Here is a 42,136-nt window from a genome sequence, read left to right on the forward strand (position 1 = left end):
TGGTCTGTACGTGCGTCAGGGCCTCGCGCCGCCAGGTGGCCGCGTCGTCACCCGCGACCGGCTCCATGAACCGCTGGACCGGCACGTCCCCGGCGGGTGCGGCACCTCCCCGTATGAGCCCTGGGGGGCGGTCCAGCGGGTGCGCCACATCGGGCGCTCCTTGCCGTCGGTGTCCTTCACCTTCCGGCGGTAGAAGCGGGCGTACTTCTCCAGCTTGTCCGCGAGCTCGTCCGCGGTCTCGTGGCAGTTGTCGACCTCGATGAACAGCAGCGGCACCCCGTCCTGCGGGGCGGTGAGCACGAGGTCGGCCTGGGCGCCTCCCTTGCCCGGCGTGTTCCAGGTGCCGGTCGCCGGGAGCGGGACCTCGGTCCAGTACGAGGCGATCGTGCCGATCCCGTCCGGGGAGTCGACGATGGCCTGGGCGGCGGCCCGGACGCGGGGCGGGTCGCCGGCGAGCTTGGCCATGTTCGGCTTCGGGCGCAGCAGTGCGATCACGGTCTCGTTGACAGCCATCGGGTGGGCGGCGCCGCTGGAGCCCGCGCCGCGCGCGGTGGAGCCCATCTGCGTCGCCCGGCGCCGCAGTTCGTAGGAGGCGGCCTCCAGGCCCTTGGGGTCAGATTGCGCAGGGCGTCGCCGGTTTCAGTGGAGCCGCCGTTCCCGGACAGGCCGTGCCCCCGCATGTCGGAGAACGCGGCGGTGCGCGAGGCGGTGCGGGCCTGCTTCCGCTTCGAGGGGGTCGGCTTGTCGGCGTGCCGATAGGTGAGGTGCGGGGCGCTGATCCGCTGGATCTGATCCGTCGTAGCGACCTTCAGTGCGTGTTTCTGATCCCCGGTTCTGAGTAGCCTTGGGTCATACGCTGGCGTGGTGTCCAAGGGCACCGAGCGGGCCGGGGAGAGGAACTGTCGGGCTTGTGGCGAACGGCTGAGGTCGGGTGCGCGGCCTGATGCCGTTTTCTGTTCTGCGGCATGTCGTGCCAGGCAGTGGCGTACGGAACGCCGGTTGCGCAAGCGCCTCTCGGCCGTCCAGGGCGGTGCGGACGAGGCCGAATGCCCCGAGTGCGGGGTCCGCTGGGTCGCTGGCGCCGACCGGCGCTCGAATGCGTCTACTGCTCGCGCCGGTGTGTGGTGAGGGCCTGGAGGCGCCGGAAGGAAACGTTCGGCGAACGGGCACAGTGACCGCATCGCGAACGCATCCTGAGTCCAGCTTCGGTCGGAACCAGGTTATTTGCGGTCGTTCGTTGTGATCAGCGAATTTCCGGTCTGACTCTCGGTGATGAGCGGGTCGTGTCCACGTCACGGGCTTCAGCTCCGTGCCCGGCCCGCATGGGTGGTGAGACACCATGCCGGAGGAGATCGACAAGGTCGGAAACGTCAGCCAGCAACGCTACGAGCAGATCGTGGCCGAGCTGCGGGAAGTGGTCGAGCAACAGACCCAGGGCCAGTTCACGATCGGGGACCGCGCGCTGGAGATCGAGCCGATGCGCCGGCCCGAGGACGGCAGTCAAGCTTCTGCCGGGCCAGGACCTGTTCACGGTCCGCCAGGCCCTGACCAGGCTCGCGGAGGACATCGGCCTGAAGCGAAGCACCGTGGAGAACGCGCGGTGGACAGCGTCGCGCTGGCCGCGGGAACATCGTCAGGCGGGTGTGTCCTTCACGGTTCACCGGGTCCTGGGCAGCATTCCTGACGAGGAAGAGCGGTTCGCCGCGATCAAGACGCCGCCCGAGGCCAAGAACCGGTGGACAGTCGACGACGCCAACCGGCGGGTGGGACGCCAAGTCAAAAGCCCGGCATCTCCACAGGAGAAGATCACCGCGATCCACACCCTTGCCCGGGACGAGGACGTCGCCGCGGCGGTGACCACGGACTTCCTCAAGCGTCCGACGGTGGCGGCCAAGGTCCCCGACCACGACAAGGTCCGGGTGGTGGAGGAGTTCACCCGGGACGAGCACGTCGCCACCCAGGTGACCACAGGTCTGCTGCGTCGCCCGGAGGTCGCCTTCAAAGCGATGAGCGACGACACCGCCCGCCACCAGGTCAATCACGCCCAGGTCGAACGGGGCAGGCAGGCCCGCGAACACTTCGAGGACACCAGCCCAGTCGCTCCGGCGGTCCGTCACATCGACCGGACGGTGGAGTTCCTGGACCTGGTCACCGCCTGCCACTCGTTCGTGGCCGCGGCCGGCCGAGCCGTCCCCGGCCTGCGCGATCGCACCCTCGGCGAGGACGAACGCACGATCGTGCACGCGAACGTGGCGAAGGTGCGGGCGACCCTCGACTGGATCGAGACCGCGGTCGACACCGGCAAGGTCGACATGGACGGCGAGCTCGCCAAGATGCTGCGGGGCGAGTAGTCGTGCCCCGCGCCTCGCGGCGCCGGGGCGAGGCCGCACGGCGGCATGCCGACACCCTCCGGTTCGTGTTGTTCGAGGCCAGGCCCGCAGGGCTGCTGTTTCCCCAGTTGGTACGCGCCGGCGGACTGTCCCGAGCCAGGTGAGAGCGGGCCTTGCCTGCCTGCGCGACATCATCGCGGAGAACGGCTGGCCGCCACTGATCTGGACCAGGGCCGATGGCTACCAGCTCGGTGCCGAACGCGCCGCGCTGGAGGCATACGAGAGGGCCGTGCTCATCGAGAAACTGACCGAGTTCAGGCGGTTTATCACCGGCACGGTCGCTCCGCACGCCGCCGCCCACCCGGGTGACAAGTGGGTCAAGCACATCGTCGCGCAGCTCAGCTCCATCGAATCCACCCTCGACCTCGTCGTCTCTTCCTGACCACCAACGGGTGGGCGCCCGGCCCCTGGCCGGGCGCCGCTCCCAATCTGACTTGGAGAGAAGCCGCCGCCATGCGTCAGCGTCGCTATCCCTCCGACACCACGAACGCGGAATGGGCCCTGCTCGAACCGCTGTTGCCGGAGCCGGCCTGCGAGACCAGCCGCGGCGGCCGGCCGGAGAAGCATCCCCGCCGCGAGATCGTTGACGCTATCCGCTATGTCGTGGACACCGGATGCAAATGGCGTGCCCTGCCTGCGGATTTCCCGCCTTGGCGGACGGTCTGGGGTTCATGGCCCGCTGGGCTGCGGTCGGGATCGTCGGCCAGATCCGTGACCACCTCTCTGGGCGGATCCGCCGTGACATGGGCAAAGGGCCCAGGGCGGTGGCCACGGTGATCGACTCCCAGAGCGTGAAGGCCGCCGAGACAGTCTCCAGGGCGACCCGCGGCTACGACGCGGGCAAGAAAATCAACGGACGCAAGCGCCACCTGGTCGTCGACACCCGCGGCCTGCCTCTCATGGTCATGGTCACCCCCGCCGACCTGCACGACGCCGCGGCCGCGAAGGAAGTCCTCTTCCGCCTGCGCCTGATGCACCCCGAGATCACGATCGTGTGGGCCGACTCCGCGTACGCCGGGAAACTCGTCGACTGGGCGAAACAGCACCTCCACCTCACCATCAAGCCGGTCAGCCGACCCAAGGACGCCTCCGGCTTCGTCGTGCTGCCCCGCCGCTGGGTCGTCGAGAGGTCGCTCGCGTGGATGATGCACGCCCGCCGCCACGCAAGGGACTACGAACGGCTCATCCAACACTCCGAGACCTTGATCACCTGGGCGGCTATCACTCTCATGACCAGGCGCCTCGCCCGGAAAGGCGCGACCCCCAGCTGGCCGAGGAAACCGACCGCCGTCGACGGCTGACCGGCGAAGGAACGCTGGACAAAAGAAGCCTCAGCCCATCCACTTGCGCAGGGCAACGTCAAGCCTGGCCATGCGCCATCAGGGCTGCGTGAGGCAACACCAGTACACCGCCCGGAGCGGCAAACTCCACGCACAACGACTCAAAGTGGTTTTTGATCTCGGCAACGACCAACGGATTCTGACTCGTCACAATCTGGCCTATGGTCGCCACTCCGGCGGCCGGTCCGCTCCACCACTCCGCAAGCGTCGTCTGGTGGTCCCAGGTCAAGGTGTCGCAGACGACGTCCGTCAGACCCGCCTCACCGAGCAACGCAGCGAAGCCCTGTTCAGTGCGGAGGAAGTCGTCTTCAGGAGCAAGAGCCGGCAGGTGAGCAGGACGCGTGACACCTGCCGCCTGGACAGCCCTACCCAACAGGGCCTGCCCGGCGGCCGCGGGAACCGCCCAGATGGTGACGGCTATCCGCCCGCCCTGCCGCGTCACCCGTCGCAACTCCCTCAGGGCTTCCCGAGGCCGTCCGACATGATTGAGGACGAAGTTGCCGACCACGGCATCGAACTCGTCGTCGGCGAATGGCAAACACGGCAGAGCACCAAGCCGCACGTCAGCTTCCGGAACCGCCAGCGCGGCCTCGGCGACCATGCCAGGTTCGGCATCCACCGCCGTCACCTTCGCTCCCCGCTCATATGCAACTGCGGCGGCGGTGCCCGTGCCCGTCCCCACATCGAGGACCCGTACACCCTCCCTGACCCCGGCAGCGTCGAGGAGCTCAGGCACCGGATACGCGCAGAGTTTGGCAAAACTCGCAGCATAGGCATTGGCCTGCCCCGCCCACGCCCGCCGCTCGGACTCATCAAACGCCGTCTGCACTACTCGTCCCCTCACCGGAACAACCACCGCCGTGACAACAACCCTGCGGCCCCGACGCTAACCCATAGCTGATCAACAGCGTCTGGGGATCAGAAACACGCACTCAGCGCTCCGAGCACGCGCAGCACGTCGCCCCGGGAGCTGTTCGTCGACCCCGCCGGGTTGATCTCCGCTTCCCCGCCATCAGCCCTGCTCCCCCACTGTCCACGACCGGCCGCCGGCGGACCGGCGCTGCGGGCCGCGCCCGGCCTGAAAGGGCGTCCGGACCCCGGAACCCGATGATCTCCTCCACTACAGACATCAGGAGTAGATAAGAGGGTTGTGACGGCAGTTTTCGCGCCCGTTCGCGCGCTGACAAGGGGTTCTTCTCCAGGCGGGGGTGCCGGGCACCAAAGGGGGTTCCCAAGGGCCCTTCGAAGGGGCCGCCCAGGAAGTCCCCTTGGGCTTGCCCAGTCCGGGCCAGCGTTCGGGTCCGGTCGGCCCGAGCGGTACCGCTGCCCGGCCCCCGGGTGAGTAGTCGGCATCGTATCGTCTCCTTCACCGGCCCCGGCCGGAGTGGTCGGAGATCGAGAGAGCAACGTGCAGGGAACCCCCTTGTCCGCGGTCTAACCGTGGCCAGGTCAAGGAGAAACACGACGGCGGTCGGGCCGGTGACAGAGGTCGACAAGGAGTCGGGGCCGGGTTCGCGATCGGACCGGTGGCTTTGTTCACGAGTTTCGGTTCTGGCTCAACTTCTGTGGTCCGTGACTTTCGGTCAACGATCAGATCTCGAAGAGGGCTTCCTCTTGTGGCGGGATCGGAGGGTCAAGGAGGTCGCGGAGGCGGGTGATCTCCTGACGCCACTTCGACCAGTTCGCAGCTTCGGCCCACTGCTCGGCGAGTTCAGACCGGTCGGAGACCACTCCGTCCAGGGCGTCGACGGCGAGCATTCGAAGGTCTGCGGGCAACTCCGGCACCGGCTCTGATGGGCCATAGTTCAAACACACCGGCTCGCCCTCGTGATGCTGGGCGACGACCAGGGCAGCTGCGGCCACTGCACGCTCGCCGTCGTAGATACCGAGGAAGTCCACGGGGCTGGCGGCGCGTACGAGCACACCGCGGATCGTGGGTTCGCGTTCTTCCCACGCTGCCTCGTCCAGATCACCCCCGAAGTCGGCGGCGGTGTCGTTGTCGAAGGGGCCGGTATCCCAGATGCCCATGTCTCTCCTTGCGTGGCCGTCTGGAGGATCGTCGCACTGGCCACCGACAACGAGGTCACGAAGCAAGCAGCACCCGCTTGCGCAGGAGTTTGAAGCCAGCGCGTCCGTACATCTGTCGCTTGATCATTTTGATGCGGTTGACGTGGCCTTCCACGATGCCTGAGCTCCAGGGCAGGGTCAGGCCGGCTGTGACAGCTGCGAGGTCACGTTCGAGGCCGTTGATGAAGGTGTGCATGCTGGGCAGGTCGTCGGCCCGGACCGCCGCTATCCACTCGGGGAGCCGTTTTCCTTGTCGCTGAGTGAGCATCTGTCCGAAGGAGCGGACGTGGCCAGTGAGGGCGTCCAGCGCGGGGCAGTGGGCCAGAACGGACTTCAGTTTCAGCCGGTCCTTCTGCGCAAGGGCGTCCGGGTGGGTCAGGATCCATCCGGAGACTGTCCTGGGCGACGGCGGCCGACCATCCGGCACGGTGTCCCGGAAGGGGCGAAGGTAAGCACGGACAGCCCCGTACCCGCCGGCGTATCCGTGGCTCTGGATCTCCTTCCAGAGGGTCCAGGCGTTCGTGCAGCCCTCGGCCCATCGCTCGTGCAGGTACGGCTTGAAGTCGTCGAGCTTCGTCCTGCGGTTCTGCCACTGGCCTTGGAAGAGGTCTTCGGGGCTTGCCGCGTCGGCCAACCGCTGAACGGTGCGGTAGGTCATCCGGAGCTGACGGGCGACTGTCCGCCGGCTGTGTCCTTCGCCGAGCATTTCGTGCACGATGGCGTGCTTCTCGCGAGTTCGATCGGCGAAGCGGTGTCCAGTCGGCCACGGGGATGTGCCAGCTTCGGGGGCCGGTGATGCGGTGACGCTCTCGGAGCTGGGAACCGTGAATGGCGCTCGCAGACAGGTCCGATGGCGCGATACGCATCGCTCGGTGGCTTCGCCGAGGTTGCGCCAGAGATGGAAGCGGTCGGCGACCTGCACCGCGGTGGGAGCCCCGGTGCTGGCGCCTTCGGCGAAGAAGGGGGCACGATCGCGACAGACCACCTCAACCTCAGGGCACTCAGCGAGCCAGGCAGCGACAGTGGCTGCCTCACGGTCCGGCAGCAGATCCACTAGCCTGCCGGTTTCGACATTGACCAGCACGGTCCCGTAGATACGACCCTTGCGCATCGCGTACTCGTCGATTCCCACCACCCGCGGGGCCGATGGCTGAGGGTCAGGCATCGCATCGACCAGCCGAAGCACCGTGCTGCGGCTGACCGAGATTCCGAAGACGTCCGCAAGACGGGCTCCAGCGCGGCCGGCCAATGCAAAACCCACCTCGGCCAAGGCCGAACGAAGCCGGTCGGTCCGCTGAGCGTGACGGCGGGTCAGTCCCGGGATCTGCTCAGCGAAGGTCTGCCGTCCACAGGATGTGTCCGCGCAGATGAACCGTCGGACTGCAGGCGCAGCACCACGCGCCTACCCGCGCTGGGTAGATCGGCAGGAAACCGCAGGTAAGTCCCATGAAGCCGGCTCGACCCCCTTCCACAGCCGGGACACTCAGCACCAGCCGACTTGCGGGCGATTCCGATCCAGATCGCCTCGCCGTCGTCCTCCGCTGACATCACCGCGACTTCAGGGTCCGACAGGAACAGGAGCTCTTCCAGACGCAGCAGTACTTCGTTCACGGCCCCGAACTCTCGGGCACGACAAGGCAGCCATGGGGCATTTCAAGACGATCGAGCGAGAGCCAACATGGAGATCAACAGTCACGGAGCGTGGATGCTCCACAGAAGTTGAGCCAGAACCGTAACTCACCAACAAAGCCAGCGGGAAGGCGGACGAACTGGGTGGACGTCAAACCTCAAGCTTGACGCACGACTGTTCGTGCGAGAGTTGCTTGGCCCCCAACTCGGACTGGGTGTTCCAGGTGGGTGTTGTCGATGGTTGCCGTGATGGTGGATGGGTTGCCGAGGAGATCGCCCATGTCGACGGTGAGGCGGTCCGTGCCGAATCGGGCCATGTGCGCGGCCAGGCAGGCTGTGCTGTTGGCGTTGGCGATGTCCTCGGGGACGCCGATCGACGGGGCGAACATCCGAGCGGCTGCCCGGCCGTGCCGGTCCGGGATCGAGTAGGCGTAGCAGCCCAACAGGCCGTAGCGGTCGCAGGCGGCACGTAGCAGGGCGAAGTCTGGGGAGAGGTCGGCCAACGCGGCGCGCGATCGGACTGGCAGGAGAAGCCTCGGCCGCCCATTCGAGGCCACGCAGGCGTTGCCGACGACGGCTTCGCCAGCCAGGCCGAGGCCGGCTGTGACCGCCCTTAGCTCGGGTGCCTGGGCGACGCGCAGGTTCACCGGGCCCGGGTCGAATGACGCTGTCACGCTGTCGCGGTTTCGGATGGCCCGGCCTTCGAAGCTGCGGCTCGTCGTACACAGCACGGCGTGGTGGTCGCTGCCGCCTTCGCGTACGGCGAGCAGCGCCAGGGCCGCGACGGTTCCGTGGCCGCAGGCAGGCAGTTCGCCTTCGGCGGTGAAGAACCGGAGCGAGTACGAGGGACGGCCGCGCTCAACTCCGGTGGCACGGATGAAGACGGCGTGCGAAGTGCCCAGTTCCCCGGGAATGCGGCATCGCTCCTCGTCGGTGAACGACGCTTCGTCGAGAACGGCGGTCGGGCTGCCGCCCCGGCCCTGCCGCTGACACGCGTCGATGACCACTACCTCGGGCATGGCACCGGGTCGGTCGTCAGCAGCATCGTCATGTCCAGCGCGGGCGCGCTGTGCGTCAACGCGCCGACCGAGATGAGGTCGACTCCCGTCTCGGCGATGGCGCGGCCGCTGTCCGGACGGACGGTGCCCGAGGCTTCCAGCAGGATCCGGGAGGCGTCGGCACGCTCGGCCCGGACTTTCACGACCATTTCGATGTCGGCCACCGGCATGTTGTCGAGCATGATCCAGCGGGCCCCGGCATCGAGGGCCTGAACGGCCTGCGCCACGGTCTGCACTTCGACATCGGTCTCCACCTTCTGCCCGGTGCGCGCCATCCCGCGCCGGACCGCGTCGATCGCGGTGGTCACGCCGCCTGCCGCGGCGATGTGGTTCTCCTTGAGCAGCACCATCGCCGCGAGGTTGAGCCAGTGGTTGCGGCCGCCGCCGACGGTCACCGCGTACTTGTCCAAGGCGCGCAGGCCCGGCGCCGTCTTGCGGGTGTCCAGGATGCGCGCCTCGGTCCCGGCCGCGGCCTGGACGTAGCGGTCGGTGAGCGTCGCGATGCCGCACATGCGCTGCAGGAAGTTCAGCGCCGTACGCTCCCCGGTGATCAGGCTGCGCGCCGAGCCGGACAGGCGCACCAGGACATCGCCGCCGGTCAGCCGGGCGCCGTCGGGGACGAGCGCTTCCACCGTGACCTCGGGGTCGACCTGGTCGAAGACCTCGGCGACCACGGGTAGACCGCCGGCGATGCCGCATTGCCGGGCGCGGATCTCGGCCACGGCCGCCATGCCTTCGGGAACGCTCCACGCGGTGGTGATGTCCTGGCCCGACTGATCCTCGGCCAGGGCAGCGGCGACGGCGGTTCGCGCCGCCTGTGAGGGGAACTCTGTCATGGTCCGTGGTCTTCAGTCCTGTGGTTACGGGCCGAAAATCTGAGGTGTCCCGCGCGCGGACCTCTGTCAGAACCGGTTGCGCTGGCACCCTCGGCGGCAGTGGGCGGGGCGTCGGCAAGCTCGGCAGCCCGCCGCTGCGACCACTCGGTGACCGAACGCAGGGCCTCGCGGGACCTCGGTCAGTCGATGCCTTCGACGATGCGGAAGTCGCGCTCGACGCCGTCGGAGAGGGCGACCAGCGCCTCCTGGTAGGCCGCACTCTCGCGCGCCGCGACGGCCTGCTCGAAGCTGTCGAACTCGACCAGGACGGTGCGCTCGGCGATTCCGGCGTCATGCGCCACGACCCGACCGCCAAGGACGATGGTCCGGCCGCCCGCGGGCTCGACGGCCAGGCGGGCCAGCTTGTTGTAAGCGGCCAGCTTCTCAGGGTCTGAAATGGTGCGGTAGACGCTGACCCAGTAGCCCTTGGGCATGGAACCTCCAGTGTTGGGATGAATGCACGTGACTTGGATCAGTGTGCGGAGATCGGCTCGGTGCCGGGTTCAAGGGGCAGGCGGAGCGCCCTGACGGCGAACGAGATGGCGTGGTACCAACCGCAGACCAAGACCAGATCGAGTGCGGCATCTTCATCGGCGACAGCGACCAGGTTCGCCCAGGTGTCGTCGGAGAGGTCAAAGGTCGCATGGAGCTCGTCGACCGCTTCGAGCACGGCACGATCGGTAGTGTGCCAGCAGTCGTCCGTCGGCCTTCCCTTCGCGAGGGACGCGAGCTGCGCCGCGTCGAGTCCCACCTTCTCGGCGAAGCCCGCGACGTGCACAGCCCACTCGTAGTCGGCGCCACACAGCGCGGTGGTCCTGTCGATGACCAGCTCGCGCTGGCGCAGGGTGAGAGCGGAGCGCCGAGAGAAGTAGTAGCTTCCCCAGCCCGCGATGGAGCGGGCGAGCTCGGGCCGGCGGGCCCACACCCGGAACAGCTGGATGGGGGTATGCCCGAGGAGCTCAAGGGCCTCGCTGGCTCCCTCGCCATAGGGCGGCGAGAGCGGCTCGATGCGAGGCTGCTTCGATTTCAGAGGCATAGCGGGACGTTAACATTGACGCTTCGGAAAGGGAAGCAGATGACACGACCAGCACCACTCCCAGGCCGCCGGGTCCGCGGCTCGCACACGGGACGCCCGATCATGGCGCTCCTGGACCTCTTGGGCCGACGCTGGGCGCTGCGAGTCCTGTGGGAGCTGCGGGACGGCTCATCTCCGACCTTCCGCCAGCTCCAGCAACGATGTGGCGGCGTCTCATCAAGCGTCCTGGCAGACAGGCTTCGCGAGCTCGGACAGGCCGACCTCGTCGAGCACGCCGGCGAGGGGTACCTGCTCACTGAACAGGGCAGGACCCTTCAAGAATCTCTCGCCCCGCTCGATGATTGGGCCTCCGGTTGGCGGCCCAAGGCGGCGGACTGACGGCCGTGACGGCAGGACGGGCTCAGTCTCTCCAGTGGGCGCAGAGAGTCGCGACTCCATGTTCATCGGGACCGGTGCCCGCCTTGTTGCCGAGGCTCCCCGCACCGCGTATTTGCGCGAGCGCTTACGGGTTGGTTTCGGACGAGCGTAGGCGGGCGAGAGCGAGGCTTGTCAGCGTCGTGATCGCCATGGCGCCGATGCCGACCAGCGCCGCGGTGGTGTAGGCGCTGTCGTCGGGGAAGAGGCGGCCGGGGCCGGTGCCCCCGGCGAGGATCAGGCCACCGATGGCGCTGCCCAGGGAGTACCCGACGCTGCGGACGATGTAGTTGAAGCTCATGGCGCTCGACGTCTCGCTCTTGGGGGTGACGGCCAGGATGACGCCGGGCATCGCGGCCGAGAAGGCGCCGACGCCGAAGCCGAGCACGCCCATCGCCGCGAACAGTTCGGCCAGGTCCGACCGGGCCGCCGCGAACAGGGCGAACCCGCCGCCGACCACGACGGCGCTGCCGGCCAGGAGCAGGGGGTCGGCGATCCGCGTCCGCAGCCGCGGCCTGAGCTTGCCGGCGACGAATCCCAGCACCGAGAACGGGATGAGGACCAGCCCGGCGACGAAGGTCGTCAGCCCGAAGCCGTAGCCGGCGCCGTGCGGCGTCTGCGCGTACCGGGTGATGAGCGTGAGCAGGAGGTACATGCCGATCCCGCCGACGAACATGGCGAGGTTCGCCCCGGCGACCGCAGGGTGCCGCACCGCCCGCACATCGACCAGGGGCGTCGTGCTGCGCAGCTCCACGACGGCCCAGACGCAGAGCAGCACCACCGCGACGACGGCGAGGCCCGCCGCCACGGCGAGGTGCCGCATCCACAGATTCCGTTCGCCGGCGAGAAACAGCACCAGGAGCAGCGCGGCGGCCAGGACGACCGCGCCTGCCACGTCCACGTGGGCGGAGCGGCCTTCGGGGGCTTCGGGTACGGAGCGCCACGCGGTCAGGAGGGCGGCGGCGGTGACGACCAGGCCGAGGCCGTAGGCGGCCCGTACCCCGCCGAGCTCGGCGAGCAGTGCGGCCAGCGGGTAGCCGACGCCGGCTCCGATGATCGAGACCACCGAGATCTGGGCGATCACGGTCGCGCTGCGCCCCTCGGGGAGGTGGTCCCGGGCCACGCCCATCATCAGCGCCGTCAGCCCGAGCCCGACGCCCTGGGCCGCCCGGCCGGCCAGCAGCCACGCGAACGGCAGTGGCAGCACGGTGAGCGCGCTGCCGGCGACGACGACCGCCAGCGTGGTGAGGATCGTGGCACGCCGGTGCGGGCCGGTTCCGAGCCGGCCCAGGACCGGCGTGGCGACGGCACCGCTGAGCAGCGCGATGGTCAGCGTCCACTGCGCGCTGCCGAGCGAGACGTGGTATGAGGTCGCCACGCTGGTGATGAGCGGCGTCCCGAGGCTGGCGACCGCCGCCACGACCAGAGCGATGAACATCAGAGCGGGCACCAGCAGCCGCGCCTCGGAACGGGCCACCCGGAACGCCTTCACCGCGTCGCCGCCGACCGGCTGCCCGGTCACCGCTTCGGCGCTTCGCGGTCCCGGCTTTCGAGCTCTGCCAGATGCTTCAGCGCCGGAAGGGCCGCCACCAGCGCCTCGACCTCGTCGCCGGTGAGCTCGCCGATCAACCGCTCGAACGCGTGGACGCCCACCTGGCGCCGCGTCCGGACATAGGAGGCGCCGGCCTCGGTCAGGCACACCAGCGTGACCCGCTTGTCGGACGCGTCGCCCCGCCGCTCGACCAGGCCGGACTCCTCCATCACCCGGACCAGGGCGGTCATCGCGGGCTGGGTGACGCCCTCGACCGCGGCCAGATCGGTGATGCGCCGCGGGCCGGTCCGGTCCAGGGTGGCCAAGGTGGCGGCGGACGTCAGGCTCATGTCCCGGGGCAGGCGTCTCGCGGCCCTGGTGGCCAGGCCGTAGAGGGCTGCCCCGATGGCGGCGGACGCGCCAGGAGCGGTGTCTTGACGACTCATGCTAGAAGCATAGCATTTTTATATTCATAGTTTATGGAAATGTTCGACTGGCGCGGGCGACCTCGACCGCTGGAGCCGGTGACGTGGGGATGCCGCGTTCGGCACGGACCCCGTCGTGCGCGAGCGGGCCCGCTCCGAGCTGCTCGGCGTTGCCCAGATCGGTCAACTGCATGAACCGTACGGCGCGGTGCGGTCTGCGGCGGCGGGCAGCGCCCGCCCGTCGGCGCCGTCGGTGATCTGACGGCGGAGGCGTTCGATCTCCTCGTGCTGGGCGGCCAGCCGAGAGATCGCCAGCTGCTTGAATCCGGTGAGCTGCTCCACGAGCTGGTCGCGGTCCGCGACACGCTTCTTCAGTTCCTCTCGCTCGGCCTCCAGCCGCTCGATCCGCGCCTCACGCGGGTCGACCTGTGGTCGCTGATCGAGCCGTTGTTGCCGGCCCCGGGGCCGAAGCAGGTGGCGAGGGTGCCGGATCGGCGGGCCCTGTGCGGGATCCTGTCTGTGCTTCACACCGGCATCCAGTGGGAGTTCCTGCCTCAGGAGCTCGGTTTCGGGTCCGGCATGACGTGCTGGCGGCCAGGAGGTCACGTCCGGGCTCGTCCCGAGCCGCACGCATGCCGTCGCTCACGACGGGGCGGCCGGTGCGGCGGACATCACCCTCAGATCGCCCCGGGCGGTTCCGGTTCGTTCAGCCTGTACGAGGACGACGGGGGCGCTGCAGGCAAGGCCCGGAGCACCACGACGAAGGTTTCGCACAAGGAGTCCGGCAGACGCCACACGGTGTCCGTCGTCCCGGCGAAGGGGTCGTTCCGGGGCCAGGCGAAGGACCGCGCGTGGACCTTGTCGGTCAAGGCCGACCACGCGCCCCAGCGGGTCACCGCGAGCGGGACGCACCTGTCCGCTCAGGCGTACACGTGGGACGCGGGGTGGTAGACGCTGACCGTCACCCTGCCGAAGCACGACGACCACGCTCCGGTGACCGTCACGTACTGGTGAGGAACGGCCCGCCCCCGGTGGGAGCCGGGGGCGGGCCGGTGAGCGGCGCGGATCAGCGGACTTCGAGGGTCCGCTGTTCCTTGAACGAGGCGCAGTTGGAGTTCTCCACGGACACGTACACATTGGCGATGTGGCCGCCCCAGCTGACGCAGTGACCCTTGCCGTAGACGTAGGCCGGACCGGCGTACGACGTGTAGCTCCCGTAGTCGCTCGCCGACGCGTCGGTGTCGGGGACGTAGAGGTACGCCGACATGTCCTTCGCGACGCCGGGGGTGGACCGGATCGTCACGACACAGTTCTTGCCGTTCGTCGCGTTGTACGTCAGGTAAACCGTGCCGAGGGAACCGACGGCTGCCGAGTTGACGGTCTTGTACGAGCTCCCGCAGACCTTCTGCGGGGTGGTGTTGGGCGCGGCGGACGCGGTCGGGCCGAGGGCGGCCGTCGCGCCCACCATGAGGGCGGTCAGGGCCCCGGCGGCGGCGAGAGTACGGATGTTTCGCATATTTCCCCCTTATAGTTCCAGGAGACTTTTGCTCCCACTTCTTGGGATATCCGGGAGGCACGGATGGTTGTACGCGAATGGCCGGAGACCTGACGATTGGTGATCGTCTACGCTCCCGGACGCGCTCCGGGGGCCGGGAGGAAGCCCGTGCCCTGGAAGTACGCCAGATAACGCGTCAGAACCTCCTCGGTGAGGGGCTGTTGGCGCACGCCCGCCTCCTCGGCCGCCCGGGCGGTGCGGCCGGAGTCGAAGCGACGGTGGTCCGCCTCGTCCTCACCGGCCCCGTCGTCGCCGAGGAACAACTGCGCCGCGTTGTCCGGGTGTTCCGCCACACAGGCCCGCCACTCCTCGGGCGTCACGGGGCGCAGCTCGTACCCGAGGCGGGCCGCCACCTCAAAGACGTGGTCCAGGGCCGGCGCGTCCGGGTTGGTGTAGTGGTACGCCGGTGCCCCGGGCCCTTCGGCGGTGCTGAGGGCCACCACGGCGGCGCTGACGTAGTCCACCGGCACCCAGTCGGTCGTGCCGTGCGCGAGGTCGGGCACCGCTCCGGCCTGGAGGCAGCCCTTGATGAGCTGCCAGAGCAGATCGCGGTCCTGGCAGGCGCCGGTGACGGTGTCGCCGCTGATGCGGCCTGGACGGTGGACGGTCACCGGGAGGCCGCGCTCGCGGGCGAGCCCGACCAACTGCTCGGCGACCCATTTGCTCTGCGCGTACCCGTCGGGCAGAACGGCCGCCGGGCCGGTCGGGGACGACTCGGTGAGCGGTGCGGGGTCCGTCCCGCGCGACGGGGCGTACACACCGGTGGTGGAGACGTAGTGCAGGCCGGGCGAGCCGGAGTCCGCGAGGAGGCGCAGCAGTTCCTCCGTGCCGCCCACGTTGGGCGCGCGCAGATCACCGTACGGGGCGGCGAAGTTGACGCGTGCCCCGTTGTGCAGGACGGGGCCCAGCCGCCGGGCGAGGGCGTCCCGTTCCCCGGGGTCGAGGCCGAGGCCGGGGGCCGCGAGATCGCCGGGGACGGGGTGGATCAAGTCGGCGTACCGGGACTGCCACAGGCCGTAGTGCTCCAGGTTGGCGCGGAGCCGCTGGGCCGCACTGTCGGGGCTCGCGGCCCGGACGAGGCAGTCGACCGGGCCGTCCGTGGCCTCGATGAGGTCGCGCAGCAGGAACGCGCCGAGGAAGCCGGAGGCCCCGGTGAGCAGGGGGCGCGCGGAGGGGTGGACGGGCCGGCGGGCCCGGCGCTCACCGGTGATGTCCGGCGCGAGCCGCACCTCGGCGGCGAGGTCCGGGGCCGCCGCCTCCTCACGCTCCTCCTCCCCCGGAGCCCCGCCGAGCAGCCGGTCGACGCCCTCGACGGTGGGCGTCGCGAACAGGGCCCGCAGGGAGGGCCGCACCCCGCAGCACTCCCCGATCCGGCGGGCCAGGGTGACGGCGAGCAGGGAGTGGCCGCCCAGCGCGAAGAAGTCGTCGGTGACCCCGACCTCGGGCACGCCGAGGGTCTGTGCGAACACCTCGCACAGGGCGCGTTCACGGGCGGTGCGCGGAGCCCGCCCGCCGGCCGGGGCCGCGCTCTCCGGGGCGGGCAGCGCGCGCCGGTCGGTCTTGCCGTTGGGCGTCACGGGGAAGGCGTCGAGCCGGACGTGGGCGGCGGGCACCATGTGTTCGGGCAGGGTGGCGGCGAGGTGGGCGCGCAGTTCGGCCCAGCCGGGGCCGGGCTCGCCGGTGGCGGCGGGCACGGTGTAGGCGACGAGGCGCCGGTCGCCGGGGCGGTCCTCGCGGACGGTGACACAGGCCGCGGCGATCCCGGGGTGCGAGGCGAGCGCCGCCTCGATCTCGCCGAGTTCGATGCGGAAGCCGCGCAGCTTGACCTGGTCGTCCACGCGGGAGACGTAGAGGAGGCGGCCGTCGGGCGTCCATCGGACCAGGTCCCCGGTGCGGTACATCCGGCCGCCGGCGCGGTCGAAGGGGTCGGCGACGAAGCGGGTGGCGGTGAGGGCGGCGCGGCCGTGGTAGCCGCGTGCGACGCCCTCGCCCGCGACGTACAGCTCGCCGGTGACGCCGGGCGGCACGGGGGTCAGCCGGTCGTCCAGGACGTACACGCGGGTGCCGTCGACGGGGGCGCCGATGGGGACGGTGCGGTCGGGGGCGAGAGGCCCCTCCGCGTGCTGGAAGGCGCTCATGGTGGCGCAGACGGTGGTCTCCGTCGGGCCGTAGGCGTTGACGAGGAAGCGGTCCCGGGCCCAGGCGTGGACGAGAGCGGGCGGGCACGCCTCTCCGGCGAGGACCATGGTGAGCCCGGTGGGCAGGGAGTCCGGGGGCATCACGGCGAGGGCGGCGGGCGGGATGGTGAGGTGGGTGACGCCCCGGCCGCGCACCAGGCCGGCGAGGGCCGGGCCCGGCAGCAGTGCTTCGCGGCTGTCGATCTCCAGGCAGGCGCCGGTGAGCAGCCCCATGCACAGCTCCCAGAACGCGGCGTCGAAGCTGACGGACGCCATGTGCAGCACCCGGCTGCCGGGGCCGACGCGCAGCCGCTCGCTCTGGGTCCTGGCCATGGCGCGCACCCCCCGGTGCGTGACGACGACGCCCTTGGGGCGGCCGGTGGAGCCGGAGGTGTAGATGACGTACGCCGGGTTGGCCGGGTCGATGCGGACCGGGGCGGGTGCCGCGTCGCTCGCGCCGAGGTCGTCGGTGAAGAGGTGCGGCACCGGGTGCCCGGGCAGGCGGCGGTGGAGTTCCGGGGTGGTGAGGAGCAACCGGGGGCGGGCGTCGTCCAGCATGTAGGAAAGGCGCTGGGCCGGGTAGTCCGGGTCCAGCGGCACATAGGCGGCGCCCGCCTTGAGGACGGCGAGCAGGGCGATGACGAGTTCGGACGTCCGGGGCAGGGCGACGGCCACCCGGTCCTCGGGGCCCACGCCTCGCTCGGTGAGGTGCCGGGCCAACGCGTTCGCCCGGGCGTCGAGTTCGCCGTAGGTGAGGGTGGTGTGCGCGTCGCGGACGGCCGGGGCGGCGGGGGTGCGCCGGACCCACTCGTCGAAGAGCGCGGGGACCGTCGTGGAGGGCAGGTCGTCGGCCGGCCCGGTGCCGAGGGCGGTGAGGCGGCTGTGCTCGGCGGGGGTGAGCAGGTCGTACGCGTGCAGGGGGCGGTCCGGGTCCGCGGTGACGGCGCCGAGGAGCCGGACGAGCCGGTCGGTGAGGTCCTGGACGGTGGGCGCGTCGAACAGTTCGGTGGCGTAGTCGACGGTGCCCCGCATCCCGTCCAGGGCGCCGGTGTCGTCGTAGGTCTCGGTGAGCGCGAACGACAGGTCGAACTTGCTCACTTCCGCCTCGGCGGGCACTCCGGTGACGGTGAGACCGGGCAGGTCGATGGCGGCGGCCGCCTGGTTCTGGAGGACCAGCATGGTCTGGAAGAGCGGGTGGTGGCTCTGGGCGCGTGCGGGGTTGAGGAGTTCGACCAGCCGCTCGAAGGGGACGTCCTGGTGGGCGTAGGCGGCGAGGTCGAATTCCCTGACCCGGCCGAGGAGTTCACGGAAGGTGGGGTCGCCGCTCAGGTCGGTGCGCAGGACGAGCGTGTTGACGAAGAAGCCGACGAGGCCGTTCGCCGCCTCGTCGGTGCGACCCGCGACGGCCGTGCCCAGGGGGATGTCCTCGCCGCCGCCGTGCCGGGACAGGACGGTCGCCAGGGCGGCCTGGAGCACCATGAAGGCGCTGGAACCGCAGCTGCGGGCGAGCTCCGTGATGTGGCGGGTGGTGGCCCGGTCCACCGAGAAGCCGAGGGTGGCGCCGGTGTGCCGGGAGGTGGCGGGGCGCGGCCGGTCCCAGGGCAGCTCGATCGCCTCGGGCAGCCCGTCCAGCGCGTGCCACCAGTGGGAGAGCTGGCGGCGGACGAGGCTGTCGGGGTCCTTCTCGTCGCCGAGCAGGTCGCGCTGCCAGAGGGTGTGGTCCGCGTAGTCGACGGGCAGCGGGGCCCAGTTGGGCGCCTCGCCCCGTGCGCGGGCGCGGTAGGCGAGGCCGAGGTCGTGGGCGAGGGGCGGCAGGGAGGTGCCGTCGGCGGCTATGTGGTGGACGACGAGCACCAGGACGTGGGCGTCGGGCGCCAGGCGGAGGAGGGTCGCGCGCAGGGGCAGGCTGCGTTCGATGTCGATGGCCTCCGCGGTGGCGGCCGCGACGCGATGGCGCAGCTTCGCCTCGTCGACGCTCTCCACGGCGAACGGGATGACGATGTCGCCGGGTGGGGTGATGTGCTGGCGGGGCCCGTCCTCGCCCTCGGGGAAGATGGTGCGCAGGGCGGCGTGCCGTGCGATGACGTCGGCGACGGCGGTGCACAGCGCGTCGGGGTCGAGCGGTCCGTCGATGCGTACGGCGAGCGGGATGTTGTACGTGGCGGAGGGTCCGTCGAGCCGGTGCAGGAACCACAGCCGCTGCTGGGCGTACGAGAGCGGGAGTTCGGCCGGGCGCGGCTGCGGGACCAGGGCGGGGCGGGTGCCGCCCTCCGCGCCTTCCATAGCGGTGGCGAGCGCGGCGACGGTGGGGTGCTCGAACAGCGTGCGGATGTCGGTCTCGGTGTGCAGGGCGGTGCGGATGCGGCCGACGAGGCGGGTGGCGAGCAGGGAGTGGCCGCCCAGCGCGAAGAAGCTGTCGTCGGTGCCGACCCGGTCCACGCCGAGCACATCGGCGAACAGCCCGGCCAGGATCTCCTCCATGGCGCTGCGCGGCGCCCGACCCGCCGCCGTGCGCGGCACGGTGGGCGCGGGCAGGGCGGCCCGGTCGATCTTGCCGTTGGGGGTCAGGGGCAGGGCGTCCAGCGGCTGGATGACGGCCGGGACCATGTACGCGGGCAGCAGCCGGCCGACGTGGGCGGCGAGCAGTCCGGGGTCGGGTGTCTCGCCGGGGGCGAGGACGACGTAGCCGGTGAGGGTGCGGTCGCCGGGCAGGTCCTCGCGTACGAGGACGCAGGCGGCGCGTACCGCGGGGTGGTCGCGCAGGACCGTTTCGATCTCGGCGGGTTCGATGCGGTGGCCGCGCAGCTTGATCTGCTGGTCGGCCCGGGCCACGTAGCGCACGGTGCCGTCGGCGTCCTGGCGCACCAGGTCGCCGGTGCGGTACATGCGGGCCCCGTCGCCCGCGAAGGGGTCGGCGACGAAGCGGGTCGCGGTGAGGGCGGCCCGGCCGAGGTAGCCGCGCGCGACGCCGGGTCCCGCGAGGTACAGCTCGCCCTCGGCGCCGGGCGGCACAGGGCTCAGCGCGGCGTCCAGGACGTGGGCGCGCATGCCGTCGAGCGGGTGGCCGATGGGCGGGGCGCCGCCGGGGGTGTGGTCGGGGCCGACGTGGTGGGCGGTGGCGAAGGTGGTGGTCTCGGTGGGGCCGTACACGTGCAGGACGGTCGTGCCGGGGTGGGCGGCGGCGACGCGCTGCATGACCCCGGGCGCGGCGGCCTCGCCGCCGGCGGCGACCAGGCGCAGTTGGCCGAGGGAGCCGGGGTCGGTCTCGGCGAGCACGTTGAAGAGGGCCGTCGTCAGGAAGGCGGCCGTGACGCCGTGCCGGGTCACCAGGTCCCGCAGGGTGTCGGGCTGGAGGGGGCCGTCCGGGGCGACGACGACGCGTCCGCCGCGCAGGAGGGGTGCCCAGAGCTCGAAGGTCGAGGCGTCGAAGACGTAGGCGGAGTGCAGCAGGACGGCGTCGGCGGCGTCGTCCCAGCCGTGGTGGGCGGCCAGCGCGGCGATGTCGCCGTGGCGGACGCCGACGCCCTTGGGCAGTCCGGTGGACCCGGAGGTGAACATGACGTACGCGAGCCGGTCGCCGCCCGGTGCGGCGGGGAGGGGGCCGGGCGTGGCGGGGCCGCCGGTGAGGACGCGGCCGGCGCCGTCGACGGTCAGCAGGGCGGTCTCCGGGCCGAGCTGGTGGACCCAGGGCAGCGTGGCGGTCGTCTCGTCCACGACGAGGACGCGCAGGGGGACGACGTCGGTGACCCGGTTGAGCCGTTCGGTGGGCCAGCGGGGGTCGAGCGGCACATAGGCTCCGCCCGCGCGCAGGGTGGCCAGGGAGGCGGTGACGGTGGCGGCCGAGCGGGCGAGGAGGATGCCGACGCCGTCCTCGGCGCCGGTCCCGAGCCCGGTCAGGGCGGCGGCGAGCCGGTCCGCGACTCCGGTGAGCTGTGCGTACGTCAGCTGCTCGCAGGCGCCGGAGACGGCCACCGCGTCCGGGTGGCGGGCAGCCAGCTCGGCGACGGCCTCCGGGATGCTCAGGGCCGTGGTGCCGTCGGGCAGGGCGGCTCCGGTCCCCCGGGCGATCAGCTCCTCGCGTTCGCCGTCGAGGAGGAAGGGCGCGGTGTCGGCGCGGCTCCCGAGGTCCTGGGCCATGGCGGTCAGCAGCTGCCGCATGCGCGAGACGGTATCGGCGACCTCCTGGCGGCCGAGCACGGCGGCCCGGTAGCCGAAGGTGATCCTCAGGGTGTCGCCGGGGGCGACGGTGAGGGTGAGCGGGTAGTGGGCGGCGTCGGTGCCGCTGAAACCGGTGACGGCGAGGCCGGGCAGTCCGCGCTGGGCGGTGCGCAGGGCCTCGGCGTCCATCGGGTAGTTCTCGAACACGACGAGGGTGTCGAAGAGTTCGTCCAGGCCGGTGACGCCCCGGATGTCGCTGAGGCCCACGTGCTGGCTGCCGAGGAGCCGGCCCTGCTCGGCCTGGAGCCGGGTCAGGTACTCCGCCAGGGTCTCGCCGGGCGCGGGCTCGGTGCGCACGGGCACGGTGTTGATGAACAGGCCGACCATGGACTCGACGCCGGGCAGCTCCGGCGGGCGCCCGGACACGGTGGTGCCGAACACCACGTCGGACCGTCCGGTGAGGTGGCCGAGCAGCAGGCCCCAGGCGCCCTGGACCAGGGTGTTGAGGGTGAGGCGGTGGGCGCGGGCCGTCTCGCGCAGCCGGGTCGTCACGGCGGCGTCCAGGTCGAGGACGAGGGTCTCGGGCAGTTCGGCGGCGCCGTCGGGGCCGTCCCGCTCCGCGAGGAGGGTCGGTGCCTCGATTCCGGCGAGGGCGGCGGACCAGGTGTCGAGGGCGGCGGCGCGGTCCTGCTGGGAGAGCCAGACGAGGTAGGCGCGGTACGGGGTGACGCGCGGCAGGGCGCTGTCGTCGCCGCCGGCCGCGTACAGCTCGAAGAGCTCCCGTACGAGCAGGGGCAGCGACCAGCCGTCGAACAGGATGTGATGGCTCGTCATGACGAGCCGGTGCCGGTCCGGCGCGGTCCGTACCAGGGTGAACCGCATCAGCGGCGGGGCGGCCAGGTCGAAGCGGCGGGTGCGGTCGGCGGCGAGGAAGGCGGTGAACCGTTCCGGCACCTCGTCGGCGCCGGTCAGGTCCAGTTCCTCCAGGGGTACGGGAACCTCGGCCGCGACCGCCTGCACGGGCTCGTCCAGGTCCTCGTGGAGGAAGCCGACGCGCAGATTGGCGTGGCGGCGGAGCAGTCCGGCGACGGCGGCGCGCAGGGTGGGGACGTCGACGGGCCCTTCGAGGTCGAAGACGAACTGCGCGGTGTAGACGTCCACGGCGTGCGAGTCGTACAGGGCGTGGAAGTACATCCCGGCCTGCAGCGGCGTCAGGGGGAGTACGTCCTCCAGTTGGAACCCGTTCATTTGCGTCCACCCCACTTGTTCTGCAGTCGGTCGATCTGGGCCTGGTTGAGCGAGACCAGGGGAAGGTCGGACGGCGTCCAGCCGCCTGCTCCGGGCTGTTCGGCGTGTTCCGCGACGGCGCGCAGGGCGCGGTTGAACGCCTCGGCGAGTGCGCCCACGTCCTCCTCCTTCAGCAGGTCGCCAAGCCAGGTCCAGCGGGCCACCAGGCGGGGGCCTTCGGGGAGGTCCTCGGTGTGCGCGTTGATGTCGAGGACGTGGTGCACGGGCATGTCGGGGTCCTGGCTGCGGGGTCCGCCGGCGTCGAGCAGGACCTCCCAGTCGCTGTCCGCCGCCCGGCCCGGGGCCGCGTAGCGTCCCAGATAGTTGAAGCCGATCTGAGGTGCGGGGGCGGCCAGGCGGGGGCCGGTGGCCGGGTTGAGGTGGCGCAGCATGCCGTGGCCGACGCCGTGGTCGGGGACGGCGCGCAGCTGTTCCTTGACGCGCTTCACCGCACGCTCAATGAGCATGGTCCCGAAGCGTGCCGGGTCGCGGGCGTCCAGGGGGCCGGGGTCGACCCGGACGGGGTAGAGACTGGTGAACCAGCCGACCGTGCGGGACAGGTCGATGTGGTTGGCGATCTGTTCCCGCCCGTGGCTCTCCAGGTCGAGCAGGACCGCGGTGTCCGTACGGGGCCGCCAGGCGTTGACGGCGAGCGCGAGCGCGGTGAGCAGGATGTCGTCGACACCTGCGTGGAAGGCGCCGGGGACGCTGGTGAGGAGGGGCTTCGTCCAGGTGGCGGGCAGGTGGGTGGTGAGGGTGCGGGTGCCGTCGGCGGTGTCCAGGAAGGGGTCGAGCGGCCGGTAGCCGAGTTGGGGGTCCGCTGTCCTCAGCGCTTCCTCCCACAGGGGCAGTTCGTCGGTGCGGGCGGGTGTGCGGGCCTGTTCGGCGAGGAGCTGGGACCAGCGCCGGTACGAGGTGGTGGGGGCGGGCAGCGCGGATGCGGTGCCGGTGGCCACCTGCCAGGCGTGGGCGAGGTCGTCGGCCAGGATGCGCCAGGAGACGGCGTCGACGGACAGGTGGTGCACGACGAGGAGCAGCCGGCCGCGCGCCCCGGGTCCGGCGTCGCCCCAGACGGCCTCGAAGACCGCACCGGCGGAGGGCCGCAGGCGTCCGCGGGCCCGTTCGCCCGCTTCGGTGAGCGCGGCCCGGGCCGCCTCGGCGTCGAGCCCCGCGATGTCGATACGGGTGAAGCGGCGCCGGGCGGTGACGGCGCCGGGCGGCAGCGCTTCGAGCACGGTGTCGCCCCCGGCGATGCGGGTGACGCGCAGGCGGAGCATGTCGTGGTGGTCGGCGAGGAGCTGGAGCGCGGCGACGAGGGTGTCCTCGCGGGCACCGGCGGGGGTGCTCAGCACGCCGGACTGGTTGTAGCCGTCGGTGGTGCCGGGGCGTTCCAGGAACCAGGCGGCGATGGGGGTCGGTTCCATGGTGCCGGTGCCGTGGCCGTCCGGTTCGCCCGTGGCGCCGTCCAGCGGTGCGGCGACGGCCGCGATGGCCTCGGGGTTGCGGTGGACGAAGACGTCGCGGGGGGTGACGGCGAGCCCGGCTTCCCGGACGCGGCTGACGAGCTGTATGGACAGGATGCTGTCGCCGCCGAGCGCGAAGAAGTCGTCGTCGGTGCGGACTTCGGGTGCGCGCAGGACGGAGGCGAACGCCTCGCACAGGACGCGTTCGGACGAGGTGCGCGGCTCCCGGCCCGGCCGGGAGCCGTCCGGGCGCTCCGGCGCCGGAAGCGCGGCCCGGTCCGTCTTGCCGTTCGGCAGGAGCGGCAGCGCGTCCAGGGCCACGAAGGCGGCGGGCACCATGTACGGCGGCAGCGCCTCGGTGAGCCGGGTGCGCAGTGCTCCGTCGGTGAGGCGGGCGCCCACGGTGTACGCGACCAGGCGCCGTTCGCCGGGCCGGTCCTCGCGGACGAGGGCGCAGGCGGCGGTGATCCCGTCAGCGGCGGTGAGGGCGGCCTCGATCTCGCCGGGTTCGACGCGGAAGCCGTTGAGCTTGACCTGGTCGTCGGCGCGGGAGACGTAGTGGAGGAGTCCGTCGGCGTCGCGCCGGACCAGGTCGCCCGTGCGGTACATGCGGCTGCCGGCCGGGCCGGAGGGGTCGGCGACGAAGCGGCCGGCGGTGAGCCCGGGGCGGCCGAGGTAGCCGCGGGCGAGGCCGTCACCGGCGAGGTACAGCTCGCCGGTCACACCCGTCGGTACGGGCTGGAGCGCGGTGTCCAGGACGTGGGCGCGGGTGTTGTCGATCGGGCGGCCGAGCGGAACGCCCCCTTCTTCTCCGTGGGCGGTGACGTGGTGGGCGGTGGCGTCGATGGTGGTCTCGGTCGGGCCGTAGAGGTTGTGCACCTCGGTGCCCCAGGCCCTGGCTGCGCGGGCCGCCAGGGCGCGGGTCAGGGGCTCGCCGCCGCAGGCGACGGCCCGCAACGCGGGGGGCGCCGCCTCGGTCCCGGTCTCGGTGAGCAGGAGTGCGAGGTGGGAGGGGACGAACTGGGCGAGGGTGACGCCCTCGTCACGCATCCGGGCCAGCAGCCCGGCCGGATCGTGGTTGAGCGCGGCCGGTACGGGGCAGGTGGCGCCGCCGTGCAGCAGGGGCAGCCAGGTCTCCCACACCGAGGCGTCGAAGCTGGGCGAGGTGCGGGCGAGGACGCGGTCGTCGTCGGTGAGGCCGAAGTGACCTGCCATCCAGGCCATGTGGTTGGTGAGCGCGCCATGGGTGACGACGACGCCCTTGGGCCGGCCGGTGGAGCCGGAGGTGTAGATGACGTACGCGGCGTCGTCGGCGCCCGGCGCGGCGGCAGCGGGCGGCGCCCCGCGTCCGCCCGGCCGGGCGGACCGGTCGCCGAGCGCGAGGCGGGGCACGGAGGCGTACCGGGCGGCCCGCGCCGGGTCGTGGACCAGGAACAGGGCCGGGCGGGCGTCGTCGAGCATGTGCGTGACGCGGGCCTCGGGGTAGTCCAGGTCGACGGGCAGGCAGGCGGCTCCGGCCTTGGCGACGGCGAGCATCGCGACGACCCCGTCGGCGGTGCCTTCGGCGGCGAGGGCGACGAGGTCACCGCGGCCGACGCCCCGGTCGTGGAGGTGGTGGGCCAGGTCGTCGGAGCGGGCGTCCAGCTCGGCGAACGTGAGCTGCTGGGCACCGGCCCGGACCGCGATCCGCCCGGGGGTCCGGGCGGCCTGGGCACGGAACGCCTCGGGGGCGGTACGGGCGCGGACCGGGCGGCCCGGGCCCGGGGCGGCCCGGTCCAGCTCGGCGCGTTCGGCCGCGTCCAGGAACGCGGCGGCGCGGACACGCCCGCCGGGGTCGGCGGCGAGCGAGGCGAGCAGCCGGGTCAGTCGCGCGGCAAGGGCGCGCGCGGTGGCGGGGTCGAAGAGGTCGGTGGAGAACTCCAGGTGGCCGTCGAGCCCGGTGGGCCGGCCCGCGGGGTCGCGGGTCTCCGTGAAGGTGAAGGTGAGGTCGAACTTGCTGATCCCGGTCCGCACGGGCTGCTCGGTCACGGCGAGGCCGTCCAGGACGAGCGCGGTGTCCGCCTGGTTCTGGAGGACGATCATGGTCTGGAAGAGCGGGTGATGGTCCTGCGCCCGGGCCGGGGCGAGGACGTCCACCAGCCGTTCGAACGGCAGGTCCTGGTGGGCGTAGGCGGCCAGGTCGAACGCCCGGACCCGGTCCAGGACTTCGGTGAAGGTGGGGTCGCCGGTCAGGTCGGTGCGCAGGACGAGGGTGTTGACGAAGAAGCCCACCAGATCGTCCAGGGCTTCGTCGGTGCGTCCGGCGACGGCGGTGCCGAGGGGGATGTCCTCCCCGGCGCCGTGCCGCGAGAGCAGGACGGACAGGGCCGCCTGCAGCACCATGAACAGGCTGCATCCCTGGGCGCGGGCCAGCTCGGCGAGCGCCCGGTGCGTGTCCGCGTCCACGGGGAACGTGAAGGCGTCGCCCCGGTAGGTGAGGACGGCGGGGCGCGGCCGGTCCAGGGGCAGGGCGAGCAGTCGGGGGCTGCCGTCCAGCGCGGTGCGCCAGAAGTCGAGCTGGCGGGCGGCCCTGCTGTCCGCGTCGTTCTCGTCGCCGAGGAGGGAGCGCTGCCAGAGGGTGTAGTCGGCGTACTGGACGGGGAGTTCCCGGCGGCCGGGCTCCCCGCCCCGGCTGCGGCGGCGGTAGGCGTCGCCGAGGTCACGGGCGAGTGGGGCCAGCGACCAGCCGTCGCCCGCGATGTGGTGGACGAGGAGGACGAGCACATGGGTCTCGGCGCCGAGGCTGAGCAGCCGGGCCCGGACGGGGAGGTCGGCGGTGACGTCGAAGGCGTGCGCCACCTCGGTGGCCAGCGCCTCGTCCAGGCCGTCCGGGCGGATCTCCCGGGGGGCCAGGTCCAGGTCGGCGTGGTCGGCGGCGAGGACGAGTTGGCGCGGGACCCCGCCGGTCTCGGGGAAGACGGTGCGCAGGCTCTCGTGCCGCTCCACGACGTCCATGAGGGCGCGTTCCAGGGCCGGGGCGTCGAGCGGTCCTTCCAGGCGCAGCACCAGCGGCACGTTGTAGGTGGGGCTGGGGCCCTCGAACCGGTTGAGGAACCACAGGCGCCGCTGCGCGAAGGACAGCGGCAGCGGGTCCGGCCGGTGCGGCGTGCGCACCAGCGGCGGGGCGGCGGCTCCGGCTTCGTCGAGGGCGGCGGCGAGCGCGGCGGGTGTGGGGTGCTCGAAGACCGCCTTGACCTGGACCTCGACGGCGAGCGCGGCCCGGATGCGGGCGACGAGCCGGGTGGCGAGCAGGGAGTGGCCGCCCAGCGCGAAGAAATCGTCGTCGGCGCCCACGGCCGGGAGGCCGAGGACATCGGCGACGAGACCGCAGACGATCTCCTCGCGCGCGGTGCGGGCGGCGCGCCCGCGGGCCGCGGCGTGCGGTGCGGGCGCGGGCAGGGCGCGCCGGTCCACCTTGCCGTTGACGGTCAGCGGCAGCGCATTCACCAGGACGAACGCGGAGGGCACCATGTAGGCGGGCAGGGACCGGCCGACGGCTTCGGTGAGGTCGGCCGGATCGGGCCGGAGAGCCCCGGCTGGCACCACGTACGCGACGAGCCTCCGGTCGCCCGGGACGTCCTCGCGTACGAAGGTGAAGGCGTCGGCGACCCCGTCGCAGCAGGCGAGCACGGACTCGATCTCGCCGGGTTCGATGCGGTAGCCGCGCAGCTTGACCTGGCTGTCGGCGCGGGAGACGTAGGCGATCTGCCCGTCCGGGGTCCACTTCACGAGGTCGCCCGTGCGGTACATGCGCCCGCCGTCCGGGGCGAAGGGGTCGGCGACGAACCGGGTGGCGGTCAGGGCGGGCAGGCCGGTGTAGCCCCGGGCGATGCCGCGCCCGGCGAGGTACAGCTCGCCCGTGACTCCCGCCGGGACCGGGCCCAATGAGCCGTCGAGCACGTACAGCCGCATGCCGTCCAGGGGCCGGCCGATGGGCGGCGGGCCCGCCGGCAGGTCTGCGGCCACGTCGTAGCGGGTGGCGAAGGTGGTGGTCTCGGTGGGGCCGTACACGTGCAGGACGCGGACATCGGGCGCGGCGCCCGCGACGCGCTGCATGGCGTCCGGCGAGGCGAGTTCGCCGCCCGCGCAGACGAGGCGGAGTCCGGCGAAGGCGCCGGGGTCGGTGTCCGCGAGGACGTTGAGCAGGGCGGTCGTCAGGAAGACGGCGGTCACGCCCTGTTCGCGGACGGCTCGGCGCAGTGTCCCGGCCTCCAGGACGCCTTCCGGTGCGACGACGACCGTGCCGCCGCGCAGGAGTGGCGCCCACATCTCGAAGGTGGACGCGTCGAAGACGTACGCCGAGTGCATGAGGACCGCGTCGGTCGCGCCGTCGTGCCAGGCGGAGTCCTCGGCGAGCGCCGCCACGTCGGCGTGGCTGACCGCGACGCCCTTGGGCAGCCCGGTCGAGCCGGAGGTGAACATGACGTACGCGAGCGAGTCCGGGCCCGGTACGGGGACGGTCCTGCCGGGTGCCGGGGGCGCGCCGCGCAGGACGCGGCCGTTCCGGTCCACGACGAGGACCGGGATGCGGCGGGCGGTCTCGATCACCCAGGCGGACGCGGCGGCGGGCTCGTCCACGACGAGGACCCGCACGCCCGCCACCTCGGCGACCTGGTCGAGCCGTTCCCTGGGCCAGCGCGCGTCCATCGGCACGTACGCGGCGGCGGCCCGCACCGCGCCGAGGGACGCGGAGACGACGGCCGGTGACCGGGACAGCAGCACGCCGACGCCGGTCTCGGGTCCCGCTCCGAGAGCGGCGAGGGCACGGGCCAGTTCGGCGGAGACGGTGTCGAGTGCGGTGTACGTGAGCGTGGTGCCGTCGCCGGTCACGGCCACGGCGTCCGGGGTGCGGCCCGCCTGTGCGGCGAAGAGCGCGGGCAGAGTGGTGTCCGGTGCGGGGGCGGGCAGTTCGCGGCCGGTGCCCCATCCGGTGGTGCGGGTGCGCTCGTCGGGTGTCAGCAGGTCGTAGTCCGCGAGGGGCCGGGCGGGGTCGGCCACCACCTGTTCCAGCAGCCGGAGCAGGCGCGCCGCCAGGGCCTCGACGGTGACGTGGTCGAAGAGGGCGGTCGCGTACTCGATCCCGGCGGTGAGTCCGCCCCCGCCCCGCTCCTCACCGAAGGCGAAGGTGAGGTCGAATTTGCTCAGGCCGTTGTGGACGAGCCGGTCCTCGACGTCGAGCCCCGGCAGCTCGGGACGTACGGCGTCCTGGTTCTGCAGGACCAGCATGGTCTGGAACAGGGGGTGGTGGTTGCGGGCCCGGACCGGGTTGAGGCTCTCGACCAGCCGCTCGAACGGCACGTCCTGGTGGGCGTATGCGGCCAGGTCGAACTCCCTCACCCTCCGCAGGAGTTCGCCGAAGGTGGGGGCGCCGGACAGATCGGTGCGCAGGACGAGGGTGTTGACGAAGAACCCGACCAGGTCCTCCAGGGCCTCGTCCGTGCGGCCCGCGACGGGCGTGCCGAGCGGGATGTCGTCGCCCGCGCCGTGCCGGTGCAGCAGCGTGGCGACGGCCGCCTGGAGCACCATGAACAGCGTGGTGCCGGACTCCCTGGCCACGCGCAGGAGTGCGGCGTGCAGCCCGGGTGGTACGTCGAAGGTGTGGACGTCGCCCGAGGGGTCGGTGGTGACCGGGCGCGGGCGGTCGAGCGGCAGGTCGATGAGCCCGGGCAGTCCGGCGAGCGCGGTGTGCCAGTGGTCCAGCTGCTCGCGCAGCAGGCTTCCCGGGGCGTCCGGGTCGCCCAGGACGGCCTGCTGCCACAGGGTGTAGTCGGCGTACTGGATCCCGTCGCCGGCCTCGGGTTGCCGCCCGGCGAGGCGGGCCCGGTAGGCGTCGCCCAGGTGGCGGGCGAGCGGGGCGAGCGACCAGCCGTCGCCCGCGATGTGGTGCAGGACCAGCACGAGGACGTGGTGGTCGGGCGCGGTGCGCAGCAGCCTGGCCCGCAGCGGCGGCTCGGCGGCCACGTCGAACGGCGCGCCCACGGCGTCCGTGACGGCCGCCTCCAGCCAGGCCGGTGCCGTGCTCTCGACGGGCAGCCGGGGCGCGACGACCTCGGCGGGCAGCACCAACTGGTGCGGCACGCCGTCGCGTTCGGGGAAGACGGTGCGCAGCGCCTCGTGCCGCTCCACGAGGTCCAGCAGGGCGCCGCGCAGGGCGTCGGTCTCCAGCGGTCCGTCGATGTCGAGCACCAGCGGGATGTGGTACGAGGAGTTGAGCCCGTCGAGCCGGTTCAGGAACCAGAGCCGCTGCTGCGCGTACGACAGGGGCAGTGGGTCCGGCCGCTCTGCCACGGGGCGGACCGGCGGGCGGGACCGCCCCCGGGTGTCCAGGGCCCGGGCGAGTCCGGCGGCGGTCGGGTGCTCGAACAGGTTGCGCACGGCGAGGTCGGCGCCGAGGACCGTGCGGACCCGGCTGACGACGCGCATCGCGAGGAGCGAGTGCCCGCCGAGGTCGAAGAAGCTGTCGTGCGGGCCGGCACCGGGGCGGCCCAGCACATCGGCGAAGATCCCGGCGAGCAGGTCCTCGCGGGGGTTCAGCGCGCCGGAGCCCTCGGCGGTGGGCGCGGCCTCCTCCTCGGGCCGGGGCAGGGCGCGCCGGTCCGTCTTGCCGTTGGGCAGGAGCGGCAGGTCGTCCAGGACGACGACCGCGGCGGGCACCATGTAGTGCGGCAGCGCCTCCGCGAGGGCGTCGCGCAGGACGGCCGGGCGCGGCCCCCGGTCCGTGGTGACGGCGTAGGCGACGAGCCTGCGCTCCCCCGGCACGTCCTCCCGGATCACCGCGCAGGCGGCGGTGACACCGGGGTGGGTGAGCAGAGCGGCCTCGATCTCGCCGGGTTCGATGCGGAAGCCGCGCAGCTTGACCTGGTCGTCGGCGCGGGACACGTAGTCGAGGAGCCCGGCCGCGTTCCACCGGACCAGGTCGCCGGTGCGGTACATGCGGGCGCCGTCCGGGTCGAAGGGGTCGGCGACGAAGCGGGTGGCGGTCGGCCCGGGCCGGTTCAGGTAGCCGCGGGCGAGGTTGGGGCCCGACAGGTAGAGCTCACCGGTGACGCCGGGCGGCACGGGCCGCAGCCGGTGGTCCAGGACGTAGGCGCGCATGGTGTCGACGGGCCTGCCGATCGGCACCGTCTCGTACGGCGTGTCCGGGGTGTCGGGGACGCGGTGGACGGTCGCGTCGATGGTGGCCTCGGTGGGCCCGTAGAGGTTGTGCACCTCCGTACGCCACAGCGCGGCCGTCTCCTCGGCGAGGGCGCGCGGCAGGGGCTCTCCGCCGCACAGGACGGCGCGCAGGCCCGGCAGGGGCGCGGCGTCGGCCGCCTCGGAGAGGACGAGGGCGAGATGCGAGGGCACGAACTGGGCGACGGTGACACCGAACCGGCTCATCCAGGAGACCAGCGTGTCCGGCTCCGTGTTGGCTCCGGACGGCAGCACGCACACCTCGGCGCCGTGCATGAGGGGCAGCCAGACCTCCCACACGGAGGCGTCGAAACTGGTGGACGTCCTCGCGAGCACCCGGTCCCGCGGCGTGACCGTCAGGTGTCCCGCCAGCCAGGCCATGTGGTTCGCCAGGGCACCGTGGGTGACGACCACTCCCTTGGGGCGGCCGGTGGACCCGGAGGTGTGGATGACGTACGCGGGATCCGCCGGGCGGGGTGTGTACGGGAGCTGTGTGGCGGGGTGCGCGGGCGGCTGGAGCGGTGCGTCGAGGGCGAGTCGCGGGATGTCGCCGGTGGGCACGTCGTCGCCCTCGGTAAGGACCAGGGCGGGGCGCGCGTCGTCCAGCATGTGGCGGATGCGGGCGTGCGGGTAGGCGGGGTCGACCGGCAGGTACGCGGCGCCCGACCGCAGCACGGCCAGCATCGCTACGACGGTGTGCGCGGAGGGCGGCGCGGCGATGGCGACCGTGGTCTCCCGGCCCGCACCGCGCTCGTGCAGCACGTGGGCGAGGGCGTCGGCCCGGGCGTCGAGCTCGGCGTAGGTGAGGTGGGTGCGCTCGTCGCGCACGGCGACGGCTTCCGGCGTGCGCAGGGCCTGTTCCCGGACCGCTGCGGGGGCGGTGAGCACCGGCAGGGGCCGGGGTGCGCCGAGACCCCGCGCGAGGAGGTCGTTCCGCTCGGCCGGGGTCAGGGGGTCCAGTTCGCCGATGGGGCGGCCCGGTTCGGTGACGGCCTGGGTGAGGACGTGGGCGAAGCGGGCGCAGAGGGCGCGGGCGGTGGCGGCGTCGAAGAGGTCGGTGGCGTACTCCAGGTAGCCGCCGATGCCCCCGGCGGCCTCCCCGGCCTCCGGCTCGCCGGCGGTCTCGGTCAGCGAGAAGGTGAGGTCGAACTTGCTGCCGCCGTGGTGCCGGGACCGGTCGCGGACGGTGATGCCGGGCAGCTCCGGCTCGGCCCGGTCCTGGTTCTGGAGGACCAGCATCGTCTGGAAGAGGGGGTGGTGGTCGCCGGACCGCTCCGGGTTGACGGCCTCCACGACCCGTTCGAAGGGCAGGTCGCTGTGGCCGAAGGCGGCTATGTCGGACTGCTTGACCCGGTCGAGGAGTTCACGGAACGTCGGCTCGCCGGAGAGGTCGGTGCGCAGGACGACGGTGTTGACGAAGAAGCCGACCAGTTCGTCCAGCACCTCGTCGGTGCGCCCGGCCACCGCGGTGCCCAGCGGGATGTCGCTGCCCGCACCGTGGGCGCCGAGCGTCACGGCGAGGGCCGCCTGGAGCACCATGAACGGCGTGCACCCGGCGGTACGGGCGAGCCGGACGAGCGCGGTGTGCGCCGGGGCGGGCAGGTCGAAGGGGACGGACGCGCCCCGGTGGCTGGGCACGGCGGGGCGGGGCCGGTCGAGGGGCAGGTCGAGCAGGCCGGGGGCGCCGCGCAGCGCCTCCTGCCAGAAGGCGGTCTGCCGGGCGGCGAGGCTGTCCGGATCGCCGTCGTCGCCGAGCAGTCGGCGCTGCCAGAGGGTGTAGTCGGCGTACTGCACGCGCAGCGGCGCCCAGTCGGGGGCGCCCGCGCCCCGGGCCCTGGCCAGGTAGGCGGCGGAGAGGTCGCGGCAGAGCGGGGCGAGGGACCAGCCGTCGGCGACGATGTGGTGCAGCACGAGGACCAGGACGTGCCGGGCGGGCCCGCGCCGGAGCAGGTGGGCACGGACGGCGGGGTCCCGGCTCAGGTCGAACGGGGCGGTGCTCAGGCGGCGTACCGTTTCCGCCTCCCAGGCGTCGGCGTCCCCTTCCGCCGGGGGGTGTGCGACGTGGAGGGGGACGAGCGAAGCGGCGGCGTCCGCGTCGGTGATCCGCTGGCGGGCGACGCCGTCGTGCTCGGCGAACACGGTGCGCAGGCTCTCGTGCCGGACGGCGACATCGACCAGGGCGCGGCGCAGCGCCTCGGCGTCCAGGGGGCCGTCGAGCTCCAGGACGAGCGGAACGTTGTAGGTGTCGCCGGGCGCCTCGGACCGGTTGAGGAACCAGAGGCGCTGCTGCGCGAAGGACAGCGGCAGCACCTCGGGCCGGGGCTGCGGTACGAGGACGGGTCGGGCGCCGCCCGCGGTGTCCAGGGCGGCGGCCAGGGAGGCGACCGTGGGGTGGTCGAAGAGGGTGGCGAGGGCGAGTTCGACGCCGAGGGCGGCCCTGACCCGGCCGGTGAGGCGGGTGGCGAGCAGCGAGTGGCCGCCCAGGGCGAAGAAGCTGTCGTCCACCCCGACCGCGCGGACGCCCAGCACGTCCGCGAACAGCCCGGCGAGTACCTCCTCGTACGCGGTGCGCGGCGCCCGTCCGGTGCCGGTGGCGGTCCGGGGCGCGGGCAGGGCGCGGCGGTCGACCTTGCCGTTGGGGTTGAGGGGCAGCGCGTCGAGGACGACGAAGGCGGACGGCACCATGTACGCGGGCAGCGTGCGCCCGACCCGGCGGGTCAGCGCGGCGGTGTCCGCGCGGGCTCCGGGCGCGGGCACCACGTAGGCGACGAGCCTGGGGTCGCCGGGCGTGTCCTCGCGGACGACGACACAGGCGCCACGCAGGTCCGGGTCGGTGAGCAGGGCGTGCTCGGTCTCGGCCGGTTCGATGCGGAAGCCGCGCAGCTTGACCTGGCCGTCGGCGCGCCCGACGTACTCGATGTCGCCCGCGCCGGTCCAGCGCGCGAGGTCGCCGGTGCGGTACATCCGGCTGCCGGCCGGGCCGTACGGGTCGGCGACGAAGCGGGTGGCGGTGAGCGCGGCGCGGCCCTGGTAGCCGCGGGCGACGCCGTGCCCGCTCACGTAGAGCTCCCCCACCACGCCGGGCGGCACCAGGTTCAGGGCGCCGTCGAGGACGTACAGGCCCATCCCGTCCAGCGGGCGGCCGATGGGCGGCGCACCGGGCGTTGTGGCGGTGACGGGGTGCCGGGTGGCGAAGGTGGTGGTCTCGGTGGGGCCGTACACGTGCAGGACGCTCGTGCGCGGTGAGGCGGCGGCCACGCGCTGCATGAGGCCGGGGGTCGCGGCCTCGCCCCCGGCGGCGACCAGGCGCAGTCCCGCGAAGACCGCGGGGTCCGCCTCGGCCATCACGTTGAACAGGGCGGTCGTGAGGAACAGCGCGGTGACGCCGTGCCGTTCGACCGCCTCCCGGACGGTGCGCCCCTCCAGGACGCCGCCGGGGGCGACGACCACCCGGCCGCCGTTCAGGAGCGGCACCCAGAGCTCGAAGGTGGAGGCGTCGAAGACGTACGCGGAGTGCATGAGGACCGCGCCGGACACCCCGTCGGTCCAGGCGCTGTCGGCGGCGAGGGCCAGCACGTCTGCGTGGGTGACGCCGACACCTTTGGGCAGTCCGGTGGAGCCGGAGGTGAACATGACGTACGCGAGCCGGTCGGGTCTGCTGATCCGGGGCAGCGCTCCGGGCCGTTCCGGCGCTCCGTCGAGCACCCGGCCGCAGCGGTCCACGACGAGGAGCGGCAGACGGGCAGCGGCCTCCCGGACCCAGGGTTCGCGGGCGGTCCGCTCGTCGGCGATCAGGGCGCGCACGCGGGCCGACCCGGCGACCCGGCCGAGCCGTTCGGCGGGCCACGCCGCGTCCATCGGGACGTAGGCGGCGCCTGCGGCGACGGTCGCGAGGGTGGCGGCCGGGACCGCGGCCGAGCGCCCCAGGAGCACCCCGACGCCGTCCTCGGCACCGATGCCCCAGCCGGTCAGCGCGCCCGCCAGGTCATCGGCCACCCGGTCGAGTTGCCGGTAGGAGAGGGTGTGCGCCCCGTCCTCGACGGCGGGGGCGTCCGGGGTCCGGCGTATCTGGTCCCGGAACGCCTCCGGCAGGGTTCGCGCGACGGCCGGCTCGGGCAGGGCGGTGCCGAGTCCCTGGGCGCGCAGGGCGGTGCCGGTGGCTTCGTCCACGAGCGGCAGGTCGCCCAGGGGCAGGCCGGGGTCGGCGGCCGCCAGGGCGGAGACGAAGGACACGACGGCCTGCTCGTGCAGCCGCACGTCCTCGGGGTGGTAGAGGTCGGGGCGGGCGTCGAACCCGATCAACGGCCCCTTGCCTTCGGCCCGTTCGGAGACGAAGAGCGACACGTCGTCCACCGGGCCGACCGACAGCACCCGGGAGGGCGCGGGGATTCCGGCGAAGTCCCGGTCGTAGTCGTAGCCCATGATGTTGACGACGATGCCGGTGAGGCGGGCCGCGTCGTCGCCCGGGTTCAGTTCGCGGGCGAGTTGTTCGCGGGAGAAGCGCCGATGGCGCAGGGCCCCGCGCATCTCGGCCGCGGCCTCGCGGACGAGGTCGCCGACGGACATGGCGTCGGTGGGCGTCAGGCGCAGCGGCAGGATGTTGGCGGTCATGCCGACGATGTGCCGCAGCCCGCCGTGCCGGCCGTTGGAGGCGAGGCCCACGGTGACCTCGCGGGTGCCGGTGACCCGGGCGGTGTACGCGGCGACCGCGGCGACCAGGACGGCGCTCCACGTGGTGCGGTGGGCGGCGGCGAGCCGGCGCAGGTCCTCGAAGACCTCGGCGGACAGGGACTCGCCGGTGTGGAGCCGTAGGCCGGAGGTGGCCGGTGCCTGGTCCGCCGGTGCGGGGAGGTCGGTGCGGCGGCGGATGAGGGTTCGGCCGCTGTGCGTGCCGTCGTCCCCGGTGGTGTCGGGGGCCTGCTCCGCGAACCTGGCGGTCCAGTAGGCGCGGTCGGCCTCGTGGCGGCCGGATTCGCGGTAGGCCGTCTCGTCGGCGACGAGTTCGCGCAGGGGCGCCGCGGGCAGCGTGATCCCGGCGAGGTCCTCGCCCCGCACCGCGCGTCCGTAGAGGTCGGCCACGACGCGGGTGAAGACGGCGCCACCGAGGCCGTCGACGGCTATGTGGTGGAAGCGGACGTACCAGTAGGACAGCCCGGCACCGGCGCGGAGCAGGGCCAGGTGGTGGCGGGGGCGGTGCGGGGTGTCCGGCGTGGCCATGTCCGTCGCCAGGTAGCGCTCGACCTCGGCGGCGGGGTCGGCGGCCCCGGACACGTCCACGACCCGGAGCCGGCGGGCGCCCGGCTCGCGGACGACGCGCTGCAGGAGGGTGTCGCCCTCCGTGACGAACTCCAGGTTCATGCTGTCGCACAGCTCGCAGGCCCGATCGACGGCGGAGGCGAATAGCGCCTCGTCCAAGTCGCCCCGGATCTCGAAGCATTCACCGATGTTGTATTTCGGGCTGTCGGGGTCGACGAGTTGCCCATACCAGACGCCCTGCTGGGCTGCGGTCGTCCCGAAGAACTCTTCGGGAGCGGATTCCGGGGATACAGAGCCGTTTTCGCGCATGCCGGGACACACCTTCGGGGAGAGCTTGCGGGGGACGAAGAGGGCAGGACGAAGCCGGCCGTGCCGGTGCGGCACTCATGACCGACAACGGGCGGGTAATTACGAGGAGTACGTCACCGGCCCCGGCATCGGGCACCACGGGACCGGCTTCCCGTTGCGGAAACCGGGCGCGAGCTCGCCTATCGAGGACAGGTCGACGCGCGGTCCTTCAATGCGGCACACAGCCCATCAATGCAGTACATCGATGCAGTACATCGATGAGGAAATAAAGCCGCGTGACAGCGGAATGAATATTTCTCGCCGGAACGTGATCGATCGTCATCCCGGGCTGATCGAATGTGCCCGCATGGGAACGACATCGACCGATTGAGACGCGCGGGCCTGCGAACCAGGGCGGCCCACAGGCCCGCGCGCCGCCCTACCCGGCGTCGGCCTCCATCGCCCGCACCAGGCCCGCGGGCCGCATGTCCGTCCACGCGGCCTCGATCGCGTCGAGACACTCCTGTCGCGAACCCTCGGGACCGCCGACGCTCCAGCCCCCCGGAACCTCGATGTGCGCCGGCCACAGCGAATACTGGCCCTCGCCGTTCACCAGCGTCACGAACCGACCCGACTCGTCATCGAAAGGATTGGTCACGACCGTCCCCCCACTTGTTTTCCTACATGCCACCGCATGTTCTTCAGATATACCCGGGCCCGCCGCGCGGATTCCCCGCTCCCCCGCCACCGGACCGCCCGCCCCCTGTCGCGCAAGTACGGCCGCATGGGCGGAGATACGTTACGCCTCGGGATACCGGTGTGACGCCGATGGCCGGCCGGTCGTCCGGCTTCGCCCGTTCACGCCAGTCACCATAGAGGACCACCGACAGCACGAGAGACGAATTCGGCCCATTACTTATCAGTCCGCACGAGGTGGCGTGCGGGAAGGCCGGCCGGAGACATATGCCAAGCCCACTCCTCCGGAAAATTTCAGCCACCCGATGTCCCGATTGTGCACATTTCACTAAATACGAACCGCACACATTCGGATAACCGCCGGCGTACACCCCCTCATGCACGGGCACGCGCCGAACACACCGCGCTCCCGTGCGCCGGGTGCGCGCCCCATTCGAAATCAATGGCCATTCCCATCACTCCGTGTAATTCTCCGGGGTTCGGCGCCGACGGCCACCCGCCGGGGGGGCGGCCGGCCCCGCATGCGATACGAATGCCGGGCGACCGAAGAGACCCCGCCCGCGACCGTGGGCGTGTTCATCGCCCTCGCTCCGCCCGACCCGGCGAAAAACGAACCGGCCCAGGAACTGCGGCCCGCCTACGCGACGCATCCCCAGGTGCGGTGGAACCGGATGGAGGACTGACACATCACCCTGGCGTTCCTGGGCGCACTCCAGGTGGACAGCGTTCCGCTGCTGTGTCCGCCGCTCGCCGCTCTCGCCGCGTCCCAGCCCGCTCCGCGCCTGGCTCTGCACGGCAGCGGCACGTTCGACGGGCGGGTGGCGTGGAGCGGGGTCGACGGCGGCCTCGACGCACTGCACCGGCTCGCCGACGGCGTACGGGCTGTGGTCCGGGACCACGGGATCGCCCTGGAGGACCGGCCGCTGCGCCCCCATCCGACCCTCGCCCGGGTGCGCCGGGCGACCACACGTCGGCCGGGGAGATCGCCGCGCTGCTCACGGAGTTCCGGGGCCGCACGTGGCCCGCCGAGTGCCTGCACCTGGTGGGCAGCAACGCGGGGAGCCGCCCGGGACAGCTCCACTACCGCGACATCGCGGCGTGGCCGCTCGGCACGGCCTCCGCCGCCGCGGTGCCGCCCGCACACCCCTGAGGCCGGGCCCTCCGGGGCTACGCCAGCCTGACCGGAGTGGGGCGCGGCTCCGTGTGTCGGTGAGGTTCGGGGGTACTGTCCCCACCAGCGCAGGCCACGTGCTCGCTTCGCCGCGGCGCCAGCCGAAGCACACCGTCCGTGCCGACCACGAAGGTGAACGGTTCGGTCAGCTCTGCTGCCGATCGCTCAGTGATCCAACCGTCGCAGTCAGCCGCCGAGCGGATCGGGCACCCGCCGCTGCCGGGTCGGGCCGCAGCCTTCGGCTCCACCGGCCCGACGTATCGGTAACTCCGCCCCCTCGCACTCACAGCCGCCAACCTAAGAGGTGAGTCGAGTGGTCCACCGGAGCCTCGTCTGGGGTGGCGCCGGTGGTCACTGTGCCCACGGGCTGGGAGTGAAGGGTGTAGTTCCAGTCGCCGTGGAAGCGATGCCTGGCGAGGGGCAGGGCGGCGATCTCGTCATCGCTGATGCGGATGCCGGTGGGGTACTCGCCGCTGTCGAGTTCGGCCTGGACGGTGAGGCCGGTGCGGCTGGTGGTTGCCGCGATGGTCTGGATCATTACTTCGTAACTGGTCAGGGCTCTGCCTCGCCAGTTCATGGTGATGCGGGAGAACAGTCTGTGCTCGATCTCTCGGCAGCCCGGATCCGTAACTCCTCGCGGAACTCCTGCCGTTCGGCGGTCAGCCCGCCCCCTTGCGGATACCGCATGCACCGGTGATACCGCACGGGCGACAAGCCGTCAGGCCCTACGACTCCACGAGTTCAACCCCAGTAACAGCAGCTGGCCATAATCCAGTTCGGCCACTCCGCGCGGGACCGTACCCTCCCGAACCCCGGCCGCTGCGGCGACGAGCCTGATGCCACCATGCCCCAGCGACAGCGCCTCCGCCCCTATGGCCAGCCGACGCTGACGCTCATCGAGAGGCGGCAACAACGCCTCGAACTTCGCCGCCAGGACATCCTCGGCCCCCTCTGATCTCCCCGTACCAGAACAACGAGTCCGACCGTTGGAAGCCACGACTTGTTTTCCGGCAAGCCCTTAGTCTGCTGGCGACGCCTCAGGAAAATTCGGTCATGATGGTGTTACGAGTTCCTACCTCTTGTCGCGCCACTGTGAGAATTTCAAGCCGGGTCCAAGCCTGACCGAAGTGATGTCCTCGGCACGCTGGTTCGGAGTGTGCTCGCTGGTCGTGCTCTCTATCGGCCCTTCGGCGAGACCCCCTTGATGGAAGGGAACCCGGTCTACGACCTCGCCCTCATCGTTGAGAAAGTCCAGAGTGCCCGTAACGGTGTTGTAGTGCTGCTCGCGCAGTATCCCGTCTACCGTCATCCGCACCGTCTTCTCCTTCCCCGATGGGTGGGACAGCTGAAGATGCTCACGCGCCGTACGAGCCACCGCGGGTGACGTGGCTTCCGTGCTGGCCGGGAAGACCTCGTTGTCACGCTTGTTGTCCAAGGCGTAGAGGAGCAGGCCGAGCAGTGCGGCAGATACGGCCGCTACGGCGGCCCACGACAGAAGGCGTGATCGGCGAGACATCCTGGCATCCTTGCACGTTGTCCTCCGCGCCCCGCCCATGGCTGCCACCCTTCCGCTTGTCGGCTTCGTCGACCACTGGTGTGGAGCCCGGGCACGCTGCCGCCCTCCCGGCCCTGACCGGCTAGGTCGGCAACCGCCTTCGGCCGAAGGGGTCTGCCGCACGATCGGGTGACATCTGAACTGGCTTGCCCTGTGGGGCAGGTGGGAAGGATGTCGCTGTGCCCAAGCCCTATCCCCAGGAGTTTCGCGAGGACGTCGTGCGGGTCGCGACGAACCGCGGTCCGGGCGTCACGATCGAGCAGGTGGCCGCCGACTTCGGTGTCCACGCGATGACGTTGTGGAAGTGGATGCGCCGTGCGGACATCGACGACGGCGTGAAGCCGGGGACGACGAGCCAGGAGAGCGCGGAACTGCGGGAAGCGCGTCGGCGGATCAAGTTGCTGGAGCAGGAGAACGAGGTCCTGCGGCGGGCGGCGGCCTATCTGTCTCAGGCGAACCTGCCGGGAAAAGGATCTACCCGCTCGTGAAGGAGCTGGCCGCAGGCGGGGTGCCCGTCACGGTGACGTGCCGGGTGCTGAAGCTCGCCAGACAGCCCTACTACCGCTGGCTCGACGACCCGGTGACCGCTGCCGAGCTTGCCGGGGCCCATCGCGCGCACGCACTGGTCGCCGCCCACCGCGACGACCCGGAGTTCGGCTACCGCTTCCTGGCCGACGAGGCCCGCGACGCCGGGGCCGACATGTCCGACCGGACCGCGTGGCGGATCTGCCGGGACAACCGCTGGTGGAGCGTGTTCGGCAAGAAACGCGGCAGGACCAGGAAAGCCGGCCCGCCGGTCCACGACGACCTGGTGAACCGGGCCTTCACCGCGACCGGCCCGAACCGCCTGTGGCTCACCGAGTTGAGGCTGATCGTTGACACCTACGAGTTGGCGGACCGGCAAGGTCTCGTGTCCACGATCCTGTGGTGGCAGGACCGGTGCTGGCGGGGCATCGACTCCCAGGCTGATGCCGGTGATATCGCCATGACCCGGCTCCGTGACGCAGGAGCCGTAACCCACGTCCGGACGGCCTTCCAGTGGGTTTCCGACCATCGAGGCGCATTGGAACGCTCAGTGCGGTGAGCACCCGAGTGGCGTTCGCGGTGGGTGCGCCGGCCCAGCTCCCGCAATGGGCGCGGCACATGCGCACGCCGCGATCGGCAGGACCGCCCTCAGCACCTCGGTTCGGGCGCTCGGCCCGGGCGAGGGCGGGCATGCTGGGGGTACTTCACGGTCCGGTCCTGCGCCGCGGAATTGTGGACCGTTCGGTCGGCTGCTCCATGGCGAGGGTGGTGTCCGTGCCGAGTGCGCGCACTCCCGGACACGGTCCGCCAGCAGCGCGCGGGCCTGGTCGCGGTCGATGACCTGTCGCCGCTGTTGGCGGAGCAGCAGTCGCCGCCGAGGATCCCGCGGGGTGGATAGCCGACGCCGGTGCTGGGTTCGACGGTCCGGTCCGGCACCGGCGTCCGTCGCTCCCCGTCCTGCCGCCGCTCGGCTTCCCGCTGCTCGGCCGCGGCGATGGCTGCGCGGACGGGGCCGGGCCGGATGCTGAGTTGGTGCCCCGGTGTGGGAAGCCTGGGGAGATCGGGCGGGCTACGTACGGTTCCCGTGGTTGGCCGCAGGTTCTCCGGTGTCGAGCGCACCTTCTGAGGGGCGGTTCTTCCCGAGCAAGGTGGCCACGAGGACAGCGCCGAGCGGCAGCAACCGTGAGCTCGTAGGAGAAGCCTTCCGTCGCGGCGGGCCGGAGGCCGGCCGGGGCGTCGCTGCGGCGCGTGGCCAGAGCGACGAGCACCGCCACTCCCACAGCACCTCCGACCTGTTGAACGGAGCTCAGGACTGCCATGCCGAGCCCGGCGTTCTCCTCGGTGGTGCCCGTGAGTGCCGCGACGGTCAGCGCCGGCAGACCCATCCCGCACCCGAGGCTCGTGACGAGCATGCCGGGAAGTACTCCGGAGGCGTATCCGTCGCTCGGTGCCACGCCGGACAACAACAGCAGCCCGGTCGCACTGATCGGGAACGAGATGACGACGACCGCGCTGTCCGGCCGCTCTCCCACCGGGTGCCGGAGTAGGACCTCTCCAGCCCGCTGAGCCACATCCCGACCGCGCCCCGAAGCCGGTTCATCATCGAGGACATCCGAAGGGACAGGGTGCGCCCGCACGAACGGGGTGGCGACGAACACGACGATCTCAATCGTCTCAGCCGTCGGCAGCGGCATCGATCCCCGCTCCCCGGTCGACCACTGGGGCGACCGCACCCTTCAGCATCTCGCATTTCCGGGCGACCTCTTAAATGTGAGCCACGCCTCGGAAAGCCGGGACACCTTCCTCAGGACCCCGCATACCCAAAATAATGACCTTCATTCAACCAGTCCCCGCTGGTCACCAAGCAAAGGGGGAGACGGGGAGTCGAGCGCCGAATGTCATCATCCTTGAGGAAATCCCGGACACTTCTCTCGGGTGCCCCGAAACTCATTACCCATGCCCGGCTCCTCACCAGTTCCTGGGCGGCGGACGCGCGGAAGGCGTGTGGGTGGGCCGCGACGATTCGTC

The 42,136-nt window shown here is 72.1% G+C and carries 21 protein-coding genes and 8 pseudogenes; 10 read left to right on the forward strand and 19 right to left on the reverse strand.

What is annotated here, in order from left to right; all coding sequences use genetic code 11:
* Positions 1–15 precede the first annotated feature (15 nt).
* Positions 16–561 carry a replication-relaxation family protein gene (locus tag ACFVDM_RS05280; RefSeq protein WP_383633567.1) on the reverse strand — a complete coding sequence of 182 codons (546 nt, stop codon included), beginning with the start codon at positions 559–561 and terminating at the stop codon, positions 16–18.
* Between the two features lie 778 nt (positions 562–1,339).
* Here ACFVDM_RS05280 and ACFVDM_RS05285 point away from each other — a divergent pair.
* The 3 pseudogenes from ACFVDM_RS05285 to ACFVDM_RS05295 all read left to right on the forward strand — a co-directional run bounded on the left by ACFVDM_RS05285 (position 1,340) and on the right by ACFVDM_RS05295 (position 3,691).
* A pseudogene (locus ACFVDM_RS05285) lies at positions 1,340–2,351 on the forward strand (DUF6192 family protein).
* 2 nt (positions 2,352–2,353) lie between these two features.
* Positions 2,354–2,772 (forward strand): annotated as a pseudogene (locus tag ACFVDM_RS05290) (RacP protein).
* 71 nt (positions 2,773–2,843) lie between these two features.
* Positions 2,844–3,691 (forward strand): annotated as a pseudogene (locus ACFVDM_RS05295) (IS5 family transposase).
* Between the two features lie 58 nt (positions 3,692–3,749).
* Here the strand turns inward: ACFVDM_RS05295 and ACFVDM_RS05300 are convergent.
* From ACFVDM_RS05300 to ACFVDM_RS05330, 7 genes are all read right to left on the reverse strand, one after another.
* Positions 3,750–4,559 (reverse strand): class I SAM-dependent methyltransferase, encoded by an 810-nt coding sequence (locus tag ACFVDM_RS05300; protein WP_383633570.1) that lies wholly within the window; start codon positions 4,557–4,559, stop codon positions 3,750–3,752.
* Positions 4,560–5,320: 761 nt separating this feature from the next.
* Positions 5,321–5,758, reverse strand: a complete 438-nt coding sequence (locus tag ACFVDM_RS05305) for a DUF4259 domain-containing protein (RefSeq protein ID WP_383633573.1) — start codon at positions 5,756–5,758, stop codon at positions 5,321–5,323.
* Positions 5,759–5,813: 55 nt separating this feature from the next.
* Positions 5,814–7,166, reverse strand: coding sequence for a transposase (locus tag ACFVDM_RS05310; RefSeq protein WP_383634434.1), 1,353 nt, complete (start codon positions 7,164–7,166; stop codon positions 5,814–5,816).
* A gap of 418 nt (positions 7,167–7,584) precedes the next feature.
* On the reverse strand, positions 7,585–8,445 hold the full coding sequence (locus ACFVDM_RS05315; RefSeq protein WP_383633576.1) for a PhzF family phenazine biosynthesis protein: 861 nt from the start codon (positions 8,443–8,445) through the stop codon (positions 7,585–7,587).
* Positions 8,433–9,320 carry a carboxylating nicotinate-nucleotide diphosphorylase gene (nadC, locus tag ACFVDM_RS05320; protein ID WP_383633578.1) on the reverse strand — a complete coding sequence of 296 codons (888 nt, stop codon included), beginning with the start codon at positions 9,318–9,320 and terminating at the stop codon, positions 8,433–8,435. The genes ACFVDM_RS05315 and nadC overlap by 13 nt, the downstream gene beginning before the upstream one ends.
* Positions 9,321–9,499: 179 nt before the next feature.
* Positions 9,500–9,793, reverse strand: a complete 294-nt coding sequence (locus tag ACFVDM_RS05325; protein WP_383633581.1) for a DUF1330 domain-containing protein — start codon at positions 9,791–9,793, stop codon at positions 9,500–9,502.
* Positions 9,794–9,831: 38 nt separating this feature from the next.
* Positions 9,832–10,395 (reverse strand): carboxymuconolactone decarboxylase family protein, encoded by a 564-nt coding sequence (locus ACFVDM_RS05330; protein ID WP_383633584.1) that lies wholly within the window; start codon positions 10,393–10,395, stop codon positions 9,832–9,834.
* A gap of 102 nt (positions 10,396–10,497) precedes the next feature.
* Here ACFVDM_RS05330 and ACFVDM_RS05335 point away from each other — a divergent pair, with 102 nt between their 5' ends.
* Positions 10,498–10,773 carry a winged helix-turn-helix transcriptional regulator gene (locus ACFVDM_RS05335; protein WP_383633587.1) on the forward strand — a complete coding sequence of 92 codons (276 nt, stop codon included), beginning with the start codon at positions 10,498–10,500 and terminating at the stop codon, positions 10,771–10,773.
* Positions 10,774–10,897: 124 nt separating this feature from the next.
* Here the strand turns inward: ACFVDM_RS05335 and ACFVDM_RS05340 are convergent, their stop codons facing one another.
* The 3 genes from ACFVDM_RS05340 to ACFVDM_RS05350 all read right to left on the reverse strand — a co-directional run bounded on the left by ACFVDM_RS05340 (position 10,898) and on the right by ACFVDM_RS05350 (position 13,257).
* On the reverse strand, positions 10,898–12,331 hold the full coding sequence (locus ACFVDM_RS05340; protein WP_383633589.1) for an MFS transporter: 1,434 nt from the start codon (positions 12,329–12,331) through the stop codon (positions 10,898–10,900).
* Complete coding sequence (locus ACFVDM_RS05345) at positions 12,328–12,690, reverse strand: MarR family winged helix-turn-helix transcriptional regulator (RefSeq protein ID WP_383634436.1); 363 nt, start codon at positions 12,688–12,690, stop codon at positions 12,328–12,330. Before ACFVDM_RS05345 ends, ACFVDM_RS05340 begins: the two co-directional genes overlap by 4 nt.
* A 258-nt stretch (positions 12,691–12,948) precedes the next feature.
* Positions 12,949–13,257, reverse strand: a complete 309-nt coding sequence (locus ACFVDM_RS05350; protein ID WP_383634438.1) for a hypothetical protein — start codon at positions 13,255–13,257, stop codon at positions 12,949–12,951.
* Between ACFVDM_RS05350 and ACFVDM_RS05355 the strand changes: the two are divergent.
* Together ACFVDM_RS05355 and ACFVDM_RS05360 are read left to right on the forward strand one after the other, a co-directional pair.
* Positions 13,192–13,359 (forward strand): annotated as a pseudogene (locus tag ACFVDM_RS05355) (transposase); the annotation flags it as partial. The gene ACFVDM_RS05350 and the pseudogene ACFVDM_RS05355 sit on opposite strands and share 66 nt — an antisense overlap.
* The gene (locus ACFVDM_RS05360) at positions 13,345–13,716 is read left to right on the forward strand and encodes a DUF5110 domain-containing protein (RefSeq protein ID WP_383634440.1); all 372 of its coding nucleotides are present in this window, start codon (positions 13,345–13,347) and stop codon (positions 13,714–13,716) included. The pseudogene ACFVDM_RS05355 and the gene ACFVDM_RS05360, both read left to right, overlap by 15 nt.
* A 115-nt stretch (positions 13,717–13,831) precedes the next feature.
* Here ACFVDM_RS05360 and ACFVDM_RS05365 read toward each other — a convergent pair whose 3' ends face one another.
* The 3 genes from ACFVDM_RS05365 to ACFVDM_RS05375 form a co-directional block, all read right to left on the reverse strand.
* Positions 13,832–14,281, reverse strand: a complete 450-nt coding sequence (locus ACFVDM_RS05365; protein ID WP_383633592.1) for a spore-associated protein — start codon at positions 14,279–14,281, stop codon at positions 13,832–13,834.
* Positions 14,282–14,388: 107 nt separating this feature from the next.
* Entirely contained in the window at positions 14,389–21,903 is a 7,515-nt protein-coding gene (locus tag ACFVDM_RS05370; protein ID WP_383633595.1) for an amino acid adenylation domain-containing protein, read from the reverse strand.
* Positions 21,900–36,182, reverse strand: coding sequence for an amino acid adenylation domain-containing protein (locus ACFVDM_RS05375; protein WP_383633598.1), 14,283 nt, complete (start codon positions 36,180–36,182; stop codon positions 21,900–21,902). The genes ACFVDM_RS05370 and ACFVDM_RS05375 overlap by 4 nt, the downstream gene beginning before the upstream one ends.
* Before the next feature lie 244 nt (positions 36,183–36,426).
* Between ACFVDM_RS05375 and ACFVDM_RS05380 the strand changes: the two genes are divergently transcribed.
* On the forward strand, positions 36,427–36,552 hold the full coding sequence (locus tag ACFVDM_RS05380; RefSeq protein ID WP_383633600.1) for a hypothetical protein: 126 nt from the start codon (positions 36,427–36,429) through the stop codon (positions 36,550–36,552).
* A gap of 48 nt (positions 36,553–36,600) precedes the next feature.
* Here the strand turns inward: ACFVDM_RS05380 and ACFVDM_RS05385 are convergent, their stop codons facing one another.
* Positions 36,601–36,819 (reverse strand): MbtH family protein, encoded by a 219-nt coding sequence (locus ACFVDM_RS05385; RefSeq protein ID WP_073969135.1) that lies wholly within the window; start codon positions 36,817–36,819, stop codon positions 36,601–36,603.
* Between the two features lie 559 nt (positions 36,820–37,378).
* Here ACFVDM_RS05385 and thpR point away from each other — a divergent pair.
* A pseudogene (gene thpR, locus ACFVDM_RS05390) lies at positions 37,379–38,007 on the forward strand (RNA 2',3'-cyclic phosphodiesterase).
* A 77-nt stretch (positions 38,008–38,084) separates the two neighbouring features.
* Here thpR and ACFVDM_RS05395 read toward each other — a convergent pair.
* The 3 genes and pseudogenes from ACFVDM_RS05395 to ACFVDM_RS05405 all read right to left on the reverse strand — a co-directional run.
* Positions 38,085–38,315 (reverse strand): annotated as a pseudogene (locus ACFVDM_RS05395) (hypothetical protein); the annotation flags it as partial.
* Positions 38,312–38,638: pseudogene (locus tag ACFVDM_RS05400) on the reverse strand (ISAzo13 family transposase); the annotation flags it as partial. The pseudogenes ACFVDM_RS05400 and ACFVDM_RS05395, both read right to left, overlap by 4 nt.
* Positions 38,639–39,100: 462 nt before the next feature.
* Complete coding sequence (locus ACFVDM_RS05405; protein ID WP_383633603.1) at positions 39,101–39,544, reverse strand: hypothetical protein; 444 nt, start codon at positions 39,542–39,544, stop codon at positions 39,101–39,103.
* A gap of 218 nt (positions 39,545–39,762) precedes the next feature.
* Here ACFVDM_RS05405 and ACFVDM_RS05410 point away from each other — a divergent pair, with 218 nt between their 5' ends.
* Together ACFVDM_RS05410 and ACFVDM_RS05415 are read left to right on the forward strand one after the other, a co-directional pair.
* Complete coding sequence (locus ACFVDM_RS05410; protein WP_383633606.1) at positions 39,763–40,071, forward strand: transposase; 309 nt, start codon at positions 39,763–39,765, stop codon at positions 40,069–40,071.
* Positions 40,068–40,667, forward strand: a complete 600-nt coding sequence (locus ACFVDM_RS05415) for a hypothetical protein (RefSeq protein ID WP_383633609.1) — start codon at positions 40,068–40,070, stop codon at positions 40,665–40,667. Before ACFVDM_RS05410 ends, ACFVDM_RS05415 begins: the two co-directional genes overlap by 4 nt.
* A gap of 510 nt (positions 40,668–41,177) precedes the next feature.
* Here ACFVDM_RS05415 and ACFVDM_RS05420 read toward each other — a convergent pair.
* Positions 41,178–41,640: pseudogene (locus ACFVDM_RS05420) on the reverse strand (MFS transporter); the annotation flags it as partial.
* Between the last annotated feature and the right edge of the window lie 496 nt (positions 41,641–42,136).

The sequence above is a fragment of the Streptomyces sp. NPDC057682 genome (genome assembly GCF_042799575.1).
In the GTDB taxonomy this organism is placed as follows: Bacteria; Actinomycetota; Actinomycetes; order Streptomycetales; family Streptomycetaceae; genus Streptomyces.

Bases quoted from the DNA above. Each gene is read 5' to 3' on its own strand.
- ACFVDM_RS05405 (WP_383633603.1), bottom strand. From the start codon at position 39,544: ATGTCTCGCCGATCACGCCTTCTGTCGTGGGCCGCCGTAGCGGCCGTA.
- ACFVDM_RS05380 (WP_383633600.1), top strand. From the start codon at position 36,427: ATGCAGTACATCGATGAGGAAATAAAGCCGCGTGACAGCGGAATGAAT.
- ACFVDM_RS05315 (WP_383633576.1), bottom strand. From the start codon at position 8,445: ATGCCCGAGGTAGTGGTCATCGACGCGTGTCAGCGGCAGGGCCGGGGC.
- ACFVDM_RS05335 (WP_383633587.1), top strand. From the start codon at position 10,498: ATGGCGCTCCTGGACCTCTTGGGCCGACGCTGGGCGCTGCGAGTCCTG.
- ACFVDM_RS05370 (WP_383633595.1), bottom strand. From the start codon at position 21,903: ATGAACGGGTTCCAACTGGAGGACGTACTCCCCCTGACGCCGCTGCAG.
- ACFVDM_RS05365 (WP_383633592.1), bottom strand. From the start codon at position 14,281: ATGCGAAACATCCGTACTCTCGCCGCCGCCGGGGCCCTGACCGCCCTC.
- ACFVDM_RS05345 (WP_383634436.1), bottom strand. From the start codon at position 12,690: ATGAGCCTGACGTCCGCCGCCACCTTGGCCACCCTGGACCGGACCGGC.
- ACFVDM_RS05360 (WP_383634440.1), top strand. From the start codon at position 13,345: ATGACGTGCTGGCGGCCAGGAGGTCACGTCCGGGCTCGTCCCGAGCCG.
- ACFVDM_RS05375 (WP_383633598.1), bottom strand. From the start codon at position 36,182: ATGCGCGAAAACGGCTCTGTATCCCCGGAATCCGCTCCCGAAGAGTTC.
- ACFVDM_RS05325 (WP_383633581.1), bottom strand. From the start codon at position 9,793: ATGCCCAAGGGCTACTGGGTCAGCGTCTACCGCACCATTTCAGACCCT.
- ACFVDM_RS05305 (WP_383633573.1), bottom strand. From the start codon at position 5,758: ATGGGCATCTGGGATACCGGCCCCTTCGACAACGACACCGCCGCCGAC.
- nadC (WP_383633578.1), bottom strand. From the start codon at position 9,320: ATGACAGAGTTCCCCTCACAGGCGGCGCGAACCGCCGTCGCCGCTGCC.
- ACFVDM_RS05330 (WP_383633584.1), bottom strand. From the start codon at position 10,395: ATGCCTCTGAAATCGAAGCAGCCTCGCATCGAGCCGCTCTCGCCGCCC.
- ACFVDM_RS05280 (WP_383633567.1), bottom strand. From the start codon at position 561: ATGGGCTCCACCGCGCGCGGCGCGGGCTCCAGCGGCGCCGCCCACCCG.